This is a genomic window from Methylobacterium sp. WSM2598 (genome assembly GCF_000379105.1).
Lineage (GTDB): Bacteria > Pseudomonadota > Alphaproteobacteria > Rhizobiales > Beijerinckiaceae > Methylobacterium.
This window is the reverse complement of sequence record NZ_KB900609.1, coordinates 6323099-6378954: the sequence shown is the minus strand read 5'-3', so window position 1 is coordinate 6378954 and position 55856 is coordinate 6323099. Positions and strand designations below refer to the sequence as shown.

Here is a 55856-nt window from a genome sequence, read left to right as displayed (position 1 = left end):
CACCCCTCCAGCCGGCGCCGCTCGACCTCGGCAGCTTCATGCCCGGCCTGGTGCAGCTGCTGAGGCGGACCCTCGGCGAGCGCATCGGCGTGACCCTGGATCTCGGCGACGCTCCGCCCGCCGTATCCGTCGACCGCTCGCAACTCGAGGCGGCGCTGATCAATCTGGCGGTGAACGCGCGCGACGCGATGCCGGAGGGCGGCCATCTCAGCATCGCGGTGCGACGCGCCGGGGAGGCGGACCGCGCGGGCCGCGCCGCCGACGCGGTCCTGATCTCCGTCGCCGACACGGGCACCGGCATGCCGGCCTCGGTCCTCGCGCGCGTGTTCGAGCCCTTCTTCACCACTAAGGCGGAGGGCAAGGGGACGGGCCTCGGCTTGAGCATGGTCCACGGCTTCCTCCAGCAGAGCGGCGGACACATCGACGTCGAGAGCGTGCCGGGGCAGGGCACCACCTTCACGATGTCCCTGCCGATCCTCGCCGAGGCGGGCCCCGGGACCCCGGCGGCGCCGGACGCCGCGCCTCCCGACGAGGTGAGCGGGGAGGGGAGGACGGTGCTCGTGGTCGAGGACGATTCCGAGGTGCGCCAGGTCGCCAAAGCTGCCCTGAAGACCCTCGGGTTCCACGTCGAAGAGGCCGGAAACGGCGACGAGGCCGTGGCCATGCTGGAGGAGAATTCCGACGTGGCGCTCGTGCTCAGCGACGTGAACATGCCCGGCACCATCTCGGGGATCGAGCTCGGCCGCATCGTGCGGCAGCGCTGGCCCAATATCGGGATCGTGCTGGCCTCGGGGTACCTCAAGGAAGGTCAGGACACCGAGTGCTTCGTGACCTTGCAGAAGCCCTACCGGACGTCGGAGCTGATCGAGAAGCTGGCGGGGCTGGTGGCACCCAAGGCGGAGGCCGCGATCCCGGCCTAGCGCGGGCGGGGCGGTGCAGGAGCGCGCAACCGCTGGGCCGACCGCGAGCCCGGAACCGAATCGACCCCGCAAGGTTGCTGGTCCGCCTCATCATCGGGCGGGAGAACTCTCATGAGTCTTGGCACCATCCTCCTCATCATCCTGATCTTGGCTCTGGTTGGTGCTCTTCCGCTCGGACTGCCCTACAATCGGGGCTGGGGCTACGCTCCCGGCGGGGTGGTCGGCCTGATCCTGGTGATCGTCCTGATCCTGGTGCTGCTGGGCCGGATCTGAGCGTCATGCGCCGAAGGGGTCGCCGGTTCGGCGGCCAGACCTGCGGCCCACCGGGACCCTGAACCGCCGAGGCGGCGGCCCGCCGCCGCACCTCCGCCCGGGGCTTCGGGCCGGCCGGGCGCGGGGAGCGCCGCGGGCGGGTGACCCGGTCTCCGAACGGGTCGCGCCGACCGGATCACGGGGGCGGCGCCGGCGCGGCGCGCCCGCCGGCACCGGGCGCGGGCAGGGGCGGCGCGTCCGCGGGGGCCGGACGGACCTTCGGCTTGCGCGCCGTGGCCGCGCGCAGGATCTCCCCGACCTGCTCGGCCGAATAGGGTTTGCGCAGGAACGCGAAGCCGTGCGCCGCGTCCGTCGCGAGCACGTGGCTGTAGCCCGAGGTCAGCACCACCGGCATCTCCGGATGGATCTCCCGCAGGCGCTCGGCGAAGGCGATGCCGCCCATTCCGGGCATCACCACGTCGGAGAACACCGCGTCGAAGCGGAAGGGCACCGCCTCGATCTCCGCCAGGGCGGCCTCGGCCGTCTGGGTCAGCACCGTGCCGTAGCCGAGGTCGTGCAGGATCTGCGTGCAGAAGCGGCCGATCTCGACATTGTCCTCGACCACCAGGATGCACTGGTCGCCGTGCTCCCAGGCCGGCCCCTCGGGCTTGGGTTGGGGCTCCTCCTCGGCCGATCCGGCCTCGGCCATCGGCAGGTACAGGGTGAAGGTGCTGCCGCGTCCCAGGACGCTGGCCACGTCCACGTCGCCCCCGGACTGCTTGGCGAATCCGATCACCTGGGACAGGCCCAGCCCGGTGCCGCGGCCGACCTCCTTCGTGGTGAAGAAGGGCTCGAAGATCCGCCCGAGCTGCTCCCTCGCGATCCCCGAGCCGCAATCCGAGACCGCCACCGCCGCGAAGGGCGTCGGCGAGCCCGCATGGGCGCGGATGGCCGGCAGCGGCCGTCCGCAGACGAGGTCGATGGTCAGGGTGCCCTCGCCCCCCATCGCGTCGCGCGCGTTGACGACGAGGTTCACCAGGGCCGTCTCGAACTGGCTGGCATCGGCGCGCACCCGGCAGGGGCTCTCGGGAACCCGCGTCACGATCCTGATGCGCGCGCCCGTCAGCGCGTCGAGCATCTGCGCGATGCCCCGGATCCGCGCGCCGGCATCGAACACCTCGGGCTTGAGGGCTTGGCGCCGGGCGAAGGCGAGGAGCTGCGCCGTCAGCCTGGCGGCCCGGTCGACCGTGTCGGAGACCGCGTCCAGGTAGCGCCGCCGCCGCTCCTCCGGCAGGTCCGGCCGGCGCAGGAAGTCCGTCGAGGACCGGATGATGGTGAGCAGGTTGTTGAAATCGTGCGCCACGCCGCCCGTGAGCTGGCCGATCGCCTCCATCTTCTGCGATTGCACCAGCGCGTCCTGGGCCTGGGCGAGGTCCCGGCTGCGCTCCTCCACCCGCCGCTCCAGGGCGTCGTTCATGCCCTGCAGCGCCGCGCGAAGCTGCCGCTCCGCGGCGGCGCGCCGGTCGACGTTGCGCGCCACCCGGACGGCGAGCGCCGCCAGCCAGAGGGTCAGAACGATCACCAGCAGGGCTGTTCCGGTCTCCGCCTCGATCAGGCCCGCGCGGAGCGCGTGGAGCTGCAGCCATCCGAGCACCAGGGGCGCGAGCACCACGGCCGGGAGCAGGTGCCGGGTCAGGGCGCCCGCCTCGCCCGCGCCCAGGATCGTGGCGACCCAGGGCCTGTCGGGCCGGCTGAAGAGCGCGCCGAGGGAGAGGATGGACAGAGCGGCGGCGGTCACCAGCGCCATCCGCGAGAACGGGCCGTCCTGGTGGAACGCGCCGAGGCCGTAGGCGTAGCCGAGCCCGCCCACGGCCGCCACGACGAGCCCGCACAGGGTCGCGAGCGTCCCCAGGGACCGCAGCCGCCGGTGGCGGGCCTCCTGGAGGAGGAGCCCCGTCGCGGTCCCCAGCAGGCTCGCGGCCGTCGCCAGGGCCATGCCGCTCCCGGGCCCGAGCGGGCCGAAGAGCAGGCGCTGCGCCCAATCGTCGAGGCGGACCTGCCCCGACGAGACGTAGCGCAGCAGGCCCCCGGCGCCGACCGCCACCGCGGCCGCCGCCAGGGCGCGGCCCGCGCGGCGGGCGGTCCCTGAGGCGCCGGCATCGGTCGCGAGCAGCAGCGACGCGCCGAGCAGGAGGATCCCGAGGGCGGTGAGCACGACCATCGGCGGCTGCCCGGGCAGGATGCGCCGCAGGGCCGGGACGTCGAACCACCAGCCCGCGCAGGCCGTCAGTGCGGCGGCGATCGCGACGAGGCCGCTCGTCCGCGCGATCCAGCGCGCCCGCCGGAGCACCCGCGCCGGCCCGGACGGCGGGAACGGCGGGAGAGCCGGCCTCTCGCGCTCAGCCATTCGGCACCCGGCGGTCCGACCCCGGTCCCGTCCTCGGCCACCTGTCTGCGTCGTCGTGGACCCGCATCGTCTCCCGCATGCCGCGCGTGCCGGCGAGCCCTGGCCCGCCGCGCCGGTCACGGCCGCCGGTCCGCCCTCGCCCGGTCGGGACTGAACGCACCAGCCGGGGCGCCGTTCAGTATCCCCGCGGCGTCGCGCCCCGGACCGGCGCCGCCCGCCTTCCCGACCCCGCGCCGGAAGGCCGGGTCGGGGGCCCGCTCGGGCGCCGGAGGCTCAGGCAGGGCCCTCGATCATGGTGCGGATCCGGATGGCGAGCGCGTCGAGCGCGAAGGGTTTCGTGAGCACCGCCATGCCGGGAGCGAGGTGGCCGTGGTTGAGGGCGGCGTTCTCGGCGTAGCCGGTGACGAACAGCACCTTGAGGTCGGGGCGCGTCACCCGGGCGGCCTCGGCCATCTGCCGGCCGTTCATGCCGCCCGGCAGGCCCACATCCGTCACCACGAGGTCGATCCGCGCGCTCGACCGCAGGAGCCTCAGCCCCGAGGCGCCGTCCGCCGCCTCGATGGCGGCGTAGCCGAGATCCTCCAGCACCTCCGTCACCAGCATGCGCACCGAGGGCTCGTCGTCGACCACCAGCACGGTCTCGCCGGACTTCGCGCGCGCGGCCTCGGTGAGGTCGGGAACGCGCTCCGGGGCCTCGGCCTCGCCGAGGTGGCGCGGCAGGTAGAGGCAGACCGTGGTGCCCTGGCCGAGTTCGGAGTCGATCCGCACCTGCCCGTCCGATTGCTTGGCGAAGCCGTAGACCATCGACAGGCCGAGGCCGGTTCCCTCGCCGGTCGGCTTGGTGGTGAAGAAGGGGTCGAAGGCGCGGGCGGCCACCTCCGGCGTCATGCCGGTGCCGTTGTCGGAGACGCAGAGCGACACGTACTGCCCCGGCTCCATGTCGCGCTCGCGCGCGGCCCGGTGATCGAGCCAGCGATTGGCGGTCTCGACCACGATGCGCCCGCCCTCCGGCATCGCGTCGCGGGCGTTGATGCACAGGTTGAGCAGCGCGTTCTCGAGCTGGCCCGGGTCGACCAGCGTCGGCCACAGGCCGGCGGCCCCGACGACATCGACCGAGACCGCGGGTCCGACCGTGCGGCGCACGAGCTCGACCATGCCCTCGACGAGCCGGTTCACGTCGGTCGGCTTCGGGTCGAGGGTCTGGCGGCGCGAGAAGGCCAGGAGCCGGTGGGTGAGCGCCGCGGCGCGCTTGGCCGCCCCCTGCGCCGCGCCGATGTAGCGCTCCAGGTCCCCGACCCGGCCCTGGAGCAGGCGGGTCTGCATCAGGTCCAGGGAGCCGACCACGCCCGCCAGCATGTTGTTGAAGTCGTGGGCCAGCCCTCCGGTGAGCTGCCCGACGGCCTCCATCTTCTGCGATTGCCGCAGCGCCTCCTCGGCCCGCATCAGCTCGGCAGTCCGCTCGGCGACGCGCTGCTCCAGCGTCTCGTTGAGGCTGCGCAGCATCGCGGTGACGCGGTCGCGCTCCGCCTCGACGGCGCGCCGCCCCTCGACGTCGATCAGCACCCCGGGGAAGCTCAGCGGCGTGCCGTCGGGCCCGAGCTCGACGCGCCCGTTCGCCTCCAGCCAGGAATAGGTCCCGTCGGCGCGGCGCGTGCGGTACTGGTGCGCGTGGGCTCCGCCCCGCGCGATCGCCTCCCGGATGGCCTCGGCGAGGCCGGGCCGGTCGTCCGGGTGCACGGTCTCCACCACCTGCGCGAGGCGCAGTCCCTCGCGGCCGAGGGCGGGGTCGAGCCCGAAGGCGCGGGCGAAGCCCTCGTCCACGCTGAAGCGGTCGCTCGGCAGGTCCCAGAACCACGTGCCGATGATCGCGCCGGCCGCGAGCGCGAGCTGCACGCGCGCGATGTTCTCCCGCGCCAGGGCCTCGCTGGCGCGCAGGGCGTCCTCGACCCGCTTGCGCGCCGTGACGTCCCGGAACAGCACCGAGACCTGGCGCCGGCTCGCCGGCTCGACGCGGCTGGCGGAGACCTCGATGTGGCGGTCCGCCGCCACGAAGCGGCGCTCGAAGCGCACCGGCTCGCCGGTGCGCAGCACGCGTCCGTAGATGGCGAGCCACCCCTCCGCCTCGTCCGGCGCGATGTCGCGCAGGGTCTTGCCGACCACGTCCGTGATGCCCGTGTGGCGCGCGTAGCCGGCATTGGCCTCCACGTGGACGTAGTCGCTCAGGGGGCCGTGCGGCCCGTCGCGGAACTCGATGATGCAGAAGCCGTCGTCGATCGCCTGGAACAGCGCGCGGTAGCGCTCCTCGCTGCGCGCGAGCGCGTCGCGGGCCATGCGCTGCTCGGTGACGTCCCGCGCCGCCCCGTGGAAGCGGACCGGGCGGCCGGTCCCGTCGCGCTCGAGCTCGCCCTTGCGGGCGATCCAGCGGAGCTCGCCGGTGTCGGGCCGGCGGATCCGGTACTCGACGTCGCGGGGAGGCTCGCCCCGGCGCCGGGTCTCGGCCGTCGAGATGAGGGCGGAATCCTCGGGCACCACCAGGGCCTCGAAGGCCCTGGCCGGGAAGGATTCCCTCACCGGCATCCCGTAGAGGCGGCAGAATTCCGGGGTGGCGTGGAGGGTGTCGGCGTCGATGTCGACCGAGAAGACGCCCACCCCGCCGGCTTCCTGGGCCCGCCGCAGCCGGGCCTCGGCCTCGCGCAGCAGGGCGGCGGAGGCGCCGCTCCCGCCCGCCGCGCGGGGGCCGCCCCCACCGCCGTCGGCGCCGCTCATCGTCGGCCCGGGGCCGGTCGACCCGGCAGGCCGGCGCGCCATCCGCCCCGCGGCGGGAGCGCCGGCGACCCGGCCGGTTCAAGTCTCGTGGGAACGGGGGGCGCCGCGCGTCTGGCCATCGGCCCCTTGTGCCGGAAGCGGGGCGCTGCCGCCAGTGCGCGCCTCCGGCTCTCCGCGCGACCCGCGCCGAATCCCCGTCCGGGGGGGGCGGTCGGCGGCGCCCCGGAGCCGGTCCGGGGCGGGCGGGATCAGGCAGGGCCGTGACCGCGCCGGGCGGGGCGCCCGGAGGCGCCCGCCCGGCGGCGCCCTCGCGACGGTGTCGCGGATCCGCTCAGTCGTCGTAGTCCCAGTGGTGGTGCGACCGGAAGCCGTGGGACCGGCGCTCGATGACCCGCACGTCGGGGCGGTCGTCGAAGCGACGGTGGTAGAAGCGGGTGGGGCGGTAGCCTTCGCGGATCACCACGCGGCGATGGCCGTAGCCCGGGCCGTAGCCGTCGCCCCACTCGTAGGCCTGGGCGGACGAGACGGCGCCGGTGAGCGCGGCCGCCGCGGTGAGGGTCAGAGCAAGCGTCTTCATGATCATGCCTCCATTTTCGATGCGACAGTCCACGCACCAAGAGGGCAGGCCGATTTCGCGGCGGGACAAGTCGCACATCGATGACTGCACGTCTGCCGGGTGGCTTGGTCGCCGCCCGACAGGGCCTAGCCCTCAGAACGGGTGCCCTGGAGAACAGTTCCATCCAGAAAATAGGCTGACGAGGTGGGCCGCCACGCCGTTCATCATGCGTTTATGTGTGACGCAGAGCGTGGTGAGGCCGTGAATGTCTGGCCCCGGACGACGCGCCTCGGCGGCCTTGAGAGGGCCCGCGGCATCCGGCGCGTCGGGGCCGGCGCCCCGCGCTGCGCGGACCGCCCGGCCCCGGCGAGGCGGCGGGAGCCGCGCCCCGGGCCGCGCATGGAGCCGCGCATGGAGCCGCGCATGGAGCCGCGCATGGAACGGTTTCGCCCTCTCGGAGATTCCTAAGCCCCAGCCGGACCCGACGACCCTGTCCGGAGATGGGCGATCACCCAGGTGCGAGGCGCACCTTCCCCAGTACGGGAGTGCGGGATGACTGGTGCGGCAGATGCGCTCTCGGCGACGCAGCAAACAGAATACGCGGTCCGGGGGCGGGCGGATCTGGACCGCCGGTTGGAACGACTGACCGGTTCCGAGAGGGACGCGTTCTGGAAGGCGGTCCGGAGCGCCTACGTGGTCGGCCCGAGATCCACCCCGGCCCCGCGGGCGGGCGGGGCCCGGCGCCGTGCCGCTTCGCGGCCCATCCAGGAGGTCTGCCGATGACGCGACCGCACGAGACCCACGCCGACGCGGTGCGCGCCGCGCGCCGGATCGTCGACGAATGCGGCGCGCGGCTCGCGCAGGCGATCCGCCGCGACGAGGCGGAGGCCATCGCGGATGCCTGTCACGACCTCGTGGCCCGGATCGCGGAGGCGATCGTGGAGGCCGAGGCCGCGGCCGCGGAGCCGGTCCGGCATCGCGCCGCGCCGGAACCGGACCGCGCGCACGAGGGGAGCTCGCGGTTCCGGAACTGGCCCGTCCCGGTCTTCGGCCTGTCCACCTGGGCCTCCTTCCCCTGGACCTCCGCGCCGGCCGGGACGACGGACGGAACCGACCCGCGCGCCGGAGGGCGGGGTTGAGGGGCCGGACGCCCGCGCGCCAGGGCCGCCGGCCGGCGCGGGATCGGCCGCCGGCGCGACCTCACGAGCCGCCCAGATCGAGCCGGTTCTCCAGAACCGCGCGGCCGGTCGCGGAGATGCGCACGGCGGCCCCGTCGCGGTCGTGATCGGCCCAGCCCTGCGCCACGAGGCTCGGAACGAACAGGTCGTCGTCCCGCGCCAGCGCCCGGGTTCCGGACAGTTCGAACAGCGTCACCCAGCCGCCGACGAGGTCGAGGAAGGTCATCAGGCGGATCTGCTCGGCCGTCATGCGGGATTCCCGGACCGGGGTTGGCCGATGCAGCCGCGCGCGGGGTGGGGCAGGGTCCCGAGCGGGTCCGGCCTCCCGGAAGCGTCGGCACGCTGCTCGGCCGGATGAGCGTGCCCCGTAACGAGGCGACGCGCGAGCGTTCCCCATGCCGGGGGCATTCCGCTCCGGCGCGCATCCCGCCGGGGCGGGGGTGCCGATCACGACGTGAGCATCCGGCCCGACCGGCCGCCCTCGTAGCCGAGGGCCTGCGCCAGCGCCGCCCGGGCGCGGTTGACGCGGCTCTTCGCCGTGCCGACCCGGCAGCCCATCAGCTCCGCCGCGGCCTCGTAGGTCAGGCCCTGCGCGGCCACCAGCAGCAGGGCCTCCCGCTGCGGCGCCGGCAACTGACCGAGCCGCTTCCACACGTCCTGCAGCGCGATGCCGTCCTCCTGGTCGGGCAGCGCGACCATGCGGGCGGCCTGCTCGCCGTCCGCGTCCTCCACCTCGCGCCGGCGCTTGCGCGCCGCAATGTAGAACTGGTTGCGCAGGATCGTGAACAGCCACGCCTTCAGGTTGGTGCCGGGCGCGAAGCGGTCCTGGTTCTGCCAGGCCCGCAGCAGCGTCTCCTGCACGAGGTCATCGGCCTCGGCGCGCAGGATGGTCAGCGACAGGGCGTAGGCGCGCAGCGCCGGAACGGCCCCGAGCAGATCCTCGCGGAACGTCGATGCGGGTCGCGCGGCCTGGGCGGCGTCCAGGCGCGCGATCAGGTCGAGCAGAGCCTGAGGCTGCGGCCCGCCCATGACCGCCGCGTAGGCGGCCCGCAGCTGCGTGCCCAGCGCCGCGTGCACGAACCGGGGCAGCCGCGGGCGCGTGTCGGCCGGAACGTCCCCGGCCAATCCGGGATCCGCGGCTGCCGGGATCGTCTCGTCAGGTGCCATGATGCCTCTTGCTCGCCGACGGCCCGCCGGCCGATCCAGGTCTCCGGGTTGCGGATCCGGCTGCGCCCCTCGCAGGGTCCCGCAAGGCGCACTGTATCGTGACGCGCGGAGGCGAAGGGCGCAACGTTGAGAATGTGTTTCTGCATCCTCTAAGCAGTCATTCGCCATCGCTGGTTTGCGGTGCATCTGCCGACGCCGCGGAAATATGCTGGACAGTGCTGATAGTTTACTTAAAGGGCAGCGGCGCCCGCGGGGCGCCCGGCATCCGGTCAGGCAGCATCAGCTGTGAAGCGTGGCGCGGGAGGGCGTGCCGGCCGGGCCTCCGCGAAGTCGTTCGGGCGTCCTGCATGCAATATCGGGAAAATACCCCGCCGGCGGCGAGCCGGCCTGTGTTCGCCGCGGCCGCGGAGATCCTCCCTTCCGGGCGCCCCGCCGCGGCCCACGCCCCCCTCATCTGGCGCCTTCTCGTGACCGGAGTCGTTACGGGTTCTCGGGAGGCGGCGTGGCGCGGGCGCCGGGCGGGTCGCGCGGCCCCGGTGCCACTCATACACGGGGTCGGGCACACCAAAGACGAACCGATCTCTCCGCCGACGACCGCTCCAGCATGCCACAGGTTTCATCCGTGAGGGACGGCGAAGCCGGTGTGCAACTCATACCAAATCCGCTTGATCCCTTCGGGATGGCGGATTTGGGCTTCGCTCAGGCGCCGCGCAGGCTTGTGATCCGGGATCCGCTTCGATCAAGCGGATCCCGGATCACGCGACCCGCAGCGTCCGGATCAGGATGAGGCTGATCGCCAGCAGGATCGCGAGCGAGGCGGTGACCGCGAGGGTCACGCGGCCGCCCACGCGGGCCAGCACCCGCAGGTCGACGCCGAGCCCGAGCGCGGCCATCGCCACCACCGTGAGATAGCCCGCGAGGCGGGTCACCGGGCGCGAGGCCGCTTCGGGGATCAGGCCGAGCGAGCGCAGGCCCGCCAGCGCCAGGAAGCCCAGGATGAACCAGGGCACGAGCTTGGTGAGGCCGGGGCCGCCGGCGCGCCGCGGCGCCGTCGCGCCCTCGGCGGGCAGGCGGGCGGCGACGAGCGAGAACAGGACCACGACCGGCCCGAGCATCAGCACCCGCACCAGCTTCACCAGCGTGCCGACCTGGGTGCTGAGCAGCCCCACCGGCACGGTCGCGGCGAGCACCTGCGGCACCGCGTAGACGGTCAGCCCCGCGAGCACGCCGTACTGGTGCTCGGACAGGCCCGCGAGCGGGATGAGGAGCGGCAGCCCCAGCACCACCAGCACGCCCAGCACCGCCGTGAAGGCGATCGAGGCGGCCACGTCCTCGGCCTTGGCGCCGATCACCGGCGCCACCGCGGCGATGGCCGAGTTGCCGCAGATCGCGTTGCCGCAGGCGACCAGGATCGCCATGCGGGCGGGGAGGCCGAGCAGCCGGCAGATCCCGTAGCCCGCCGACAGGGCCAGCACCACGGTCCCGACGATGCCGGCGAGCAGGGCCGGTCCCGAGGCGACGACCGCCTGCAGGCTGATCGAGGCGCCGAGCAGGGTGACGGCGACCTCCAGGAGCTGCTTGGCGCTGAAGGCGATGCCGGGGCGGAAGCGCGGGCCCGGCGTCCAGGCGGTGCGCAGCGCGATCCCGATCAGGATCGCGACGACGAGGGCCTCGATGTAGGGGTGGCCGAGGCTGGCCTCCTCCCATCCCTGCGCCGCCACCGCCGCCGCCGCGACCGCGAGGCAGAGCGCGATCCCGGGAAGCGCGGAGGCGGGCCGATCGGTCCGCGCCGCGCGCACCATGGAGGAGAGTTTCGTCGTCATCGGCGGCTGCGCAGGGCCTGGAGGATCGATATTCTGCAAAACCGGGGAGAAGGGGACGATCCTCCTCCATGGCGCCGCGACTTTGGAAGACGCGTCCATTGCCCGGAGGGCGCCCGGGCGCGACAGTGCCGCCCATGACGAGCAGGAACCCGGCCGCGCGCGCCGTCACCTTCGATGCCTACGGCGAGCCGCTGGAGAGCGGGCGGGAGCCCGCTCCCCCGGCGGGGGACCGGCGGGCCCGCACGGCCGCGGCCGCCCTGTTCTGGACGCTCGCCCTGGCGCTGGTGGCGGCCCGCATCTGCGTCGCTCCGGCGCCCGAGGCGCGGACCGCCGCGTCGGCGCGGGCGCATCTCGCGGATCTGGTGTCGGCTCCCTGAGCGGACCGGGCCGCGGGCCCGGCCGGCTGAGCGGTCGCATCGCATCACGACGATCAGTACACCGCGGCGAGGTAGGCGGCGATCGCCTTGGCGTCGGCCTCGTCGATCGGGGCGCGGTAGACCTTGATCATCTTGGTCGCCTCCGCGTCCCAGAAGGCGCGACCCTTCCCGGGCGGCTGCATGGCGAGGTAATCGGGCGAGTGGCAGGTGAGGCAGTTCGCCTGCGCGGCCGAGAAGCCGGGCTCGGGCCCGGGGCGCAGGGCGGCGGCGCCCTCGGGCAGCGCGTAGGTTCGGGGCGCCGCCCGGGCCGCCCCGAGGGCGATCGTGAGGGCGGCGAGGGCGAGGAGCGCGGAGCGCGGTATCGTGGGCATCGTCGGGCCTCTCCATCAGGCGGCGCGCACGCGGACCGTCTCGACGACGTTGCGTAGGTAGCCGGCCGGATTCCACAGCGGGTCGAGGGGTTGCGACTGCCCGGCCCGGTTGGTGGCGCGCACCCGCACGGCGTGCGCCCCCGGGGTGAGGTCGACCCGCAAGGTCCAGGGGCGGAAGGAGTAGCGGCCGAGATCCTCGCCGAGTTCGGCGCGGGTCCAGGTCCGCCCGTCATCGGTGGAGACCGCCACCTCGGCGATGCCCTCGCCGCCGTCGAAGGCGATGCCGCGCAGCGGCGTCTCGCCCGCCGGCAGGGTCGCCCCGTCGGCGAGGTTGGTGACGAACGAGCGGACGGTGAAGCGGCCGATCGGCACCGTCGCCTTCGGGGCCTCGCCCGGCTCCGTGCAGGCGCAGGAATTGGCCGGGATCCGGTAGGCGGAGGTCATCCAGAACCCGTCGAAGGGCTTGTCCAGGACCGTGATCGCGCTCAGGTGCTTGACCCAGTAGGTGCCGTAATAGCCCGGCACGACGAGGCGCAGCGGGTAGCCGTTGAGCCAGGGCAGGTCCTCGCCGTTCATGGCGTAGGCCAGCATCACCTCGCCGTCCCGGGCGTGGTCGAGGGTGAGCGCCTTCACGAAGTCGGGCGTCTCCGGGATCACCGGCCCGTCGAGCCCGTCGAAGGCGACCTGCACGGCCCCGCGCCGCAGGCCCGCCTTGTCGAGGACGGTCCGCAGCGGAACGCCGGTCCAGCGGGCATTGCCCATGGCGCCGTTGGCGAGCTGCCCGCCCGCGACCCGCGGCGCGAAGAAGCCCCGCGAATTCCCCGAGCACTGGTTGACCGCGACGATCTCGCTGGCCGGCAGCGCCCGGATCTCGGCGAGCGACAGGGCGAGCGGCGTCTTGACATGGCCCTTCACCTCCAGGCGGTAGCGCTCGGGGTCGATGGCGACCGGTATGTCGGCGAGGTGGTAGCGCACGAAGAACGCGTCGTTCGGGGTGATCACGCCCTCGTCGAAGACCCGGAACGGGGTCTCCAGCTGCGGCGGGCGGCTCGTCATCTGCAGGAGCGGGCGCTTGCCCGGATAGGCGACGAGGGGGCGCTCGCCGTTGCCGAAGGGCAGCGTCGCGATCTCCTCGGCCGCGGCGCGCCAGGGGGCGCTCGCGAGCGCCGCGCCGGCGAGGACGCCGCGCTGCAGAAAGGCCCGTCGGTCGCGGTCAACCATGGCGTCTCCTCCGTTGTCGGTGCCTCGCCCTCTGCGGAGCGTGGGAGAAATACACTGCCGTCGCGGCGTTCAGGAGAGCACGGTTCTGCGATTCGGAGGTTTCTTGGAAGATGCGCCCCCCCGATCGGGCGCTCGGGCGCGACCGGCCGGCCCGCGCCGAGGCGCGCCGGCGGCTCACCCGCCCGTCAGGTGCCGGCGGACGGCGCGCGCCGTGACGGCGGAGACCCGGATATTCGACTCGACCGTCACGCCCGCGATGTGGGGGGTCAGGATCAGGTTCGGCACGTCGCGGAACAGGGCGCCGGCCGCGGCATCGACGGGCTCCGCCGCGAAGACGTCGAGGGCCGCGCCGCCGAGCCGCCCCGCGCGCAGGGCCGCCGCCAGCGCCGCTTCGTCCACGACGCCGCCGCGGGCCGCGTTGATGAGGACCGACCCCGGCCGCATGCGGGCGATCTCGGCCGCGCCGATCATGCCGCGCGTCTCGGGCGTCAGCGGCACGTGCAGCGACAGCACGTCGCTCTGCGCCAGGAGGTCGTCCAGGGAGAGGCGCGCGACGGGTCCGGAGGCGGGGTTCCAGGCCGGGTCCTGCGCCGCGAGGTGCGGGTCGAAGGCGGCGAGCGCCATGCCGAGGGCGGCGGCGCGGCGGGCGGTCTCGCGGGCGATGGCGCCGAATCCGACGAGGCCGAGCCGCTTGCCCGCGATCTCGCGCCCCATGAGCGCGGCGCGGGGCCATGCCCCGGCGGCGACGGCCGCGCTCGCCCCGTAGGCGCCGCGCAGCAGCAGCAGCGCGGCCGCGATCACGTACTCGGCCACCGCCCCGTCATTGGCCCCCGTCGCCGGATAGACCGCGATCCCGCGCGCCCGGCAGGCGTCGAGGTCGATATTGTCGAGCCCGACCCCGAGCCGCCCGACCGCCCTCAGCTTCGGGGCCGCCGCCAGCAGGTCGCCGCGCAGCTCGGTCCGGTTGCGCACGATCACCGCATCCGCGTCGGCGAGCGCCGCCCTCAGCGCCTCCGGCCGGTCCACGAGGCCCGGATCGTACAGGGTGTCGAGGCCGGACAGTTCCGCGGCGATCGCCGCCTCGTCCATGAATTCGCTGATGACGACCTTCATTGTCCTGCGGCTTCGAGGCGCGCCCGTCCGGGGCGCGCATGCGGGAGGGGCGGGGCCGCCCGGCGGGGCGGGGCCGCCCTGCCTATCGCGATCCGGGCCGGGCATAAAGGCGTCGCGTCCCTCGCGCGCCCTCGAAGCCGCCCGCCGTCGCCCGCCCGGTCGCGCGGCCGGGGAGGAGGTCGTGCCCGAACGCCGTCGCCCGATCGGGTCGACCCCGCGCGGCCGGCACGTGTTAGGGAAACGTCACCGAGGCGAGCTAGAGCGGCGCCGGACGGCGTGGTGCGCGCCGCACCAGGGGAAGCTTCGATGCGTTCACGTCTTCTCGCCCTCGCAGCCAGCGTCGCCCTCTCCGGTGCCGCCGACGCCGCCACCGTCATGCCGCTCGACCGCGCCACCATCCTGGTCGGCTCGCCCTTCGACTTCAAGGTCGAGTTCGAGGCCAAGGTGAAGGCGGACGAGGTCAGGATCACCGTCAACGGCGAGGATTACCGGACGGCCCTCGGCGCGGGCACCGGCTTCGTCGAGGTCGAGACGGACAAGGACGGCAAGGAGCTCGGCTCGGCCGTGCTCCTGCGCGGGGTCAGGATCGCCAAGCCCGGCCGCTACACGGTGGAGGCGACGGCCGGCAACGACCGCCGGAGCGTGACCTGGGAAGTCTTCGGCACCGCCGACGCGCCCAAGGCCAGGAACATCATCTTCCTGCTCGGCGACGGGCTGTCGGTCGCCCATCGCACCGCCGCGCGCCTGATGGCCAAGGGCATGACCGAGGGCAAGGCCAACGGCCGCCTCGCCATGGACGATCTCGACCGCATGGCCTTCATCGGCACCTCGGCCACCGACGCGGTCGCCACCGACAGCGCCAACACGATGTCGGCCTACATGACCGGCCACAAGACGGCGGTGAACGCCCTCGGCGTCTACGCCGACCGCACGCCCGCCTCCCTCGACGACCCCCGGGTGGAGACCTTCGCGGAGGCGGTCCGGCGCCAGACGCGGAAATCCGTCGGCCTCGTGGTCACCTCGGAGATCGAGGACGCGACCCCGGCCGCCGTCGTGGCGCATACCCGCCGCCGCGCCGACAAGGCCGAGATCGTCGAGATGCTCTTTTCCGTGAAGCCGGAGGTGATCCTCGGCGGCGGCTCGGCCTATTTCCTGCCGAGGGCCGTGCCGGGCTCGAAGCGCCGGGACGACAAGGACTTCATCGCGCTGTTCCGGGAGGCCGGCTACGCGCTCGCCACCGACCGGGACGAGCTCCAGGCGATCACCGGCCGCGACCGGCTGCTCGGCCTGTTCCACCCGGGCAACCTCGACTACGCGCTCGACCGGATGCAGCTCAAGAAGGGCACGGTCGGCAAGTTCCCCAAGCAGCCCGGCCTCGTCGAGATGACCAGGGCCGCGCTGGACAGCCTGTCCAGGAATCCGGACGGCTTCTTCCTGATGGTGGAGGGGTCCTGCATCGACAAGGCGAGCCACCCGCTCGACTGGGAGCGGGCGGTCTTCGACACGATCGAGTTCGACCAGGCCGTCGCGGTGGCGCGCCAGTTCCAGGCCGCCCATCCCGACACGCTCGTCGTCGTGACCGGCGACCACACCCACGGCGTGTCGGTGATCGGCACCATCAACGACGACCTGCCGGGCGACGAGATGCGCGAGAAGGTCGGCACCTACGCGGCCGCCGGCTTCCCGAACTACGAGGACAAGGACGGCGACGGCTATCCCGACCGCGTCGACGTCTCGCGCCGCCTCGCCCTGTTCGGCACCAACGGCCCCGACCATTACGAGACCTTCCGGCCCAAGCTCGACGGCCCGTTCGAGCCGGCGCTGAAGACCCAGGGCGGCACCTACGTCGCCAACGACAAGTACAAGGACGTGCCCGGCGCGGTCCTGGTCAAGGGCAACATCCCCAAGGACGAGGAATCGGGCGTCCACGCGGTCGACGACGTGGTGCTGCAGGCGGCCGGCCCCGGCGCCGAAGGCTTCAAGGGCTACATGGAGGAGAGCGACGTCTACCGGGTGCTGGCGGACGCCTTCGCCCTCGGCGCCACGAGGACGGTGGCCAATTCGCCGGCAGGCCAGGCTTCGGCAGGCCAGGCGTCGGCAGGCAAGGCGTCGGCAGGCAAGACGCCAAGCAAGTAGCCGCCACGATCGCCGCATCGGGCAGCCATGGCCGCGACCTCCCTCGTCATCGACCGCCGCCGGCTTCTGACCGGGGCGGTTCCGGCCGCCGCGCTGCTCGCGGCGCGTCCGGCCCGCGCCGCCGCGGCCAGCCTCACCTTCGAGGAGCTCTACGGGAGGATCGGCGTGCTCGGCCTCGCCTTCTCCGACAAGGTCAAGGCCCTGGCCGGGCAGGAGGTCGCCATGCGGGGCTTCATGGCGCCGCCGCTCAAGGCCGAGGCGGCCTTCTTCGTGCTGACCGCGATCCCGATGGCGCTGTGCCCGTTCTGCTCCTCGGACGCCGACTGGCCGAACGACATCGTCGTCGTCTACCTCGACCGCAAGCAGACCTTCGCGCCGCCCGCCACGCTGATCGAGGTGACCGGGCGGCTGGAGGTCGGCTCCTGGACCGACCCCGAGAGCGGCTTCGTCAGCCTGATCCGGCTGACCCACGGCCGCTTCGCGGTCGTCGGGAGGCTGTGATGGCCGGCACACCACCTGTCCGCGGTCCATCACAGCCTTTGGCCATGCTCGCCCTGCGGATCAGCGACCTGTCGGTCTCCTTCCCGGGCCTCGCCGCGCCGGCCCTGGCGATCGAGCGCCTCGGCCTCGCGGCCGGCGCGCGCGTCGCCGTCACGGGGGCTTCGGGCTCGGGCAAGAGCACCTTCGTCAACCTGATCACGGGCCTCGCCCGGCCGGATCGCGGCCGGATCCAGTGGGGCGAGACCGACATCGCCGCCCTGCCGGAGGCGCGCCGCGACCGCTGGCGGGCCGAGACGGTCGGGCTCGTCATGCAGGATTTCCACCTGTTCCCGGGGCTCTCGGCCCTCGACAACGTGCTCCTGCCGGCCCGGCTCTCCGGTGCGGGGAATGCGGCGACGCGGGCGCGCGCCGCCGATCTCCTCGACCGGGTCGGCCTCGCCCGCCCCGGGCAGGACGTCGCCACCCTGTCGCGCGGGGAGATGCAGCGCGTGGCCGTGGCGCGGGCCCTGCTGCGCCGGCCGGGCCTCCTCGTCGCCGACGAGCCGACCGCGAGCCTCGACCCGGAGGCGGGTGCGGCGGTGGGCGCCCTGCTCCTCGACCTCGCGCGGAGCGAGGGGGCGACCCTGATCGTGGTGAGCCACGACGAGCGGCTGACGGAGCGGCTCGACCGCCGCATCCGCCTCGCGGCCGGCCGGATCGCCGCCGACACGGGGGCCGAGCCGGGCGCCGCGGGAGCAGCCGAACCCGGTGCGGCCGAAGCGGGCGGGCCCGGCACGACCGAAGCGGGCGGGCCCGGCACGACCGCCGCGGGGGCGATGCCGTGATCCGCTTTGTCCTCGCCGATCTGCGACGGCTCTGGGCCGCCTCCCTGGTCATCGTGCTCCTGGTGGCCCTGTCCACCGCGCTCGGCGTGGCGGTCACGCTGCAGGAGCGCGCGCTGCGGCTCGGCAGCGCGCGCGCCGCCGACCGGTTCGACCTCGTGGTCGGGGCGCCCGGGAGCGAGGTGCAGCTCGTCCTGTCGGCCGTCTTCCTCCAGCCCGCGCCGCTGCCGCTCGTCCCCGGCGACGTGCTCGCCCGGCTCTCGGGCGATCCCCGCGTCGCCTGGGCGGCGCCGGTCGGCTTCGGCGACAGCTATCGCGGCCACCCGATCGTCGGCACGACGACGCGCCTCGTCGAGGGCGTCGCGGGCGGGATCCGGGACGGGCGCCCGTTCCGGGCCGAGGGCGAGGCGGTGGCCGGATCCGCGGTCGACCTGCCGCTCGGCACCGCCCTGCATCCGATGCACGGCAGCGGCGGCGAGCCGGGCCCCACCCATGCGGGCGCCACCTACCGCCTCGTCGGCCGGCTGTCCCCGACCGGCACGGCGTGGGATCGCGCCATCCTGGTCCCGATCCAGGCGGTCTGGCACGTCCACGGGCTCGGCCAAGACCACGGCCAAGACCACGGCCAGGAACACGGTCTTGGTCAGGAGCGCGGGCGCGCCGGGCCGGACGGGGAGGCGGCCCACGGCCGCATCGACGCGCAGGCGCCGCTGGACGAGACCTTCGACCACGATCTGCCGGGCCTGCCGGCCATCCTGGTCAAGCCCACCTCCTTCGCGGCGGCCTACAAGCTGCGGCAGGAGTACCGCGGCGGCGGCACGCTGGCGGTGTTCCCGGCCGAGGTGCTGACCCGCCTCTACGCGACCCTCGGCGATGCCCGGCAGGTGCTGATGGCCATCTCCGCCGGCGCCGAGGCCCTGGTGGCGGCCGCGCTCCTCCTGATCACGGTGATCCACGTGGCGCAGCGGCGGCGCCAGATCGGTGCGCTGCGGGCCTTCGGCGCGCCGCGCCGCGCGGTCTTCCTGATCGTCTGGGGCGAGGCGATGCTGCTCGTGTCGGCGGGGATCGCCGGCGGCGTCGCCCTCGGCTACGGGGCCGCCCGGCTCCTCGCGCGCCTCGCGCAGGGGCAGGGCGGCTTCACCCTGCCGGTGGAACTGGCCGCCGAGGACGCCGCCTTCGCGGGGGCGCTCCTCGCGGTCGCCTCCGTGCTGGCCCTGCTCCCGGCCTGGCTCGCCTACCGGCAATCGCCCGCCGCGTCCCTGCGCGCCTGACCGGCGCCGGACCGCCGCCTGGCGGCGGACCGCCTCACGGCTTGCACGGCCAGGCCTCGGAGAGCGAGAGCCCGAGCAGCAGGCCCCCGGGCCGGTTCAGGTTCTTCGGGTGCTCCTTCATGTAGCGGCAGAACACGTCCACGAGCTGCTGCGTGGAGACCGGATCCTTCGGGCAGAGATGCTTGCCGACGGAGGCATCCGCCGCGCCCAGGACGAAGCCGGCAAGGTAGGTTTTCTGCAGCTCCGTCGCGCCGGGCTGGCAGGACGCGTTGAATTCGCTCGCCTTCTTCAAGTCCGAAAGCTTACTCTGCGCCATAGCTGGGCCGGCGCACAGCACCAGCACGAGAGCGATCACCGCCTTCACCATCCTGCTCATCCCCTTTGTCCCGGCAGAGCTCGCGATTCCGGCAGGATAGACGGGACCTCCCGGCTGCGGGATGGGCAAGTCGCGCGCGGTTGCGTCGCGTCCACCGCAATCGCGCGGGCCGCCCGCCCGGCGGGCGAGGCACCGGAGGCGGACCGCACCAGGGCGGCGGCCGGCGGGCGCAGGGGCGCCAGGAGCGGATCGAGCGCCAGCACCCCGGCGATCCCGCCGGCAACTCCGATCGGGCGGTCGACGGCCGGCAGCAGGTCCGTCGTCGGCGCGGGTCCCCGCACCGTGGCGACGCAGTGGCCGCCTGCTGGCCCGCATAGGCGCCGTCGCCGCGTCCGTGCTGCACGACGCCCGCGACGAAGGGCCGCCCGCGAGGCAGGCGAGCCAGGGCAGGACGCCGTCCGCCGCGAGGGCCATGGCGAGGAGCCCGTAGAGCCCTCCGGCGGCGCAGCCGAGGAGCCGGCCGGGCGTCTTCATCTCCGGCCTGTGCCGGCTCGCCGTGAGGATCACGAAGGCCGTGATCGGCGTCTGCGCGAAGCCGGCCAGCTGCAGCGTCTCCCAGGTGTCGGGGATCCGCGCGACCGCGATGCCGCCGGTCACCGCGACGGCGAGGAAGTCGCCGTCCACGCCCGCCCGGGCCGGCCCGGGCGGGCGCGGGGCGCGCCGGGCGCGGGAGCCGGCCGCGCCGTTCCGCCGATCGGATCAGGTGAGGAACTGTTGAGAAACGTCTCTCCCACGCGGGAGAGTCAGCATATGCTTATGCCGTTCGGTATATGCCGTCACCTTTTCCGAAAATCTTGCAACAATCCGCGGTCCATCATACGAAATTCGGCGCGGGGAGCGAATCATCAATTTCCCCGGAAGGCCACACAAGCCTGAAGCAACGCAGAGCGATTAACGTGGCAGGGTCATGAGTGTCATGGTGGTTGGGATGCTGGTCGTGCTTTTGTTCCCGCTCGTCCTCGCGGTGATCGCGGGTTTGGCGACTCATCTGCGCCGGAACGAGAGCGACCGGGGCGGTGCGTCCTGGTCCCTGCCCCAGGCGGAGTGACGGGTCGGATCCGGCTCGGAGCGGGGGCATGGCGGAGGTCGAGATCCAGTTCGTGGCGTGCGACGGCGCGGCGGACCCGGCCGGGATTGCGCGCGGCCGGACCTTCCTCGTCGCGAGGTCCGGCAAGGTGCCCCGGGGCAGGGCGGCCCCGGCCGGTCAGAGCCGGTTCAGCCGGTGATCGAGGCCGATCCGCCGCTGGTGCACCTCGTACCCGGCCTTGAACCGGACCTGCTCGCCGCCGACCCGCGTCGAGACGGTGCGGTCGAGATCGGCGCAGAGGGCGCAGGACGGCGTCCCGGGCCGGAAGATCGGCGGCCTCTGCGCCCATCGCGGGCAGGCCGGCGACAATCAGGAGATCAGGGACTTTCCTCGCGGCGGCCGCGTATGGGAATTTATTCTCCACGTGAGAGGCCGCGATCGGTGACTTGCGAGGTGAGCGCGGAGGTTTTTCGTCCCGCGCCGACCGATGCGGCGCGGCCGCCCTCGCCGCGGCGCCCGCGCCGCGGACCTCCTCGCGCGGGGCGCGAGGAGGTCCGGCGCGTCACGCCGCCTTCTGGTTGACCTTGCTCTCCGCCATGGCGGTCAACTTCTGGTCGGTGGCCTTCTCCTCCTCGAGGGTCTGCTGCAGCACGCTGGCGCAATCGCTGCGGCCGAGGCGCTTGGCCCAGGCGATCAGGGTGCCGTAGCGGGTGATCTCGTAATGCTCGACGGCCTGGGCGGCGGCGAGCAGGGCGGCGTCCAGCACCTCCGCGTCGGCGATCTCGCCCGCCGTCTCGTTCGCCTCCTTGATGATCCCGTCGATCGCCGGGCAATCCACGGCCTTGGGCTGGTGCCCGTGCATCTGGAAGACCTGCTCCAGGCGCCGGATCTGGCCCTCGGTCTCGCGCAGGTGCGTCTCGAAGCCCTGCTTGAGCTGCGGGTCCGTCGCCTTGGCGATCATCTTCGGGAGCGCCTTCGTGATCTGGTTCTCGGCGTAGTAGACGTCCTGGAGCGTGTGAACGAACAGGTCGTCGAGCGTCTTGATGTCCTTCGTGAACAGGCCCATCGCGTCCTCCATCGGGGTGGGTGCGGGCCGCCGGGGCCGGCTGCGGACCGGGCTGCCGCTCTCGTCACCAGAATGAGGCGGCTCGCCGGCTGGTTCCGCGGGCCCGTCCGGACAGGGGAGTGTGCCATTCCACCATTGCAAAGGCGGGACATTTTAACTTTGCGCCTACACGCCCGATTCGCATAAGGAAGATTATGGAACTGGAACGAGGCGGGCGGGACGGGGCGGACGGCCGTTCGGCCCCGAGGCTCCCCGGACGCGGCGTCCCGCGCTCAGCATCATTCGCCGAAGCGGCCGCCGGTTCGGCGGCGAAGAATGATGCGAAACCAAGAGACCAAGCAGAAGTGCGCCATGCAATTCTGCTTCGGTCGGAGCCCCCGAGCCCCCGAGCCCCCGACCCGGACCCCCCGCCATGCCGGCCCCGACCGCAAACCTGTTCGACGCCCTGCCGCCGCCCGGCACGCCCGACGAAACCGTGACCGCGCTGCTGGCGCGGCCCGGCCTGCGCGTCGAGCGCATCGTCTCGACCGGCCAGGCGAGCCCGCCGGGCTTCTGGTACGATCAGGCCGAGGACGAGTGGGTGCTGCTCCTCGCGGGCGCCGCCCGGCTCAGGCTCGCGGACGAGCCCGAGGCGCGGGTGCTGGCGCCCGGCGACCACCTGCTGATCGAGGCCCGCCGCCGCCACCGGGTCGAGTGGACGAGCCCCGACACCCCGACCCTGTGGCTCTGCGTGTTCTGTCAGCCCTCGACCGTGACCGTGAGCCCGTCATAGGCCGGCACCACCCCCTTCGGCAGGCGCCGCCGCAGGCTCTCGTAGTCGAGATCCGTGTGCAGGTTGGTCAGGATGGCCCGGCGGGGCCGCACCTCCTCGATCAGGGCCAGCGCGTCCGAGACCGAGAAATGCGTCGGGTGCGGCGTGTCGCGCAGCGCGTCGAGGATCAAAAGGTCGAGGTCCCGCAGATGGGCCTTGGCCGCCTCCGGCATCAGGCTGACGTCGGGGGCGTAGGCGGCGTCCGCGAAGCGGAAGCCGAGCGCCTCCTCGTTGCCGTGCTCCATCCGGAACGAGGTCGCCGTCACCGGGCCGCCCGGCCCGTCGAGCCCGAGGGGCGCGCCGTCCGGGAGGTCGTGGAGGTCGAGGATCGGCGGGTACTGGCTGCCCGGCGGGGTCGCGAAGCAGTAGGCGAAGCGCGTCTCCAGCAGCGCCCGCGTGGTCGCGTCCGCGTAGACCGGGATGCGGCGGCGCATGTGGATCACCATCGCGCGCACGTCGTCGATGCCGTGGGTGTGGTCGGCATGGGCGTGGGTGAACAGCACCGCGTCGAGCCGCTCGGCGGCGGCGTCGAGCAACTGCTCGCGCAGGTCCGGCGAGGTGTCGACGAGGATCGTGGTGGCGGGTCCGGGCCCCGCCCGGCGCCCCTCCACCAGGAGCGAGCAGCGGCGGCGGCGGTTCTTCGGCTCGGCCGGGTCGCAGGCGCCCCAGCCGGAGCCGACGCGCGGGACGCCCCCGGAGGAGCCGCAGCCGAGGATGCGCAGCGTCAGCGTGGCCATCGGCGGTTCCTCATCGGTCCGTGCCGCCGGCGGGCCCGGCCGCGTCCGCCCGGGCGGCCTTCTCGAACAGCCGGTAGAAGTTGGCGGTGGTGAGCCGCGCCAGATCCTCCGGCGCCATCCCGAGGCTGCCGGCGAGGCTCCGCGCCGTCTCGGCCACGTAGGCCGGCTCGTTGGGCCGCCCCCGATGCGGCTCGGGCGCCAGGAAGGGCGCGTCCGTCTCGACGAGCAGGCGCTCGCGCGGCACCGCGGCCGCGATCGCCCGCAGCTCCTGCGAGCGCCGGAAGGTCACGATGCCCGAGAAGGAGACGAAGAGCCCGAGCTCCACCCCGGCCTCGGCGAGGCGCCGGCCCGAGGAGAAGCAGTGCAGCACCGCCCGGAAGGCCCCGCGCCCCATCTCCTCACGCAGGATCGCCTCCATGTCGGCATCCGCGTCGCGGGCATGGATCACGAGGGGCAGGCCGGTCTCGCGGGCGGCCGCGATGTGGGTGCGGAAGACCCGGGCCTGCACGTCCCGCGGCGCGGTGTCGTAGTGGTAGTCGAGCCCGGCCTCGCCGATCCCGACGCAGCGCGGGTGCCGCGAGAGCGCGACGATCTCCTCCAGGGGAATGTCGGGCTCCTCGGCGGCCTGATGCGGGTGGGTGCCGACCGTGAAGAAGATCTCCGGATGCGCCTCCGCCAGCGCCCGGTAGACGGAGGCCCGGCGCAGGCGGGTCGAGATCGTCACCATGCGGGAGACGCCCGCCCGCCGGGCGCGGGCGAGCACCTCCGGCAGCGTCTCGGCGAGGCCCTCGAAGTCGAGGTGGCAGTGGCTGTCGACCAGCATGCCGCCTCAGGCCTCCGGCTCGACGAAGCGCGGGAAGATCGGGCTCGGGGCAGGCAGGGCCGTGCCCGGGACGAGCCGGCCCCCCTCCCCGACCTGCGCCAATCCCCTCGCCTCCCCGGGCACCGCCAGGAGGTCGAGGAGCCGGCAGGCGGCCGCCGGCACGAAGGGCTGCACCAGGATGCCGACCGCGCGCAGGGTCTCGGCCGTGCAGTAGAGCACGGTCGCCATCCGGGCCGGGTCGGTCTTGCGCAGGGTCCAGGGCTCCTGGGCCGCGAAGTAGCGGTTGGCCTCCGCCACCACGGCCCAGATCTCGGCGAGCGCGTGGTGCAGGGCGTAATCCTCCATGGCGGCGCGGGCGACCGCCGGCAGCGCGTCGGCGGCGGCGAGGATCGCCCGGTCCGCCTCGGCGAGGTCGCCGGGCCGCGGCACCGCCCCGTCGCAATTGCGCGCGATCATGGTCAGCGAGCGCTGGGCGAGGTTGCCGAGGTCGTTGGCGAGGTCCGCGTTGGTGCGGTTGACGATCGCCTCGTGCGAGTAGTTGCCGTCCTGGCCGAAGGGCACCTCGCGCAGCACGAAGTAGCGCAGCGGGTCGACCCCGTAGAGCCCGGCGAGCGCGATCGGGTCGACCACGTTGCCGAGGGACTTCGACATCTTCTCGCCGCGGCTGAGCAGGAAGCCGTGGCCGAAGACGCGCCGGGGCAGCGGCACCCCGGCCGACATCAGGAAGGCCGGCCAGTAGACCGCGTGGAAGCGGATGATGTCCTTGCCGATCACGTGCAGGTCGGCCGGCCAGCGGCGCCAGCGCGGATCCGCCTCGTCCGGGAAGCCGCAGGACGTGATGTAGTTCGTGAGCGCGTCGACCCAGACGTACATCACGTGGCCGGGCGCGTCGGGCACCGGGACGCCCCAGTCGAAGGTGGTGCGGCTCACCGACAGGTCCTGCAGGCCCGAGCGCACGAAGCTCACCACCTCGTTGCGGCGGGTCTCCGGCCCGATGAAGTCCGGGTGCTCGGTGTAGTGGGCGAGCAGCCGGTCCGCGTAGGCGGAGAGGCGGAAGAAGTAGCTCTCCTCCTCGACCCACTCGACCGGCGTGCCGGTCCGCTCGGCGCGGCGCACCCCGTCCTGGCCGAGCACCAGCTCCGCCTCGTCGTAATAGGCCTCGTCGCGCACCGAGTACCAGCCGGCATACTTCGCGAGGTAGATGTCGCCGGCCGCCTCCATCCGCCGCCACAGCGCCTGCGAGGACGCGATGTGGTCGGGATCGGTGGTGCGGATGAAGCGGTCGAAGCCGCAGTTCAGCGTCTCCGCCATGGTGCGGAAGCGCGGCGCCATCGCGTCCACGAAGGCGCGCGGGGAGATTCCCGCCTTGGCGGCGGTCTGCTGGATCTTCAGCCCGTGCTCGTCGGTGCCGGTGGTGAAGAACACGTCGTAGCCGTCGATGCGCTTGAAGCGCGCGATGGCGTCGGCGGCGATCACCTCGTAGGCGTGCCCGATATGCGGGGCGCCGTTCGGATACGAGATCGCCGTGGTGATGGTGAAGCGTTCGCCCGCCACGAGGGAATTCCCGAGAAGCTGCAAGGATCGTGCGGGCGCGGTCGCACCCGTCTCCCGAGAAGCCTTAGCGCAAATTCCCGGTGGCGTGGACACCCCTGCGCCCACAGGGCGGCTGCGCGGGCCGGCGGCGGCTGCGCGGGCCCGGCCTTGCGGTCCCGGCCTTGCCGGCGCGGGGCATCCGGCCGAGATGAGCAGGGTCGCCCCGGAGCCCCCCCGCCATGCCGCGTGCCGCCTCGCCGAGATCGATGCCGCTGATCTGCGCCCTCCTGTCCGGCCTCGCCCTGGTGCCCGGCCCGGCCGCCCTGGCGGGCGACGCCGCCGCGGGGCGCCGCAAGGCGGTGGCCTGCCAGGGCTGCCACGGGCTCGACGGCGTCGCCAAGCTGCCCGACGCGCCCAACCTCGCCGGCCAGGTCGAGCCCTACCTCGTCAAGGCGCTCGGGGAGTTCCGCAGCGGCGTCCGTCGCAACGAGGTGATGTCGGTGGCGGCCAAGACCCTCACGGATGCCGACATCGCCGATCTCGCGGCCTATTACAGTGCCATCCAGGTCGAGGTGGTACCGCCGTCCTGAGGAGGGCGGCGCGGTCCTGATGACGCGTGTAACCGTCCGGGGCGGGTAGCCCAGCGGGGGGCGGATGCGCTAGGACAGGGGCGCTCCGTTCCGGGAGGTCCGTCGCAGGATGCCGCTGTCTCCGAGCCGCCCCCGTCCGACGCGGCCCCCTCCTGGTCTCCGGACACCCTGATGGCGCGGCCCGGCTCCGCCCCGCACCGGGTGCTGATCTACTCGCACGACACGTTCGGCCTCGGACATCTGCGCCGCGCGCGGGCGATCGCGCACGCGCTCGTGGCCGAGATGCCGGAGCGCCGCGTGCTGATCCTGTCCGGCTCGCCCGTCAGCCACGCCTTCCGCTTCGCCCCGGGCGTGACCTGCCGGCGCCTGCCCGGCGTGGTGAAGCTCGACAGCGGCGCCTATCGCAGCCTCGGCGCGGCCCACGACCTCGACGCCGTGGTGGAGACCCGGGCGGCCCTGATCCGGCACGTCGCCCGCCGCTTCGACCCGGACCTGTTCCTGGTCGACAAGGAGCCGACCGGCTTCCACGGCGAGGTGCTGCCGGTGCTGGCGCCGCTGCGGGACCGGGGCTGCCGGCTGGTGCTCGGCCTGCGCGACGTCCTCGACGATCCGGGCCTCCTCGCCCCCGAATGGGAGCGCAAGGGCGCGCTCGCGGCGCTACCCCTCTACGACGCGATCTGGGTCTACGGCCTCGAGGAGATCTACGCGCCGCTCTCCGGCCTCGCCCTGCCGCCGGGCGTGGCGGAGCGGCTGACCTACACGGGCTACCTGCGCCGCGAGGCGCCGGACGCCGCCCCGCCGGCCGGCGAGGACGAGCCCTTCCTCCTCGTGACGCCGGGCGGGGGCGGCGACGGGATCGATCTCGTCGAGGCGGTGGTGCGGGCCTACGAGGCCGAGGCCCCGCCCCACCGGGCCCTGGTGGTGTTCGGCCCGTTCTTCCCGAAGGCGGCGCGCGACGCGCTCCAGGCCCGCATCGACGCGCATCCGCGGCTCTCCTCCCTCGACTTCGACGCGCGGCTGGAGCGGCTGATGCGCCGCGCCGCCGGGGTGGTCGCCATGGGCGGCTACAACACCTTCTGCGAGATCCTGTCCTTCGACCGGCCGGCCCTGATCCTGCCGCGGGTGCGCCCGCGCCGCGAGCAGCTCATCCGCGCCGAGGCCGCCGCCCGGCTCGGCCTCGTCGAGACCCTGGCGCCCGACGCGGCCGGGCCGGAGCGGATGGCGGCGGCGCTGGCCGCCCTGCCCGGGCGCCCGCGCCCCTCGGCCCGGCCGATCCCGCACCTGCTCGACGGGCTGCCGGCGATCTGCCGGCTCGTCGCGGTGCCGGGCCTGGCGCCCCGCGTGGCGGCGGAGTAGCGCGCCGCCCGATGCCCGCTCCCATCGCCGTCCTGGTCAAGGGCTATCCGCGCCTGTCCGAGACCTTCATCGCCCAGGAACTCCTCGGCCTCGAGGCCCGCGGGCTGCCGCTCGCGATCTGGTCGCTGCGCCGGCCGCACGACGGGGCCGTGCACCCGATGCACCGGCAGATCCGCGCCCCCGTCGCCTACCTGCCGGAATACCTGCACGAGGCGCCCCTGCGGGTGGCGCGCGGGCTGCTGTCGGCCCTCTTCCGGCCGCGCCTGCGGGCTCTGCTGGGGCTGGTCTGGCGCGACCTCAGGCGCGACCCGACCCGCAACCGCCTCCGCCGCCTCGGCCAGGCGCTGGTGCTGGCCCGCGAATTGCCGGACGGCGTCCGCCACATCCACGTCCACTACCTCCACACCCCGGCCTCGGTCGCCCGCTACGCCGCGCTGCTCACCGAGCGCAGCTGGAGCGCCTCGGCCCACGCCAAGGACATCTGGACGACGCCGGATTGGGAACTCGCCGAGAAGCTCGACGACGCGCGCCTGACCTTCGCGGTCACCTGCACGGCGGCGGGCGCGGAGCGCCTGCGCGGCCTCGCGGCCGAGCCCGGCCGGATCGGCCTCGTCTATCACGGCCTCGACCTGCGGCGCTTCCCCGAAGCCCCCGCGGCGCGCCCGCCCCGCGACGGCGGCGACCCGGCCGATCCGCTGCGCCTCGTCACGGTCGGGCGGGCGGTGGCCAAGAAGGGCTTCGACGACCTCCTCGACGCGCTCGCCGCCCTGCCGCCCGGCCTGCACTGGCGCCTCGCCCAGGTCGGCAGCGGCGAGGCGCTCCCCGCGCTCAAGGCCAAGGCCGCCGCCCTCGGGCTCCAGGGGCGGGTGGCCTTCCTGGGGGCGAAGCCCCAGCCCGAGGTGGTGGCGCTGCTGCGGGAGGCGGACCTGTTCGTGCTGCCCGCCAAGCGCGCGCCCTCGGGCGACCGCGACGGGCTGCCGAACGTGATCATGGAGGCGGCCTCCCAGGGCCTCGCCATCGTGGCGACCGACTTCGCCGGGATCCCGGAATTCCTGCGCGACGGGATCGAGGGCCGGCTGGTGCCGCCGGGCGACTGGGCCGCCCTGTCGAACGCCCTCAACCTCCTGGCCCGCGACCCGGCCGCGCGGGCGCGGCTCGGCGCGGCCGCGCGGGCGCGGCTGCGGGCGGAGTTCGGGGCGGAGGAGGGCCTCGACCGGATCGCCGGGCTGCTGCGCGGGGGGGCGGGACCGTGAGCCCGCCGCGCGGCAGGGGACCGGACGCGCCCCGCATCGCCTTCTACGCTCCGCTGAAGCCCCCCGACCACCCGGTGCCCTCGGGCGAGCGCACCATGGCGCGGCTGCTGCTGCGGGCGCTCGCCGAGGCGGGCTTCGCCCCGTTCCTGGCGAGCGGCCTGCGCAGCCGCGATCCCGAGGGCTCGCGCCACGCGGCCCTGCGCGAGGCCGCGCGCGCCGAGGCGGCGCGGCTCGTCGCGGCGTGGCGGGACGCCCCGCCCCGGCTCTGGTTCACCTACCACGTCTACTACAAGGCCCCGGACTGGATCGGCCCGGAGGTGGCCCGCGCGCTCGGCATCCCCTACGTGGTCGCGGAGGGCTCCCGGGCGCCCAAGCGCGCCGCGGGGCCGCACGCGGTCGGCCATGCCGGCGCCGAGGCCGCCCTCGACGCCGCCGACCTCGTCCTGGTGATGAACCGGCGCGACCGGCCGGCCCTGGAGGCGGCGCGCCCGCCGCACCAGCGCCTCGCCGCCCTGCCCCCCTTCCTCGACCCGTCCGACTGGCCGCTCCCCGCCCGCCCGGCCGGCGGCGCCGGCCTGCGGCTCCTCACCGTCGCGATGATGCGCGAGGGCGACAAGCTCGCCTCCTACCGCCTCCTCGCGGAGGCGCTCGCCCGCTGCGGCGACCTCGCCTGGAGCCTCGACGTGGCCGGGGAAGGGCCGGCGGCGGCGGAGGTGGGCCGGCTCCTCGCGCCCTTCGGGGCGCGGGTGCGCCGCCACGGCGCCCTCGCGCCCGCCGCCCTGGCGCGCCTCTACGGGGCGGCCGACCTCCTGGTCTGGCCTGCCGTGCGGGAGGCCTACGGGATGGTCCTGCTGGAGGCGCAGGCCCATGGCTGCCCGGTCGTGGCCGGCGGCGACGGCGGCGTGCCGGACGTGGTCCGGGACGGGATCACCGGCATCGTCACGGCGCCCGGCGAGGCCGCCGCCCTGGCCGATGCCGTCCGGGCCCTCGCGGCCGACCCGGCGCGCCGCGCCGCCATGGGCGCGGCCGCCCTCGCCTTCGCGCGCGGGGAGCGCGGGCTCGCCGCCGCCGCGGCGCGCCTGCGGGCCGCCCTGGCGGCCCTGCCGGGATGCCCGGCATGAGCCGCCTCCTCGTCGCGGTGACGCATCTCCTCGGGGCGGGCCACCTCACCCGCGCGGCGGCCCTCGCCCGCGCCTTCGCGGCGGCCGGGCACCGGGTCACCCTCGTCTCCGGGGGCATGCCGGCCGCCCTGCCCCGCCTCGACGGGATCCGCCTCGTGCAGCTGCCGCCGCTGCGCATCGCCGGCACCGCCTTCACGCGCCTCCTCGAACCGGACGGGACCCCCGTCGCGCCCGGAACCCTCGCGGCCCGCCGCGCCGCCCTGCTGGCCGCCCTCGACGAGGCCGCGCCCGACGCGGTGATCACCGAACTCTACCCGTTCGGCCGCCGGGTGCTCGCCGCGGAGTTCGACGCGCTGGTCGAGGCCGCGCGGGCGCGGCGGCCGCGGCCGCTCCTCCTCGCCTCCGTGCGCGACATCCTCGCCCCGCCGAGCCGGCCGGAGCGGGCCGCCGCGACCCGCGCGCGGCTCGCCGCCTACGACGCCGTGCTGGTCCACGGCGACCCGAACCTCCTGCCCCTCGACGCCTCCTGGCCGGTGGAGGACGCGCTCCGCCCCTTGCTGCGCTACACCGGCTACGTCGACGAGGCGCCGGGCGAGGGTCTCCCGGCCGGGACGGCGCGGTCCGGCATCGTGGTTTCGGGCGGGTCGAGCGCGGCCGGCCTGCCCCTGCAGCGGGCGGCGCTCGGCGCGGCGCGGCGCCTGCCCGACCTCCCGTGGCGGGTGCTGGTCGGGCGCGCCGTGCCCGAGGCGGCCTTCGCGGCCCTGCGCGACGCGGCGCCCCCGAACGCGATCGTCGAGCGCGCGCGCACCGATTTCCGCGCCCTGCTGGCCTCGGCCGCGCTCTCGGTCAGCCAGGCGGGCTACAACACGGTGCTCGACCTCCTGCGCGGCGGCTGCCCGGCCCTGCTCGTCCCCTTCGAGGCCGGGGGCGAGACCGAGCAACGGCTGCGCGCCGAGACGCTGGCGGCGCGCGGGCTCGCCCGGGTGCTGCCGGAGGCGGAGCTCGGGCCGGAGGCGCTCGCCGCCTCCGTCGCGGCGATGCTCGCCCCCTCGCCCGACCCGGCGCCCCCGCGCGCGGCCTTCGCCCTCGACGGGGCGGCCCAGACGGTGGCCCTAGTGGAGGCCATGCTGGCCGTCCCCGCCCCCGCCCCCACCCCCGCCCCCGCCCTCGCGGCGGGACCGGACTGGTCGCCCCTCGACGCCGCCCTGGCCCGGCTCGCGGCGGAGGGCCTGACCGCGACGCTGTGGTGGCGCGACGACGACGCGGCGGCGCACACCCCCGCCCTCGACCGGCTGGTCGCCCTGCACCGCGCCGCCGGCTGGCCGCTGGCGCTGGCGGCGATCCCGGGCCTCGCCGCGCCCTCCCTGGCCGCCCGGCTCGCGGGAGAGCCCGGGATCGACCTCCTGGTCCACGGCCTCGCCCACGCCGACCGGGCCCCCTCCGGCAAGAGGGCGGAATTCGCTCCCGGCCGCCCGCCCGCCGCCCTGGCGGCGGAGGCGCGGGAGGGGCTCGCCCTGGCGCGGGAGCGGTTCGGCCGCCCGCCCCTGCCGGTCCTGGTGCCGCCCTGGAACCGGATCGCGCCGGACCTCGTGCCGCGCCTCCCGGCGCTCGGCTACGCGGGGCTCTCGACCTTCGGCCCGCGCGGGCCGGCGCCTCCGGGCCTCGCGATCGTCAACACCCACGTCGACCCGGTGGCGTGGCACGCGCCGGGGCGCCCCCTCGCCGACCCGGCCGGGCTGATCCCCCGAGCGGCCGCGACGCTGCTGGCCGGGGCGGGGCGGGGGGAGCCGGTGGGCCTCCTCACCCACCACGCCGCCCAGGACGCCGCAACCTGGACGTTCTGCGCGGCGTTGCTCGATCGCCTCGCCGCGCATCCGGCGATCCGCCTCGCGCGGGCCGCGGACCTGTTTGCGCCGGGGCCGTCGCGCGTGTCACAAACCGACATTAAGGTCATGGCAAGGGATCCATCCTCGGATGAGGACGGCCCCAACCAACGAAAAGGATCAGGATGACGGCACCGCTCCTGTCGATCCGCGATCTCACGGTCGATTTCTCGGCCGATACCGGGGCGTTCCGGGCGGTGGACGGGCTGTCGCTCGACGTGCCGGCCGGGCGCACGGTCGCGCTGGTGGGCGAATCCGGCTCGGGCAAGTCCGTCACCGCGCAGGCGATCCTGCGCATCCTGCCCAAGGCGGCGCGCATCACCGGGGGCGAGATCCGCTTCACCGACCCGGCGACCGGCCGGGTCGCCGAGATCGCGCGGCTCGGCGCCGATTCCGCCGAGATGCGGGCGCTCCGCGGCGGGCGCATCGCCATGATCTTCCAGGAGCCGATGACCTCGCTCTCGCCCCTCCACACGGTGGGCGACCAGGTGATCGAGGCGCTGCGGCTGCACGCGGAGGTTTCGGCCGCGCAGGCGCGGGCCCGGGCCGCCGACGTCTTCGCCCGCGTCGGCTTCCCCGACCCGAATCGCGCCCTCGTCACCTACCCGTTCGAATTGTCGGGGGGGCTGCGCCAGCGCGCCATGATCGCCATGGCGCTCGTCACCAAGCCCGCCCTCCTGATCGCCGACGAGCCCACCACCGCCCTCGACGTCACCACCCAGGCCCAGATCCTCGACCTGCTGCGCGACCTTCAGGCCGAGACCGGCATGGCGATGCTGCTGATCACCCACGATCTCGGGGTCGTCGCCAACATGGCCGACCAGGTGGTGGTGCTCTATCGCGGCCGGGTGACGGAGGCGGGCGCCCGCGAGGACATCTTCCGCCGCCCGGGCCACCCCTACCTCAAGGCGCTGATGAAGGCGGTGCCGCGCTTCCACATGCAGGAGGGCGAGCGGCTCACCCCGATCCGCGAGGTCCGCAGCGCCGTCCTCGCCCGCAAGGCCGGCGAGCCGCCCCGGCCCGACCCGGCCGGGCCCCTCCTGTCGATCAGCGACATCCGCAAGTCCTTCACCCTGCGGGCGGGCTGGTTCAGCGGCACGGTCCGGCGCATCGACGCCGTGCGGGGCGTGAGCCTCGACCTGTGGCCCCGGCGCACGGTCGGCCTCGTCGGCGAATCGGGCTGCGGCAAGACCACCCTGTCGAAGATCGTCATGCGGGCGCTCCGGCCCGACAGCGGCACCGTGTGCTTCGACGACGGCTCGGGGCGCGGGCCGCGCGACGTCTTCGCGCTCAAGGACCGGGACCTGAAGGATTTCCGGCGCGCGGTGCAGTTCGTCTTCCAGGACCCGTTCTCCTCGCTCAACCCGCGCATGACGGTCTACGAGATCCTGACCGAGCCCCTGCGCATCCACGGCGTCGGCACGCCGGACGAGCGCTACGCCCGGGCGCGGGAGCTCCTCGACATGGTCGGGCTCGACGCGCGCTCGCTGCGGCGCTACCCGCACGCCTTCTCGGGCGGCCAGCGCCAGCGCCTCGGCATCGCCCGCGCCCTCGCCCTCAAGCCGCGGGTGCTGCTCTGCGACGAGCCGGTCTCGGCCCTCGACGTCTCGGTCCAGGCGCAGGTGCTCAACCTGCTCAAGGACCTGCAGGCGAGCCTGGGCATCGCCTACCTGTTCGTCTCCCACAACCTCGCGGTGGTGGACTACATCGCCGACACGATCGCGGTGATGTGCCGGGGCTTCATCGTCGAGGAGGCGCCGAAGGCGGCCCTGTTCCGCAACCCCGTGCATCCCTACACGAGGGCGCTGCTGGCGGCGGTGCCCGAGCCCGACCTCGACCACCCGCTCGACCTCAAGCTGCTGATGAGCGACCGCTTCTCGGACCCCGCCGCCTGGCCGGAGCCCTTCCGCCTCGCCGGCCCGGAGACCGGGACCATGCAGGAGGTCTCGCCCGGCCACCGCGTGCGCGTGGCGGGGCCGGCGCTGCGGAAGGCGGCGTGATGCCCCCCGGCGCCGCGCTCCGGCCGCACCCGCTCCTGGAGCGCCTGCGGCGGCGGGTCCTCGGCCCGCTCTTCGACCGGCTCGGCTACGACCTCGTGCCGGCGGTGCCCGACTGGGCGCACCGGCCCCTCTCCCGCCGCGAGACCGAGGCGCTGTTCGCCGCCGCCGCGGCCCGGCTCGACGCCGACCTCGCGGCCTGCGGCCTTTCCCTGCCGGGCGGGGCGCGGCCGGCCATCGAGACCTTCTGGGACCTGATCGGCGCCGCGCCGGTGGCCCAGCGCCGGGGCGGCAACGGCTTCAACGGCGCCCTGTGCCTCTACGTGCTGATGCGCGCCCTGCGCCCGCCCGTCGTGATCGAATCGGGCGTGTTCCGCGGCCTCACCACCTGGATCACCCGGCAGGCCTGCCCGGAGGCCGAGATCCTGTGCTTCGATCCCGACCTGTCGGGGCTGCGCTACCGCGACCGCCGCGCCCGCTACCACGCGGGCGACTGGTCGGAGCGCGACCTCGGCGGGCTCGACCTCGCGGAGGGGGTCGGCTTCTTCGACGACCACATCAGCCAGGCGCGGCGGGTGCGCGAGGCGCGGGCGCGCGGCCTGACCCGGCTCATCTTCGACGACGACGCGGCGGCCCACCGGCTCCACGCCCATGGCGGGCCGGCCTTCCCGACCATCGCGATGCTGTGCGACGAGGCCGCCGGCCCCGAGCCGGTGCGCTGGCGGCGCAACGGGCGGGACTTCGTCTACCGGCCGGACGGCGAGGAGGCGCGGGCGGCGCGGGCGGCGATCCGGCTCGCCCACCCGTTCGACGACCTGCACGCCGCCACCGGCTACTCGCCGGCGCGGATCACCTACGTGGCGCTGGCAGCACCCGGTTCGGGAGAGGCGAGATGACGGTCTGGCGGCGGGAGCGGCCTCTCGGGGGGCGGGGCGGGCGGGATGGCGGTGCGGGGCGCCCGCGGGCGGCCGCGGCGCTCGCCGCCCTGGCGCTCCTCCTGCCGGGCCTCGCCCGCGCCGCCGACGAGACCGCCGCGGCCCGCCTGCCCGCCGAGCCCCTGGTCGTCGACCTCGCGGCGGCCGGCCGAGAGCTCGGCCGGCCGGGCGGCGAGATCGTCACCCTCGTCGCCAAGCCCCGGGACATCCGCTACATCTCGGCCTACAGCTACGCCCGGCTCGTCGGCTACGACGAGAGCCTCGCCCTCAAGGCCGACCTCCTCGCGCAGTACGAGTCGCAGGACGACAAGGTCTTCACCTTCACGCTGCGGGCCGGCCACCGCTGGTCGGACGGGCAGCCCTTCACGGCGGAAGACTTCCGCTACTGGTGGGAGGACGTCGCCCTCAACAAGGAGCTGAGCCCCTCCGGCCCGCCGGAATTCATGATCGTGGACGGGCAATTGCCGCGCTTCGAGGTGCTCGACCCGCTGCGCGTCCGCTTCACCTGGGACAGGCCGAACCCGCGCTTCCTGCCGGAACTCGCCTCGCCGCGCGACCCCTTCATCTACCGGCCGGCCCATTACCTGAAGCAGTTCCACGCCCGCTACGCGCCGAAGAACGACCTCGACGCCGCCGTCAAGGCGCAGAAGGTCAAGGGCTGGGCCACCCTGCACAACCGGCTCGACGCGATGTTCGAGCAGACCAATCCGGACCTGCCGACGCTGCAGCCCTGGCGCGTGACCAACACGGCCCCCGCCGCGCGGTTCGTCTTCGTGCGCAACCCCTACTACCATCGGGTGGACCGCAACGGCCAGCAGCTCCCCTACGTCGACCGGGTGCTGATGGACATCGCGGCGGCCGGGCTCTTCGCCGCCAAGGCCAATGCCGGCGAGGCGGACCTGCTCTTCCGCGGCCTCACGATGGAGGACATCCCGATCCTGCGCGAGGGCGAGCGGGCCAAGGGCTACCGCACGCATCTCTGGCCGAGCGCCCGCGGCTCCGAGATCGCCCTCTACCCGAACCTGACCGCGGCCGATCCGGTCTGGCGCAGGCTCAACCGCGACGTGCGCTTCCGGCGCGCCCTGTCGCTCGCCATCGACCGGCGCACCCTCAACAACGCGCTCCTGTTCGGGCTCGGCACCGAGGGGAACGACACGGTCGTGGAGGGCAGCCCGCTCTACAAGCCGGAATACCGCACGCTCCACGCCCAGTACGATCCCGAGGAGGCCTCCCGGCTCCTCGACACGGTCGGGCTCGGCGCGCGCAACGGCGCCGGGATCCGGCTCCTGCCGGACGGGCGGGAGCTCGAGATCGTGGTCGAGACCGACGGCGAGAGCATGATGCTCACCGACGGGCTCACCCTGATCGCGGAATTCTGGCGCGAGGTCGGGGTCAAGCTCTTCGTGAAGCCCCAGGACCGCACGGTGCTGCGCAACCGGGCCTATGCGGGGCTCACCACCATGGTGGCGGCGCAGGGGCTCGACCTCGCCATGCCGACCGCCGAGATGCCGCCGGACGAGCTCGCCCCCGTCCACCAGGACACCTACGCGTGGCCGAAATGGGGGCAGTTCGTCGAGACCAAGGGCAAGGAGGGCGAGCCGGTCGACATCCCGGAAGCCAAGACCCTCCTCGACCTCAACGCGCAGTGGATGGCGACCGGCGACGCCGCCGTGCAGGCGCGGATCTGGGGCGAGATGCTGCGCAACCGGGCCGAGAACCAGTGGGTGATCGGCACGGTCGCGGGGGCGCTGCAGCCGGTCGTCGCCAAGACCCGCCTCGTCAACCTTCCTGACCGGGCGACCTACAGCTGGAAGCCCACCGCCATGATCGGGGTCTACCGCATGGACGAGTTCTTCTGGGGCCCCGAGCGCAAAGAGGCCGCCCGGTGATCCGCTACCTCCTGCGCCGCACCCTCACCATGGCGATGACGCTCCTCGTCATCTCGGCGCTCGTCTTCTTCATCATCAAGCTGCCGCCGGGCGACTTCCTGACCAACCAGATCGCCGAGCTGCGCTCGCAGGGCGAGGCGGCCTCGGTCGCCAAGGCCCAGTTCCTGATGCAGCAATACGGCCTCGACCGCCCGGTCTGGGAGCAGTACCTGCGCTGGATCGGCGTCTGGCCGAACCCGGAGGGCCTCTTCAACGGCCTCCTCCAGGGCAATTGGGGCTGGTCCTTCGAGTACGACCGGCCGGTGCGCGAGGTGGTCGGCGACGCGCTCTGGCTCACCCTGGTGGTCAACCTCGCGGTGGTGATCTTCGTGCACGTGGTCTCGATCCCGATCGCGATCTACTCGGCGACGCGGCAATACTCGGTCGGCGACTACGTCGCGACCCTGATCGGCTACCTGGGGCTGGCGACCCCGTCCTTCCTGCTCGCCCTGATCATGCTGTTCTACGCCAATCGCTGGCTCGGCATCTCGATCGGCGGGCTCTACGACAGCGCCTATGCGGGCCAGCCCTGGACCTGGGACAAGGTGCAGTCGCTCCTCGCCCACCTGGCGGTGCCGACCCTGGTGATCGGCCTCGGGGGCACCGCCGCCATGATCCGCCGCATGCGCGCCAATCTCCTCGACGAACTCGGCAAACAATACGTGGTCACCGCCAAGGCCAAGGGCCTGCCGCCGACCCGGGCGCTGCTCAAGTACCCGTTCCGGATGTCGCTCAACCCGTTCATCGCCGATATCGGCAACCTGCTGCCCCACCTCGTCTCGGGCTCGGTGCTGGTCTCGCTGGTGCTGAGCCTGCCGACCGTCGGGCCGATCCTGCTCGCGGCGCTCAAGAGCCAGGACCAGTTCCTGGCCGGCTTCATCCTGATGTTCGTGGCGCTGCTCACGGTGATCGGGATGCTGATCTCCGATCTGCTCCTCGCGTGGCTCGACCCCCGCATCCGCCTCGGAGGCTCCGGCCGATGAACCTGGAGGTTCGCCCGCGCCACTTCGTCGACCCGGCCCCCTTCGATCCCGGCCGCACCGAGCCCCTCGGCGCGGAGAGCGAGGTCTTCGACCGCGCCTCCTCGTGGCGCCTCACCTGGTGGAAGTTCAAGCGCCACAAGGTGGCCGTGGCGGCCGGGCTCATCCTGGTCCTGTTCTACGCGCTCATCCCCTTCGTGGAGGTGCTCGCGCCCTACGACCCGGCCAAGCGCCACGGCGACTTCCTGTACGCGCCGCCCCAATCCGTGCACCTGTTCCACGAGGGCCGCTTCGTCGGGCCCTACACGCATCCCTACGCGTTCTCGTTCGACCTGGAGCGCTTCCAGCGCGACTACACGGTCGACCGCGGCACGGTGCAGAAGCTGCGCTTCTTCTGCCGCGACGAGGCCTACGAATTCTGGGGGCTGGTGCGCACCGACTGGCACCTGGTCTGCCCGCCGGAGGGTGGCACCCTGTTCCTCGCGGGCACCGACCGGCTCGGGCGCGACCTGTTCTCGCGCATCGTCGCGGGGGCCCGGATCTCGCTGACGGTCGGCCTCGTGGGCATCGCGGTGTCCTTCGCGCTCGGGCTCTTCTTCGGCGGGCTCGCGGGCTATCTCGGCGGCTGGGTCGACAACCTCGTGCAGCGGATGATCGAGATCCTGCGCTCGCTGCCGGAACTGCCGCTCTGGCTCGCCCTCTCGGCCGCCCTGCCCCCGAACTGGAGCCCGGTTCTGGTCTTCTTCGGCATCACGCTGATCCTCGGCCTGCTCGACTGGCCGGGCCTCGCCCGCGCGGTGCGCTCGAAGCTGCTCGCCCTGCGCGAGGAGGATTACGTGCGCGCCGCCGAGCTGATGGGCGCCTCGAAGGCGCGGATCATCGGCCGGCACCTGATCCCGAACTTCATGAGCCACCTGATCGCCTCGGCGACCCTGTCGATTCCCTCGATGATCCTCGGCGAGACCGCGCTGTCGTTCCTGGGGCTCGGGCTGCGGCCGCCGGTGACGAGCTGGGGCGTCCTGCTCAACGAGGCCCAGAACCTCGCGGCGGTGCAGCTGCATCCCTGGCTGCTGCTGCCGATCCTGCCCGTGGTGGTGGTTGTGCTCGCCTTCAACTTCCTGGGCGATGGGCTGCGCGACGCGGCCGACCCGTATCACTGAGCCCGGACCATCGGCCGAAGGGGGCCGGCCGCGCCGGCCCCGCCCGCTCAGTAGCGGTAGAAGCCGCGGCGATGGGGATGGCCGTAGAAGCCGTGATGGCGGCGGTAGCCGTAGGCGCGGCCGTAGGGCGGTCCGTAGCGGCGGTAGCCGTAGGGGCGGCCCCAATGGTGGTGATGGCGGCGGTAATAGCCGTACTGCACCCAGGTCGTGGGAGCCGCCGCGGCCGTCTCGGCGGGGGCCGGCGCGGCGGTCGCCGCCTGCGGTGCGAGGGCGGCCCCGCCGAGCACGAGGCCGGCGGCCAGGATCACGGTCTTCAGCACTGGGAAGCTCCTGCGTCTTCGGTGAGGCGTTCGGTGACGCGAGGCCCCTCAACGCCCCGCGGACCATATCGTTGCCGCGGTGCAGCGACGCCGCGCTGCGGCGGGCCGACGCGGCCCCGGGATTCGCCTTCCGCCAGCGATCGACGATGGGGGACGGCACCGCCCCGCGCCGTCCGTCTGCGGATCGGCCCGAATGGGCGGGCCGACGGGAACCTTCACGGCCGGTTGGTGGGAAGGACCGGACGGGTGTCCCGTGGGAGGGGGGTCCGATGATGGCGTTCGTTTCCCTGGCTCACGCCCGCGTCGCCATGGCGGAGCGCCAGCTCGACGCGGCCTCGGTGGAGCGCGCGGTCGTGAGCCCCCTAACGACCGAGCCCGATCCGGTCGATCCGAGTTTGGTGCGCGCTGTCCGGTCTGTCCCGGAGCGCGGCGGACGCGTTTTTCGCGGGGTATATCGACCGGAACCCGCAGGCTGCGCGATCCTCACAGCCTTCCTCGACCGAGGCAGGCGGCGGACGTGACGATGCACGATCACCGCGAGGCCGATGCCCTCCTCCTCCGTCTCTCCGAGACGCCCATCGCCGCGCGCGAGGAGGTCCCCCGGCCTCGTGATCGATCTCGGTGCGGAGGGCCGTATCGTGGCCGTCGAGCGTCTGGGGGCCTCCTCGCAGCCGTTGGGCGGCGCCGATATCCGGAGCGTCGCCGCCTGAGCCGTCCACCTCACGCCATCTTGAGGGTCATGTCGACGACCGAGGCCTGGCCCGCGCCCTTCACCAGGGCGATGCCGTGCTCGCAATCCTCACGGCGGACGTAGCCCTCGGCGCAATCGGCCACGACCTCGCCGTTCGCGGCCCGCAGCCGCCAGCGCCAGTGCCCGCCCGCATCCCGGTAGAGTTCGAAGCGCATCGCGTCCCTCCTCGCGTGGATCCGCCCGGGGAGATGGGGAGCCGCGGCGGCGAGGCAACGCATCCGGCAGGTGCCCGTTCGCACGGGCCGGCGAGACGAGCCGACGTATGGCTCGGCTGCATGGCGCCGCCGCGACACAATGTTGACCTAGGGTCATGGCCGGCCCGGGGTCATGTTCGGCCCGGGGTCATGTTCGGCCTGGGGTCATGGCCGACCTGGGCTCATGGTCCAGGTCCGGCCGGTCGGCCCCGGTGGGGAGTCCCTGTCGATGCGCGCGAGGCTCGTCCTTCTCCTGCTCTGGGCCTGCCTCGCGGCGGCCGCGTCCCGCGCGGACGCGCCGCCCGAGAGCGGCCGGCTCTGGCTGCGGGAGCCGGCACTCTCCCCCGACGGGACGCGCATCGCCTTCCGGCACCGCGGGCAGATCTGGATCGTCCCCGCCTCCGGCGGCGCCGCGACGGCGCTGACGCCCGCCGGAACCCACGCGGCGGCGCCGGCCTGGTCGCCCGACGGCCGCACCCTGGCCTTCGCGTCGGACCGCTTCGGGGCGCTGAACGTCTTCGCGGTGCCGGCCGCCGGGGGCGAGATCCGGCGCCTGACCTGGTACGGCCTCGACGAGCGCCCGATGAGCGTCGCGCCGGACGGCCGCGTCCTGTTCGCCGCCCGCCGCCTCGGCGACGCGGCCCGGACCTTCGCCCCGCCCAATCGGACCGAGATGGCGAGCCAGGTCTACGCCGTGCCGCTGGCCGGGGGCCGCGAGACGCTCGTCCTGCCCAATGCCGCCCTCGACGCCCGCTCCGACCCGGGCGGGAAGCGCCTCCTCTACACGAGCCCGAACGTCGAGCAGCGCTTCCGGCAGCACCAGGTCTCCCGGGCCGTGCGCCAGGTCTGGCTCTACGACGCGGCGACGGGCCGGCACGAGCGGTTGACCGAGGGGACGCGGGAGAGCCGGAACGCCGTCTGGCTGCCGGGGGACGAGATCGCTTATCTCAGCGAGGCCTCCGGCTCGCTCAACGTCTGGCGCCTCTCGCTCGCCGAGCGGGTGCCGCGCCAACTCACCTTCTTCGCCGAGGGCGCCGTGCGCTGGCTCTCGGCCTCGGCGGAGGGCGACCTCGTCTTCGCGCGCGAGGGGGCGCTCTACCGGCTGGCGCGCGGCGCGGCCGAGCCCGAGGTGATCCCGGTCACGGTGACCGAATCCGCCTTCGCCGGCGAGGTCCCGGCCCGCAGCTCGGAGTTCAGCGACCTCGCGGTCTCGCCGACCGGCCAGGAGGTCGCGCTGGTGGCGCAGGGCGACATCTCCGTCGCCGCCCGCGACGGGAAATCGGTCAAGCGGATCACCCGCGGCCCGGGCGAGGCGCGCAACCCGACCTTCTCGCCGGACGGGCGGCGCCTCGCCTACGCGGCCGAGCGGGACGGGCGCTGGGGCCTCTACGAGACGAGCCTCGCGGTGCCGGAGGAGACCGGCTTCGCGCAGGCGACCCGCCTCGTCGAGCGCCGGCTCCCGAGCGCCGAGGGCGACGCGCTGGTGCCGCGCTACGCGCCCGACGGGCGCCGCCTCGCCTACGTCCTCGACCGCGCCGCCGTGCACGTCCTCGATCTCGCGAGCGGCGCCGACCGGGAGGTCGTGCCGCCGGGCCGGTTCTACGCCTACGACGATGGCCGCTGGTGGCTGGCCTGGTCGCCGGATTCGCGCTGGCTCGCCCTGCCGATCCAGGGCGAGCAATCCTTCGCGACCAACGTCGCGGTGGTGCCCGCCGACGGGTCGCGCCCGCCCCTGCGGGTCGCTCCGGCCGGCGAGGCCCAGGGCGACGCGCAGTGGAGCGCGGATGGCGGCTTCCTGCTCTGGCGCAGCGACGCCAGCGCGCTCCACCGCGCCCTCGGCGACGCCGCCCGCAGCGACGTCGACGCGGTCTTCACCTCCCGCCGGGCCCGGGAGGCGTTCGAGGCGCGGCTGCGCCTGCCGGTCGTGGCGGAGCCGGACGGTCCGGCGCGCCCCTCCGGGACGGGCCCGGCGCCGTCCGAGCGGGTTCAGGCCGAGCGGGCCGCGCGCCCGGCGCTCCCCACCTTCGATCCGGACGGGCTGGAGGACCGGCAGTACCGGCTCTCGCAGGCGCCCGGCGACGTGGTCCATGCCGGCCTGATGGCGGACGGCGTCGGCGTGCTCACGGTCGAGCAGGCCGAGACTCCGGCGGGCGACGGCTGGATGCTGACCGGGACGCTGCGCGACCTGCGGCTCGGCCGGCGCCGCATCCTGTTCTCCGGCGTGGCCTCCAAGCGCGCGAGTCCCGTCCGGCTGAGCCGCGACCAGCGCAGCCTCTACGCCCTGTCCCGGAACGGCTTCGAGGAGATCGACCTCGCCCGCGGCACGGTGCGCAGCGTGCGGGTCCAGGTGGAGGCGGCCCGGGACCCGGCCCGGACCCTGCGCGAGGCCTTCGCGCAATACGGGCGCCTCACCCGGGCGAAGTTCCTCGATCCCGGCATGCACGGGGTGGATTGGGAGGCCGCGCAGGCGCGCTACGCCCGCTTCCTGCCCGCCCTCGCGGATCCGCGCGACCTCGCCGAACTGCTCTCGGAGATGGCGGGCGAGCTCAACGCCTCGCATACGGGGGCCTTTCTCGTCCCCGCCATCCCCGCCGACGAGCGGACCGCCTCGCTCGGCCTCTACTACGACGAGGCCCATGCGGGGCCGGGCATGCGGGTCGCCGCGATCCTGCCCGGGGGACCGTTCGACGCGGCCGGTACGCGCCTCGCGCCGGGGGACGTGCTGACCGAGATCGACGGGGCGCCGATCCCGGAGGCGGGCGGCGTGCACCGCCTGCTGCGCGGCCGCGCGAACAGGCTCGTCGAGATCGCCTTCCGCAAGCCGGACGGCAGCGAGGTGCGGGAGCGTCGCGCCCCGGTGAGCCTCGACCGGGAGCGGGACCTCGCCTTCGAGCGCTGGCAGCGGGCGCGGCGGGACGCCGTGGTCGCCCGCTCCTGCGGGCGGCTCGGCTACGTGCACGTCCGCGCCATGGACGCGCGCTCCTACCGCCGCACCTTCGCGGAGCTGTTCGGCCGCTTCGCCCAGGCGGAGGGGCTGATCGTGGACGTGCGCTTCAACGGCGGCGGCAACCTGCACAACCAGCTGCTCACGCTCCTGTCCGGGCGCCCCTACCTGACCTTCAGCCCGCGCTCCGGGCCGCCTCAGGCCGAGCCGGCCAACCGCTGGACCAAGCCCTCCGCCGTGCTGATGAACGCGGCGAGCTACTCCGACGCCTCGATCTTCCCGCAGGGCTACCGCGACCTCGGGATCGGGCCGCTCATCGGCGACCCCGTCGCGGGGACCGGCACCTTCGTGTGGTGGGTGCCCTCCCCGATCGTGCCGCGGCTGGCCTACGGCCTGCCGCAGCTGGCGATCCGCCGGGCGGACGGGCGCCTCCTCGAGAACACCGACATCCTCCCGGATGTCGCGGTGCCCTCCGACCCCGCCGCCTGGGCGGAGGGCCGCGACCCGCAGCTCGAGGCCGCGGTGGCGGCCCTGCTCGGTGCCGGGGGCGCCGCCTGCGGGCCGGCCCCGGCGGCGAACGCCGCCATCGCCGCGCCGGAACCGCGCACCACGCCCTGACTGGGCGCGGCGAGCGCCGGATCGTCGGCCCCCTCATGCGCGAACGGCCCGCGCTCAGCCGGTGAGCGCGGGCCGCCAAGAGCGCGGGCCGCCAAGAGCGCGGGCTGCGACGCGCGCGGCGGGCCGGGACGGCCCGGCGGTTCCGGAGATTTCAGCGCGGCGCGCGGTCGAGCCAGCCGATCGAGCGGCCGTCCTGGCCGCCCTGGGCCGGGCGGGCGTGGTCGCGGCGCTGCGGCTGCCCCTGCCGGTGGTTCGGGCCCTCGGCGCGGTGATGCGCCGGGCGCGCATCCTGACCCTGCCGGGCGGGACGCCCGTCCTGGTTCGCGCGGGCGGGACGCCCGTCCTGGCCCTGGCGCGCGGGGCGCGGCCGCGCCTCCGCCGGGCGTCCGCCCTGCGTCTGCGGCGGGCGGCCGCCCTGGGGCCGGCCGGGACGCTGGCCCCGCGGCCCGGGCTGGCGCCGGTCGCGCTCGGCCTCGGCCTCGGCCACCGCGGCCTCCTGGCGGCTCGGGGGCACGAAGCCCTCCGGGATCGCCATCTCGGGCACCTTCTGGCGGGTCAGGCGCTCGATGTCGCGCAGATAGGCGCGCTCCTCGTCGTTGCAGAACGAGATGGCGAGCCCGTCCGCCCCGGCGCGGGCCGTGCGGCCGATCCGGTGGACATAGGCTTCCGGCACGTTCGGCAGGTCGAAATTCACCACGTGGCTGACGCCCTCGACGTCGATGCCGCGGGCCGCGATGTCGGTGGCGACGAGCACCCGGCAGATTCCGGCCCGGAAGGCCGCCAGCGCCCGCTCGCGCTGGGGCTGGGACTTGTTGCCGTGGATCGCCGCCGAGCCGATGCCGGCCTTCTCCAGGCCGCGCACGACGCGGTCGGCGCCGTGCTTGGTGCGGGTGAAGACCAGCACGCGGTCGATCGACGCGTCGCGCAGGATCGTGGCCAGCAGCGCCTGCTTGGCGCCGGTGGGGACGTGGACGACCCGCTGCTCCACGCGCTCGGCCGTGGTGGCGACCGGGGTCACCGCCACCTGCACCGGGTCGCGCAGGTACTGGGCCGCCAGCGTGGCGATATTCCTCGGCATGGTGGCCGAGAAGAACAGGCTCTGGCGCGCCTTCGGCAGCAGGGTGACGATGCGCTTCAGCGCGTGGATGAAGCCCAGATCGAGCATCTGGTCGGCCTCGTCGAGGACGAGGTACTCGACGGCGTCGAGGCTGAGCGAGCGGCGGTCGATCAAGTCGAGGAGCCGGCCCGGGGTCGCGACCAGGATGTCGACGCCGTTCGCCAGCGCCCGCTCCTGGCGGCCGATGGTGACGCCGCCGAACACGACCGTGGTCGAGAAGGGCAGGAACTTGCCGTAATCGCCGAAGCTCTCGGCGATCTGGCTGGCGAGCTCCCGGGTCGGCGAGAGCACGAGGACGCGGCAGCCGCGGCGGGGCGCGCGGCGCTGCGGCGTCTCGCTGGCGAGCCGGTGCAGGATCGGGAGCGCGAAGGCGGCGGTCTTGCCGGTGCCGGTCTGGGCGATGCCGCAGAGGTCGCGGCCCGCCATCGCCTGCGGCACGGCCTGGGCCTGGATCGGGGTCGGCGTGACGTAGCCGGTCTCGGCGAGCGCCTTCAGGATGGGCGCCGCGAGGCCGAAATCAACGAATTGAGTCAAGGTGAAACACGCTTTCGGGAAGCAGCGGGATCGCCCAGGCGGGTGCGCGCGGCACCGCGATCGCGATCCTTCGGTCTGGGGTGGGAAGCCCGCGTGATGGAGCCGCCCGGAGGGTCAAGCGATCGACGAGAGGGCCGGGCCTGCCGCGCGAATGCGGGCCAATCCGTCACGCAGCCCTCTCAGGCGGGCCGGAACGGCCGCTGACGCTGCAGCCCCGATATGGCGTTGTGCGGGTGCGAAGTCAATCCGCCGGACCGGGCTTCTCGCCCCGCACCCACTTGTCGTCCCGCACCCACTTGCACTTGTCGTCCCGCACCCACTTGCGGCCCGGCCGCGGCGGCGCTTCACTGCCGGCATGTCCGCGCCCCACCCCGCCCTCGCCCGCGCGCAGGATTTCTGCGCCCGCTACGGCCTGCGCCTGCCGATCCTGCTGGCGCCGATGGCCGGCGCCTGCCCGCCCTCCCTGTCGATCGCCGTGGCGGAGGCGGGCGGGCTCGGCGCCTGCGGCGCCCTGCTGATGCCGCCGGCCGCCATCCTGGCCTGGGCGGCGGAGGTGCGGGCGGGCACCCGCGGGCCGTTCCAGCTCAACCTCTGGATCCCCGACCCGCCGCCCCGCCGCGACCCGGAGCACGAGGCGCGCCTGCGCGGCTTCCTCGGCGGTTTCGGCCCCGCCGTGCCGCCGGAGGCGGGCGACGCGGCGCCCCCCGACTTCGCCGCCCAGTGCGAGGCGTTCCTGGAGGCCGCGCCGCCCATCGTCTCCTCGGTGATGGGCCTCTACCCGCCCGAATTCGTGGCGCGCCTGAAGCACCGGGGCATCGCCTGGTGGGCGAACGTCTCGACCGTGGCCGAGGCCCTCGCGGCCGAGGCGGCCGGCGCCGACGCGGTGGTGGTCCAGGGCGCCGAGGCCGGCGGGCATCGCGGCTGCTTCGAGGCGGGGAGCGCCGAGGCCGGGATGGTCGGCACGATGGCGCTGGTGCCGGCGGTGGCCGACGCGGTGCGGATCCCGGTCGTCGCCACCGGCGGCATCGCGGAGGCGCGGGGCGCCGCGGCCGCGCTCCTCCTCGGGGCGAGCGCCGTCCAGATCGGCACCGGCTTCCTGCGCTCCCCGGAGGCGAGGCTCAGCCCCGCCTGGGCCGAGGGGCTCGCGCGGGCGCGGCCGGAGGACACGCGCGTGGCCCGGGTCTTCAGCGGCCGGGCCGGGCGCAGCCTCGCCACCGCCTACGTGGCGGCCGCGACCGCCCCCGACGCGCCGGCGCCCGCGCCCTACCCGGTGCAGCGCGCCCTCACCCAGGCCATGCGCGAGGCCGCGACCCGGGAGGGCGACCTCGCGCGGATGCAGGCCTGGGCCGGGCAGGCGGCCGGCTTCGCGCGGGCCGAGCCCGCCGGCCGGGTCGTGGCCGAGATTTGGGAGGGGATGCGGGCGCTCCTGCGCTGAGCGGCCCTACTCCGCCGCGGCGAGCGGGGTCGCGACCTCCTCTAGCGAGCGCCGCTCCGCCGCGACGCCCCAGATCCCCGCGACGATCCCGGCCGCGATCATCAGGGCGGAGGCCGCGAGGTAGCCGCCGAGGATCGCCGACCGGGACTGCCCCTCGATCAGCACCCCGAACAGGGCCGGCCCCGCCGCCCCGATCCCGGTGCCGATGGCGTAGAACACCGCGATGGCGAGCGCCCGGATCTCCAGGGGAAACACCTCGCTGACGGTCAGGTAGGCCGAGCTCGCCGCCGCCGAGGCGAAGAAGAACACGGTCATCCAGCTCAGCGTGAGCGTGGTCGCGGTCAGCGCCTCCTGCTGGAACAGCACCCCGCTCAGGGCGAGCAGCACCCCCGAGATCCCGTAGGTCGCCGCGATCATCGGCTTGCGGCCGAGCGTGTCGAACAGCCGCCCGAGCACCACCGGCCCGAAGAAGTTGCCGGCCGCGAAGGGCAGGATGTACCAGCCGACCGCCCCGGCCGGCACCTTGTAGAAGTCGATCAGGATCAACCCGTAGGTGAAGAAGATCGCGTTGTAGAAGAAGGCCTGGGCGGACATCAGGGCGAGCCCGACCCCCGCGCGCCGGCGATAGCGGGCGAGCGTCCGGAAGACCTCGGAGAGCGGCGTGTGCCGGCGCTGGCGCAGGCGCGCCGTCCGGAACGGCCCCTCGCTCAGAACGTGCCCCTCGGCGCGGAACCGCGCCTCGATCCCGGCCACCACGGCCTCGGCCTCGGCGGCGCGGCCATGGGTCATCAGCCAGCGCGGGCTCTCGGGGATCCAGGTGCGCAGGAGCAGGATGACGAGGCCGAGCGCCGCGCCGAGCAGGAAGGCCGCCCGCCAGCCGTGATCGGGGCCGAACAGGGAGGGATCGAGCACGATCAGGGAGGCCCCCGCCCCCAGCACGGCGCCGAGCCAGAACGAGCCGTTGATGACGAGGTCGGTCCAGCCGCGGGCGCGGGCCGGGATCAGTTCCTGGATGGTCGAGTTGATCGCCGTGTACTCGCCGCCGATCCCGGCCCCCGTGAGGAACCGGAACAGGCAGAAGCTCCAGAGGTCCCAGGAGAAGCCGGTGGCGGCGGTGGCCGCGAGGTAGACCGCGAGCGTGACGAAGAACAGTTTCTTGCGCCCGAGCCGGTCGGTGAGCCAGCCGAACCCCACCGCCCCCAGCACGGCGCCGGCGAGGTAGCTCGACGTGGCGAGCCCGATCTCCGCATTGCTGAAGCGCAGGGTCGGGCTGTCGCGCAGGGCCCCGGCGAGCGCGCCCGCGAGCGTCACCTCCAGCCCGTCGAGGATCCAGGTGATGCCGAGGGCCAGCACCACCAGGGTGTGGAACCGGCCCCAGGGCAGCCGGTCGAGCCGGGCGGAGACGTCGGTCTCGATGATCTCGCGGTCGCGGGACGGCGCGGATCGTGTCGCTGCGTGCGTGGTCATCGGCATCCGGGGGCAGGCGCTGTCCCGACCAGATAGGGCCGCCGCGCCGCGCTGCGACCGCGTCAGCGCCGGGCCATCTCGTCGAGCACCGGCGCGAAGGCGGCCGCGGCGACGCCGAAGCCGAGATGGGCCCGGACGGCGTTGCCGACCCGCTCGCCCCCGCCCACGGCGGTGTGGATGCCGACCAGGGCGGCCGTCCCGTCCGGCTCCAGGAGGAGGACGGGGGCGCCGGATTCGCCCGAGCCGGAATCGCACAGGTCGGTCAGTTGCCCGGGGGCCGGCACGTCGATCCGCGCCGAGCAGCCGCGGTGGATCACCGGCAGGTAGGGGCGGTCGAAGGCGTAGCCCGCCACCGCGACCACGGCCCCCTGCCGGCTCCCGGGCAGGTCGGCCCCCGGCAGGAGGCGCCAGGGCACCGGCTTCACGCCGTCGAGCGCCTCCCTGAGGGTGATGACGGCCCAATCGTGCCGGATCATCTCCTGGGTGATCGGGCGGGGACCGGGCCGGGTCGCCCGCTCCAGGGCGAGGCCGGGGGCGATCCGCAGATCCTGGGCCACCGCGTGCCCGCCGAAGCGGTCGCGGGCCTGGCCCGCCACGAAGTGGACCTGGTGCGGCTTCACGTAGCCGCCGATCCGGTCGTCGAACAGGCAATGGGCGGCGGTGAGGACGAGCCGGGGCGCCACCAGGGTGCCGGTGCAATGGCCGTGATGGGCCGGCCCGGTGACGACGTTGACGCGCCCGATGGCGGTGAAGGGCCAGGCGGCGGGTTCGAGCGGCACGCGCCGGTCGGTCCGCGCCGGCTCCTGCTGCGCGAGGACCGGCAGGGCCGGCAGAAGGGCGACCAGAAGGGCCCCCGGAAGGGCTCCGGGGCGGGCGCGGAGGCATCGACGCAGCAAGGGCCATCTCCTGCAGAGCCGGCCCCGGAGGGGCGCCGGCCCGTTCGGGTCCGTCATCGGGCCCATCCTGGCCGATTCCCGCGACGGTCCGCCTGCGGCCCCCGCCGCGGCGGCGGGAGGGCCGCGGCGGGGGGAGCGCCGCGGGAGGCGGCCGCTCAGCCGCGATACGTCTCTCCGTCGAGCCCGTGCGGCCGGCCGGCCTCGAGGAGCGTCGCCCAGACCGGGTCGGGCAGCGGCACGCCCTCGGCGAGGCGCTGCGCCCGCGTGCGGCGCTCGGGCTCGCCGGGGAGCAGCACCTCGCCCCCCTGCGCGGCCGGGCGGGCGCTCTTGAAGAAGTCGAGATAGGTGCGGGTCTCGGTCGCGACCGCGTCCGCCGAGCCGAAGGCCTCCGGCGTCATGTAGATCGACAGCATGCCGTTGCAGAAGCGCTTCGGGCCGGGGCCGGCCGTGCCCGAGCCGGTGAGCGCCCCGGCCAGCAATTCGCACATCAGCGCGAGGCCGGAGCCCTTGTGCTCGCCGAAGGCCCGGATCGCCCCCGCCCCGCGCCGGTTGTCGCGCTCCGCCGTGCCGTCGTAGGGGCCGAAGAGCGTGCGCGGGTCCTGGCTCGGGCGCCCGTCCGGCTCGATCAGCACGCCCTCGGGCAGGGGCTTGCCCCCCTGCGAGGCCACCAGCACCTTGCCCTCGGCCACCGCCGAGGTCGCGAAGTCGAGGATGATCGGCTCGCCCCCGGCGACCGGGAACCCCGCCGCGAAGGGGGCGGTCGAGTAGCGCCGGTCGACCGAGCCGAACGGGGCGACGAGCAGGCTGCCCGCCACGTTGACGAAATGCACCGAGACGAGGCCCGCCGCCGCCGCCTGCTCGGCCCACTCGCCGATCCGCCCGAGATGCCCGGCATGGCGCAGGGCCACGATGGCGACCCCGTTCGCCCGGGCCCGGGCGATGCCGAGGTCCGTCGCGAAGGGACCGGCGGTCTGGCCGAAGCCGTAATGCGCGTCGATCAGCGCGAAGGCCGGAGTGTCGCTCACCACCTCCGGGGTCCGGCCGGCCACGACCTCGCCCTCGCGCAACCACGCGACGTAGCGGGGCACGCGAATCACCCCGTGGCTGTCATGGCCCGTGAGGTTCGCGGCGACGAGGTAGCGCCCGATCCGCTCCGCCTCCTCCGGCGCGCAGCCCTCCCCGATGAAGATGTCGCGGACGAAGGCGGTCAGGCCGGCGGCGGCGATGCGCATGGGATCCTCCCGGAAACTCTTCTTGGCGGATGGCGAATAGCGAATGGCGAGGGGGGATCCAAGCCGCGGCGGGATTTTTGCGGAATCCGGCGATGCCGGGCGCCCCGACCTGCCGCCCGCTTCCCCCTCACCGCACAGCATTCGCCGCGCGTCCCGGCTCCGGGGCTGGACATGGCAGCGCTGCCGGTGTCCACTCCGCACCCACAACCGGGCCTCGAGACCGGAGCATTGGGAGGAAGACCTCATGAGGACGACGCGTCGCGTTTTCCTGGGCGGCGCCGCATCCGCGGCGGTCGGAGCAGCGTTCCCCGGCGTGATCCGCTCGGCCTGCGCGCAGGGTGCCGGCGCGACGACGCGCATCGGCATGGTGCTGCCGGTGACGGGGCCGGGCGCGGATGCCGGGCGCTTCGCGCTCAACGGCGCCAAGATCGCGCTGGAGGCGGTGAACAAGGCCGGCGGCGTGCTCGGCAAGCCGCTGGAGATCGTCACCGAGGACGACCAGACCACCAACCCGGGCGCGGTCCTGGCCTTCTCCAAGCTCGCCTCGCAGAGCGACCTCGTCGGGTTCCTGGGCTCGATCCGCTCGACCCAGAACCACGCCATGGCGCCCGACATCCTCAAGACCGGCAAGCCGGTCTGCTTCGGCGGCACCGACCCGGTGCTGACCCAGATGGGCAATCCCTGGCTGTTCCGCTTCCGGCCGAACGACAGCTACTCGGCCCGGGTGATCGCCGATTTCGGCGTCAACACCCTCTCCAAGAAGAAGTGGGCGGTGATCCACTCCACGGACGCGTTCGGCACCAGCGGCGCCAAGGCGCTCACCGAGGCGCTGGCCAAGGCGGGCGCGACGGTGGCCCTCGACCAGGGCTACTCGAACCAGAGCCAGGACTTCACGCCGGTCGTGCTGGCGATCCGCCAGTCGGGGGCCGAGGTGATCGGCTCCTACTTCACCTTCGAGAACGACCTCGGCATCTTCGCCCGGCAGTTGCGCCAGCTCGGGGTCACCGTGCCCTGGGTCGGCTCGCCCTCGATCGTCAACGTGACGGCGCTGAAGCTCGCCGGCCCCTCGCTGTTCGGCACCTACGGGGTGGCGGACTACGCCGAGGAATCGAGCGAGGCGGCGCGGGCCTTCGGCAAGGCCTACCGGGCGGTCACCAAGATCGCGCCCGACAACCAATCCTCCTGGACCTACGACGCCGTGACGGTGCTGGCCATGGCCATCAACAAGGCCGGGAAGACCGACCCGCAGGCGATCCGCGAGGCGCTCCTCTCCATCCGCGGCCACGAGGGGGCCGAGGGCACCTACAATTTCGACAAGAACGGCGACGGCCTGCACGGCTACAACGTCGTCAAGAACGACAAGGGGTCGATCGTCTTCGACAAGCGGATCGACTTCAACCAGGGCTGACCGCCTCCGCCGGCCCGTCCCCGGACGGGCCTCCCCCCCTCGCCGGCCCGGGCGGATCGCATGGACCTCGTCCTCCAGCTCCTCTTCACCGGGATCGGCATCGGCGCCGTCTACGCCCTCGTGGCGCTCGGCTTCGTGCTGATCTTCCGTGCCACGAACGTGGTGAACTTCGCCCAGGGCGAGTTCTCGATGGTGGCCGCCTTCCTGATGGTCGTCTTCGCGGTCGACCTGGAATGGCCCTACTGGCTGTCCTTCCTGCTGGCGATCGGCGGGATGGCGCTGCTCGGGGCCCTGTTCAACCTCGGCGTCTACTACCCGCTGCGCCACCGCTCCTACCTGCCGGTGATCATCTCGACCATCGGCGCCTCGATCTTCCTCGCCAACACCACGCTCGCCCTCTACGGGCCGCAGCCGCAGGTGCTGCCCCCGGTGTTCGAGACGCAGGGAATCCTGCTCGGGCCGGTCTTCCTGGACAGCCAGTACCTGCTGATCATCGCGGTCACGGCGGTGCTGGTCGCCTTCCAGTACTGGTTCTTCGAGCACACGCTGATCGGCAAGAAGCTGCAGGCCACCTCCCAGGACAAGGAGATGGCGGCGCTGCTGGGCATCCCGGTGGCCGGGATGATCATGCTGACCTTCGTGTACAGCGCGGTGCTGGGCGGCATCGCCGGCATCCTGGTGGCGCCGGTGCTGTTCGTGTCGATCCAGATGGGGGCGACGATCGCCCTGAAGGCCTTCGCGGCCACCATCATCGGCGGCTTCGGCGACGTCACGGGGGCGATCATCGGCGGGCTGGCGCTCGGCATCATCGAGACCTTCGGGGCGGCCTACATCTCGGTGCCCTACAAGGACGCCTTCGCCTTCATCGTCCTCGTGGCCTTCCTGATCCTGCGGCCCCAGGGGCTGTTCGGCGAACGCATCGCGGAGAAGGCATGACCGGCTCTCCCCTTCCCCGGGCGGACGTCGCCCCCGCCGCTCCCGCCCGGCGGCTGCCCCTCGGCTCGCTGCTCTACGCCGCCCTGGCGGCCGGGATCGTCGTCCTCGCGGTGACGAACCCGGTCAACGGCTACCTGCTCAACATCCTGATGCAGGCCGCCACCTACGCGATCGCGGTGATCGGCCTCACCGTGGTGCTGGGCCTGTGCGGGCAGATCAACCTCGCGCAGGCGGCCTTCTTCGGGCTCGGCGCCTACGCGGTCGGCCTCGGCACCGTCGATCTCGGGGTGAGCTTCTGGCTCTGCCTCGCGGCCGGCATGCTCGCCGCCCTGGTGGCGGGCGCCTTCCTGGGCGCCTCGACCCTGCGGCTGGGCGGCCACTACCTCGCCATGGTGACGATCAGCTTCCAGCAGATCCTCACCCTGGTGCTGGTGAACTGGATCCCGGTCACGCACGGGCCCGACGGGGTGCCGCGCATCCAGCGCCCGGCCCTGTTCTCGGACGGGCAGGCCTATCTGGGCCTCTGCCTCGCGGTGCTGGCGGTGGTGGCCTGGCTCGTCTGGCACATGCCGCGCACCCGGCTCGGCCGCGCCATGCGGGCGGTGCGCGACAACGAGCTCGCGGCGGGCGTCACCGGCATCGACGTCTACCGCACCAAGGTGATGGCCTTCGCGATCGGGGCGCTGCTCGCCGGACTCGGCGGCGGGCTCTTCGCGGGCAGCTTCACCTATGTCAGCCCGGACCAGTTCTCCTTCGCCGAGTCGATCGTGTTCCTGACCATGGCGCTGCTCGGCGGCGTCGGCTCGCCGGCGGGCGCGGTGATCGGCACCGGGCTCCTGATCCTCATCCCCGAATGGCTGCGCTTCCTGAAGGAGATCCCGGGCCTCTACCTCGCCATCTACGGGCTCGCGGTGATCCTGATCGTGGTGTTCATGCCGGAGGGGATCTGGGGCTTCCTCGGCGACCAGGTGAAGCGCCTGCGCCCCGGCCGGGCCGCGGCGCCGCGGGCCGGCGACCTCGCGCTGACGCAGGGCGCGGCGGGGCCCGCGCCGGTGCTGGAGGTCGAGGGGCTCGCCAAGCATTTCGGCGGCCTCAAGGCCGTGGACGAGGTCTCCTTCACGGTGACCCGCGGGGGCATCCACGCGCTGATCGGCCCGAACGGCTCGGGCAAGACCACGACCCTCAACGTGCTCTCGGGCCTCTACCGGCCGACCGCGGGCCGGGTGCGCCTCGACGGGCAGGACATCACCCACGCGCCGCCGCATGCCCGCGCGGCGGCCGGGCTCGGCCGGACCTTCCAGAACATCCGCCTGTTCCGCTCGATGAGCGCGCTCGAGAACGTCGTCATCGGGGCCGAGCGGCCGGGCAACCCGATCGAGGGCCGCGACCGGGCGACCCTGGAGGCGCGGGCGTGGGCGGCGCTCGCCTTCGTGGGGCTGGAGGCGCGGGCGGACGAGCCGGTCTCGGCCTTCTCGTACGGCCACCAGCGCCTGATCGAGATCGCCCGGGCGCTCGCCGGCAACCCGGTGCTGCTGCTGCTCGACGAGCCGGCGGCGGGCCTCAACAGCACCGAGAAGGGGGCGCTCACCGGCCTGCTGCGCCGGGTCGCCGCCAAGGGCGTCACCATCCTGATCATCGACCACGACATGACGCTGGTGAGCGACGTGGCGAGCCACATCACGGTGCTGAATTTCGGCCGGCGCATCGCCGACGGCGTCACCGCCGCGGTCCTGCGCGAGCCCGCCGTGATCGAGGCCTATCTGGGTCAGGAGGCGGCGGATCTGCGCGATCCGGGCCTGCGGACCGACCTCGCGCCGACCTGAGGAGGACGGAATGGCACTCCTCGAGATCCGCGACCTCACCGTGCGCTACGGCGAGATCGAGGCCGTGCGCGGCGTCTCCTTCGCGGTGGAGCCGGGCGAGGTCGTGACCCTGCTGGGCTCGAACGGCGCCGGCAAGTCGACGACGCTCAAGACCATCTCCGGGCTGGTCAAGCCGGCCGGCGGCGAGGTGCTGTTCGAGGGCCAGCCCCTCGTCGGCCTGAAGCCCGAGGAGATCGTCCGCCGCGGCGTCGCGCACGTGCCCGAGGGGCGGCGGGTCTTCCCGGGCCTCACCGTGCGCGAGAACATCATGCTCGGCGCCTCGAACCGGACCGGGCTCTCCGCCCGCCGGATCCGCGACGAGGCGGAGGGCATGTTCGAGCTCTTCCCCGACATCCGCCGCTTCGGCGACGCGCTCGGCTGGACCCTGTCGGGCGGCCAGCTGCAGATGGTCGCGCTCGCCCGCGGGCTGATGGCCAAGCCCCGGATCCTGCTCCTCGACGAGCCCTCGCTCGGCCTCGCCCCGGTGATCGTCCAGGCGGTCTTCTCCATCATCGCCGAGGTGCGCCGCCGCGGCACGACGGTGCTCCTCGTCGAGCAGAACGCCCGGATGGGCCTGTCGGTGGCGGATCGCGGCTACGTGCTGGAGACCGGCCAGCTGGTGCTGAGCGGCTCGCCGGACTCGCTCTGGGCGAACGACGACATCCGGGCGGCCTATCTGGGCGGGCGCGCCAAGGCGGCCGGGTAGCGGGGTCGGAGGCCCGCCTTTGCGGGGCGGGGCCACCCGTGCCGGCGCCCGGCCCTGGCCAGCACGACACCTGTCCGCGGTCCATGAGAGCCCCTAGGATCGGCAGAGCCCCTAGGATCGGCGAGGCCGGGCCTCCCCTCGCCCAACCTCGCCCCGGAGCCGCCGTGACGGCCTTCCTCGTCCTCCTCCTCGCCTACACGATCAGCCAGTTCGACCGCGGCTTCCTCGCCATGGTGGCCCCGGATCTCGGGCGCGACCTCGGCCTCTCCGGCTCCGACCTCGCCCTGCTCTCCTCGGCGTGGTTCGCCGCCTTCGCGCTCGCCCAGATCCCGACCGGGTTCTGCCTCGACCGGTTCGGGCCCCGCCGCACCGTGGCGGCCTTCCTGGCCCTGGCATCCCTCGGGACCGGGGCCCTCGCGGCGGCGGGGGGCTTCGCCGGGGCGCTCGCCGGCATGGCGCTGATCGGCTTCGGCTGCGCCCCGGCGCTGATGGGGAGCCTCTACGTCTTCGGCCGGCTCTACCCGCCCGAGCGCTTCGCCATGCTGTCCTCGCTGATGATCGGCTTCGGCACGGCCGGGGATCTCCTGGGCGCGACCCCGCTCGCCCTCGCCTCCCGGGCGCTCGGCTGGCGGCCGATCCTGCTCGGCCTCGCCGCCGTCACGGCCGGGTGCGCGCTCCTCGTCCTCGCCCTGATCCGCGATCCGGCCCGCATCCGGGATCCCGCCCGGACCGGGCTGCTGCGGGGCTTCGCGGCGATCGCGGGCATGCGCGCCCTGTGGCCGATCTTCCCGGTCGTCCTCGTCAGCTACGCGGTGGTGATCGCCATCCGCTCGCTCTGGATCGGCGCCTATCTGGGCAGCGTGCACGGCTTCGACGCCCTGGCGCGGGGCAACGGGGCGCTCGCCATGAGCGCCGCCATGGCCCTCGGCGCCATCGGCTACGGGCCGCTGGAGCGGCTGGTCCGCGATCCCAAGCGCACC

The 55856-nt window shown here is 74.2% G+C and carries 49 protein-coding genes (2 of these 49 running past the window's edge); 28 read left to right on the top strand and 21 right to left on the bottom strand.

All coding sequences use genetic code 11. The features are described from left to right. Nucleotides 1-920, top strand: partial view of a response regulator gene (locus MET2598_RS0129745; protein ID WP_018263326.1) — the end only. The gene continues 1147 nt to the left of window position 1, outside the view; only the last 920 of its 2067 coding nucleotides appear in the window; its start codon lies beyond the left edge, outside the window; its stop codon occupies nucleotides 918-920. Between the two features lie 111 nt (nucleotides 921-1031). Continuing rightward, nucleotides 1032-1193 carry a DUF3309 family protein gene (locus MET2598_RS39990; protein ID WP_012336078.1) on the top strand — a complete coding sequence of 54 codons (162 nt, stop codon included), beginning with the start codon at nucleotides 1032-1034 and terminating at the stop codon, nucleotides 1191-1193. Nucleotides 1194-1368: 175 nt separating this feature from the next. On the opposite strand, the gene MET2598_RS0129735 is transcribed toward MET2598_RS39990, so the two are convergent. The 3 genes from MET2598_RS0129735 to MET2598_RS0129725 form a co-directional block, all read right to left on the bottom strand. After that, nucleotides 1369-3579 carry an ATP-binding protein gene (locus tag MET2598_RS0129735; RefSeq protein WP_018263325.1) on the bottom strand — a complete coding sequence of 737 codons (2211 nt, stop codon included), beginning with the start codon at nucleotides 3577-3579 and terminating at the stop codon, nucleotides 1369-1371. A 273-nt stretch (nucleotides 3580-3852) separates the two neighbouring features. Next, the gene (locus MET2598_RS0129730) at nucleotides 3853-6345 is read right to left on the bottom strand and encodes a PAS domain-containing protein (RefSeq protein WP_012336080.1); all 2493 of its coding nucleotides are present in this window, start codon (nucleotides 6343-6345) and stop codon (nucleotides 3853-3855) included. Between the two features lie 331 nt (nucleotides 6346-6676). After that, nucleotides 6677-6922: a hypothetical protein gene (locus MET2598_RS0129725; protein ID WP_236728836.1), complete on the bottom strand. Its 246-nt coding sequence runs from the start codon at nucleotides 6920-6922 to the stop codon at nucleotides 6677-6679. 758 nt (nucleotides 6923-7680) lie between these two features. Between MET2598_RS0129725 and MET2598_RS0129720 the strand changes: the two genes are divergently transcribed. Continuing rightward, nucleotides 7681-8040, top strand: a complete 360-nt coding sequence (locus MET2598_RS0129720; RefSeq protein ID WP_018263323.1) for a hypothetical protein — start codon at nucleotides 7681-7683, stop codon at nucleotides 8038-8040. A 61-nt stretch (nucleotides 8041-8101) separates the two neighbouring features. On the opposite strand, the gene MET2598_RS0129715 is transcribed toward MET2598_RS0129720, so the two are convergent. From MET2598_RS0129715 to MET2598_RS0129705, 3 genes are all read right to left on the bottom strand, one after another. Beyond that, complete coding sequence (locus MET2598_RS0129715; protein WP_012336083.1) at nucleotides 8102-8329, bottom strand: hypothetical protein; 228 nt, start codon at nucleotides 8327-8329, stop codon at nucleotides 8102-8104. A 197-nt stretch (nucleotides 8330-8526) separates the two neighbouring features. Next, nucleotides 8527-9246 (bottom strand): NepR family anti-sigma factor, encoded by a 720-nt coding sequence (locus MET2598_RS0129710; RefSeq protein WP_026191006.1) that lies wholly within the window; start codon nucleotides 9244-9246, stop codon nucleotides 8527-8529. 755 nt (nucleotides 9247-10001) lie between these two features. Continuing rightward, a complete protein-coding gene (locus tag MET2598_RS0129705) occupies nucleotides 10002-11069 on the bottom strand; it encodes a putative sulfate exporter family transporter (protein ID WP_026191005.1) in 1068 nt (355 codons plus the stop codon). Nucleotides 11070-11203: 134 nt separating this feature from the next. Here MET2598_RS0129705 and MET2598_RS0129700 point away from each other — a divergent pair, with 134 nt between their 5' ends. Then, nucleotides 11204-11446, top strand: a complete 243-nt coding sequence (locus MET2598_RS0129700; protein ID WP_012336086.1) for a hypothetical protein — start codon at nucleotides 11204-11206, stop codon at nucleotides 11444-11446. Between the two features lie 53 nt (nucleotides 11447-11499). Here MET2598_RS0129700 and sorB read toward each other — a convergent pair whose 3' ends face one another. The 3 genes from sorB to MET2598_RS0129685 form a co-directional block, all read right to left on the bottom strand. Beyond that, the gene (gene sorB / locus MET2598_RS0129695; RefSeq protein ID WP_018263320.1) at nucleotides 11500-11817 is read right to left on the bottom strand and encodes a SorB family sulfite dehydrogenase c-type cytochrome subunit; all 318 of its coding nucleotides are present in this window, start codon (nucleotides 11815-11817) and stop codon (nucleotides 11500-11502) included. Between the two features lie 15 nt (nucleotides 11818-11832). Further along, the gene (sorA, locus tag MET2598_RS0129690) at nucleotides 11833-13038 is read right to left on the bottom strand and encodes a SorA family sulfite dehydrogenase catalytic subunit (protein WP_018263319.1); all 1206 of its coding nucleotides are present in this window, start codon (nucleotides 13036-13038) and stop codon (nucleotides 11833-11835) included. Nucleotides 13039-13212: 174 nt separating this feature from the next. Continuing rightward, nucleotides 13213-14151: an NAD(P)-dependent oxidoreductase gene (locus MET2598_RS0129685; RefSeq protein ID WP_018263318.1), complete on the bottom strand. Its 939-nt coding sequence runs from the start codon at nucleotides 14149-14151 to the stop codon at nucleotides 13213-13215. A gap of 306 nt (nucleotides 14152-14457) precedes the next feature. On the opposite strand from MET2598_RS0129685, the gene MET2598_RS0129680 reads away from it, so the two are divergent. From MET2598_RS0129680 to MET2598_RS0129665, 4 genes are read left to right on the top strand one after another with little or no spacing between them, the layout of a single operon-like run. Continuing rightward, nucleotides 14458-16287, top strand: a complete 1830-nt coding sequence (locus MET2598_RS0129680; RefSeq protein WP_018263317.1) for an alkaline phosphatase — start codon at nucleotides 14458-14460, stop codon at nucleotides 16285-16287. 27 nt (nucleotides 16288-16314) lie between these two features. Then, a complete protein-coding gene (locus MET2598_RS0129675; protein ID WP_018263316.1) occupies nucleotides 16315-16788 on the top strand; it encodes a hypothetical protein in 474 nt (157 codons plus the stop codon). Between the two features lie 44 nt (nucleotides 16789-16832). Further along, nucleotides 16833-17612, top strand: a complete 780-nt coding sequence (locus MET2598_RS0129670; protein WP_018263315.1) for an ABC transporter ATP-binding protein — start codon at nucleotides 16833-16835, stop codon at nucleotides 17610-17612. Continuing rightward, a complete protein-coding gene (locus tag MET2598_RS0129665) occupies nucleotides 17609-18880 on the top strand; it encodes an ABC transporter permease (RefSeq protein ID WP_018263314.1) in 1272 nt (423 codons plus the stop codon). Before MET2598_RS0129670 ends, MET2598_RS0129665 begins: the two co-directional genes overlap by 4 nt. 34 nt (nucleotides 18881-18914) lie before the next feature. Here the strand turns inward: MET2598_RS0129665 and MET2598_RS0129660 are convergent, their stop codons facing one another. Then, on the bottom strand, nucleotides 18915-19247 hold the full coding sequence (locus MET2598_RS0129660) for a Rap1a/Tai family immunity protein (protein ID WP_018263313.1): 333 nt from the start codon (nucleotides 19245-19247) through the stop codon (nucleotides 18915-18917). 1085 nt (nucleotides 19248-20332) lie between these two features. On the opposite strand from MET2598_RS0129660, the gene MET2598_RS42410 reads away from it, so the two are divergent. Next, complete coding sequence (locus MET2598_RS42410; RefSeq protein ID WP_012336097.1) at nucleotides 20333-20482, top strand: hypothetical protein; 150 nt, start codon at nucleotides 20333-20335, stop codon at nucleotides 20480-20482. On the opposite strand, the gene MET2598_RS0129640 is transcribed toward MET2598_RS42410, so the two are convergent. Continuing rightward, the gene (locus MET2598_RS0129640; protein WP_012336098.1) at nucleotides 20461-20652 is read right to left on the bottom strand and encodes a hypothetical protein; all 192 of its coding nucleotides are present in this window, start codon (nucleotides 20650-20652) and stop codon (nucleotides 20461-20463) included. The genes MET2598_RS42410 and MET2598_RS0129640 overlap by 22 nt on opposite strands. A gap of 193 nt (nucleotides 20653-20845) precedes the next feature. Continuing rightward, nucleotides 20846-21349, bottom strand: a complete 504-nt coding sequence (locus MET2598_RS0129635; protein WP_018263311.1) for a YciE/YciF ferroxidase family protein — start codon at nucleotides 21347-21349, stop codon at nucleotides 20846-20848. 412 nt (nucleotides 21350-21761) lie between these two features. Here MET2598_RS0129635 and MET2598_RS0129630 point away from each other — a divergent pair, with 412 nt between their 5' ends. Next, nucleotides 21762-22121: a cupin domain-containing protein gene (locus MET2598_RS0129630; RefSeq protein WP_012336100.1), complete on the top strand. Its 360-nt coding sequence runs from the start codon at nucleotides 21762-21764 to the stop codon at nucleotides 22119-22121. Here MET2598_RS0129630 and MET2598_RS0129625 read toward each other — a convergent pair. Genes MET2598_RS0129625 through metG form a run of 3 tightly spaced genes read right to left on the bottom strand, consistent with a single transcriptional unit; the run spans nucleotide 22088 to nucleotide 25274 of the window. Next, the gene (locus MET2598_RS0129625; RefSeq protein ID WP_012336101.1) at nucleotides 22088-22897 is read right to left on the bottom strand and encodes an MBL fold metallo-hydrolase; all 810 of its coding nucleotides are present in this window, start codon (nucleotides 22895-22897) and stop codon (nucleotides 22088-22090) included. The two genes, MET2598_RS0129630 and MET2598_RS0129625, sit on opposite strands and share 34 nt — an antisense overlap. Nucleotides 22898-22907: 10 nt before the next feature. Further along, on the bottom strand, nucleotides 22908-23720 hold the full coding sequence (locus MET2598_RS0129620) for a TatD family hydrolase (RefSeq protein WP_012336102.1): 813 nt from the start codon (nucleotides 23718-23720) through the stop codon (nucleotides 22908-22910). 6 nt (nucleotides 23721-23726) lie between these two features. Next, on the bottom strand, nucleotides 23727-25274 hold the full coding sequence (metG, locus tag MET2598_RS0129615) for a methionine--tRNA ligase (protein WP_018263310.1): 1548 nt from the start codon (nucleotides 25272-25274) through the stop codon (nucleotides 23727-23729). A 245-nt stretch (nucleotides 25275-25519) separates the two neighbouring features. Here metG and MET2598_RS0129610 point away from each other — a divergent pair, with 245 nt between their 5' ends. The 10 genes from MET2598_RS0129610 to MET2598_RS0129565 all read left to right on the top strand — a co-directional run bounded on the left by MET2598_RS0129610 (nucleotide 25520) and on the right by MET2598_RS0129565 (nucleotide 38456). Further along, entirely contained in the window at nucleotides 25520-25843 is a 324-nt protein-coding gene (locus MET2598_RS0129610; RefSeq protein ID WP_018263309.1) for a c-type cytochrome, read from the top strand. A 171-nt stretch (nucleotides 25844-26014) separates the two neighbouring features. Then, on the top strand, nucleotides 26015-27199 hold the full coding sequence (locus tag MET2598_RS0129605; protein WP_018263308.1) for a glycosyltransferase family protein: 1185 nt from the start codon (nucleotides 26015-26017) through the stop codon (nucleotides 27197-27199). Between the two features lie 11 nt (nucleotides 27200-27210). Next, nucleotides 27211-28452 (top strand): glycosyltransferase, encoded by a 1242-nt coding sequence (locus tag MET2598_RS0129600; RefSeq protein WP_018263307.1) that lies wholly within the window; start codon nucleotides 27211-27213, stop codon nucleotides 28450-28452. Next, nucleotides 28449-29573, top strand: coding sequence for a glycosyltransferase family 4 protein (locus tag MET2598_RS0129595; protein ID WP_018263306.1), 1125 nt, complete (start codon nucleotides 28449-28451; stop codon nucleotides 29571-29573). Before MET2598_RS0129600 ends, MET2598_RS0129595 begins: the two co-directional genes overlap by 4 nt. Then, nucleotides 29570-31585 (top strand): glycosyltransferase, encoded by a 2016-nt coding sequence (locus MET2598_RS0129590; RefSeq protein ID WP_018263305.1) that lies wholly within the window; start codon nucleotides 29570-29572, stop codon nucleotides 31583-31585. The genes MET2598_RS0129595 and MET2598_RS0129590 overlap by 4 nt, the downstream gene beginning before the upstream one ends. Beyond that, complete coding sequence (locus tag MET2598_RS0129585; RefSeq protein ID WP_012336109.1) at nucleotides 31582-33456, top strand: ABC transporter ATP-binding protein; 1875 nt, start codon at nucleotides 31582-31584, stop codon at nucleotides 33454-33456. The genes MET2598_RS0129590 and MET2598_RS0129585 overlap by 4 nt, the downstream gene beginning before the upstream one ends. Beyond that, nucleotides 33456-34349, top strand: coding sequence for a hypothetical protein (locus tag MET2598_RS0129580; RefSeq protein ID WP_012336110.1), 894 nt, complete (start codon nucleotides 33456-33458; stop codon nucleotides 34347-34349). Before MET2598_RS0129585 ends, MET2598_RS0129580 begins: the two co-directional genes overlap by 1 nt. After that, nucleotides 34346-36277: an ABC transporter substrate-binding protein gene (locus MET2598_RS0129575; protein WP_018263304.1), complete on the top strand. Its 1932-nt coding sequence runs from the start codon at nucleotides 34346-34348 to the stop codon at nucleotides 36275-36277. The genes MET2598_RS0129580 and MET2598_RS0129575 overlap by 4 nt, the downstream gene beginning before the upstream one ends. Next, nucleotides 36274-37299, top strand: coding sequence for an ABC transporter permease (locus MET2598_RS0129570; RefSeq protein WP_012336112.1), 1026 nt, complete (start codon nucleotides 36274-36276; stop codon nucleotides 37297-37299). The genes MET2598_RS0129575 and MET2598_RS0129570 overlap by 4 nt, the downstream gene beginning before the upstream one ends. After that, nucleotides 37296-38456: an ABC transporter permease gene (locus MET2598_RS0129565; RefSeq protein WP_012336113.1), complete on the top strand. Its 1161-nt coding sequence runs from the start codon at nucleotides 37296-37298 to the stop codon at nucleotides 38454-38456. Before MET2598_RS0129570 ends, MET2598_RS0129565 begins: the two co-directional genes overlap by 4 nt. A 47-nt stretch (nucleotides 38457-38503) precedes the next feature. Here MET2598_RS0129565 and MET2598_RS0129560 read toward each other — a convergent pair whose 3' ends face one another. Further along, a complete protein-coding gene (locus MET2598_RS0129560) occupies nucleotides 38504-38776 on the bottom strand; it encodes a hypothetical protein (RefSeq protein ID WP_012336114.1) in 273 nt (90 codons plus the stop codon). 269 nt (nucleotides 38777-39045) lie between these two features. On the opposite strand from MET2598_RS0129560, the gene MET2598_RS0129555 reads away from it, so the two are divergent. Next, a complete protein-coding gene (locus MET2598_RS0129555) occupies nucleotides 39046-39297 on the top strand; it encodes a DUF4258 domain-containing protein (RefSeq protein ID WP_012336115.1) in 252 nt (83 codons plus the stop codon). A 199-nt stretch (nucleotides 39298-39496) separates the two neighbouring features. Here MET2598_RS0129555 and MET2598_RS0129545 read toward each other — a convergent pair whose 3' ends face one another. Beyond that, a complete protein-coding gene (locus tag MET2598_RS0129545; RefSeq protein ID WP_012336116.1) occupies nucleotides 39497-39682 on the bottom strand; it encodes a YegP family protein in 186 nt (61 codons plus the stop codon). A gap of 268 nt (nucleotides 39683-39950) precedes the next feature. Here MET2598_RS0129545 and MET2598_RS0129540 point away from each other — a divergent pair, with 268 nt between their 5' ends. Further along, on the top strand, nucleotides 39951-43283 hold the full coding sequence (locus MET2598_RS0129540; RefSeq protein ID WP_018263302.1) for a S41 family peptidase: 3333 nt from the start codon (nucleotides 39951-39953) through the stop codon (nucleotides 43281-43283). 151 nt (nucleotides 43284-43434) lie between these two features. Here MET2598_RS0129540 and MET2598_RS0129535 read toward each other — a convergent pair whose 3' ends face one another. Continuing rightward, nucleotides 43435-44934, bottom strand: a complete 1500-nt coding sequence (locus MET2598_RS0129535; RefSeq protein WP_018263301.1) for a DEAD/DEAH box helicase — start codon at nucleotides 44932-44934, stop codon at nucleotides 43435-43437. A gap of 355 nt (nucleotides 44935-45289) precedes the next feature. Here MET2598_RS0129535 and MET2598_RS0129530 point away from each other — a divergent pair, with 355 nt between their 5' ends. Beyond that, the gene (locus MET2598_RS0129530) at nucleotides 45290-46369 is read left to right on the top strand and encodes an NAD(P)H-dependent flavin oxidoreductase (protein WP_018263300.1); all 1080 of its coding nucleotides are present in this window, start codon (nucleotides 45290-45292) and stop codon (nucleotides 46367-46369) included. Nucleotides 46370-46375: 6 nt separating this feature from the next. Here the strand turns inward: MET2598_RS0129530 and MET2598_RS0129525 are convergent, their stop codons facing one another. The 3 genes from MET2598_RS0129525 to MET2598_RS0129515 all read right to left on the bottom strand — a co-directional run bounded on the left by MET2598_RS0129525 (nucleotide 46376) and on the right by MET2598_RS0129515 (nucleotide 49964). After that, complete coding sequence (locus MET2598_RS0129525; RefSeq protein WP_084673948.1) at nucleotides 46376-47842, bottom strand: MFS transporter; 1467 nt, start codon at nucleotides 47840-47842, stop codon at nucleotides 46376-46378. A gap of 56 nt (nucleotides 47843-47898) precedes the next feature. After that, complete coding sequence (locus MET2598_RS0129520) at nucleotides 47899-48732, bottom strand: trypsin-like serine peptidase (RefSeq protein WP_018263298.1); 834 nt, start codon at nucleotides 48730-48732, stop codon at nucleotides 47899-47901. A 155-nt stretch (nucleotides 48733-48887) separates the two neighbouring features. Further along, complete coding sequence (locus MET2598_RS0129515) at nucleotides 48888-49964, bottom strand: malate/lactate/ureidoglycolate dehydrogenase (protein ID WP_018263297.1); 1077 nt, start codon at nucleotides 49962-49964, stop codon at nucleotides 48888-48890. Nucleotides 49965-50208: 244 nt separating this feature from the next. On the opposite strand from MET2598_RS0129515, the gene MET2598_RS0129510 reads away from it, so the two are divergent. The 5 genes from MET2598_RS0129510 to MET2598_RS0129490 form a co-directional block, all read left to right on the top strand. Next, nucleotides 50209-51372, top strand: a complete 1164-nt coding sequence (locus MET2598_RS0129510) for an ABC transporter substrate-binding protein (RefSeq protein ID WP_012336123.1) — start codon at nucleotides 50209-50211, stop codon at nucleotides 51370-51372. A gap of 60 nt (nucleotides 51373-51432) precedes the next feature. Next, entirely contained in the window at nucleotides 51433-52308 is an 876-nt protein-coding gene (locus MET2598_RS0129505) for a branched-chain amino acid ABC transporter permease (protein ID WP_012336124.1), read from the top strand. After that, a complete protein-coding gene (locus MET2598_RS0129500) occupies nucleotides 52305-54131 on the top strand; it encodes a branched-chain amino acid ABC transporter ATP-binding protein/permease (protein ID WP_018263295.1) in 1827 nt (608 codons plus the stop codon). Before MET2598_RS0129505 ends, MET2598_RS0129500 begins: the two co-directional genes overlap by 4 nt. Before the next feature lie 10 nt (nucleotides 54132-54141). Then, a complete protein-coding gene (locus tag MET2598_RS0129495) occupies nucleotides 54142-54876 on the top strand; it encodes an ABC transporter ATP-binding protein (protein WP_012336126.1) in 735 nt (244 codons plus the stop codon). Nucleotides 54877-55040: 164 nt separating this feature from the next. Further along, on the top strand, nucleotides 55041-55856 hold the 5' portion of the coding sequence (locus MET2598_RS0129490) for an MFS transporter (protein ID WP_018263294.1). The gene runs 438 nt beyond the window's last position; 816 of the gene's 1254 nt are visible here — the first part of the coding sequence; the start codon lies at nucleotides 55041-55043; its stop codon lies beyond the right edge, outside the window.

Coding starts and splice junctions, on each gene's coding strand:
- MET2598_RS39990 (WP_012336078.1), top strand. CDS start 1,032: ATGAGTCTTGGCACCATCCTCCTCATCATCCTGATCTTGGCTCTGGTT.
- MET2598_RS0129735 (WP_018263325.1), bottom strand. CDS start 3,579: ATGGCTGAGCGCGAGAGGCCGGCTCTCCCGCCGTTCCCGCCGTCCGGG.
- MET2598_RS0129730 (WP_012336080.1), bottom strand. CDS start 6,345: ATGAGCGGCGCCGACGGCGGTGGGGGCGGCCCCCGCGCGGCGGGCGGG.
- MET2598_RS0129725 (WP_236728836.1), bottom strand. CDS start 6,922: ATGAAGACGCTTGCTCTGACCCTCACCGCGGCGGCCGCGCTCACCGGC.
- MET2598_RS0129720 (WP_018263323.1), top strand. CDS start 7,681: ATGACGCGACCGCACGAGACCCACGCCGACGCGGTGCGCGCCGCGCGC.
- MET2598_RS0129715 (WP_012336083.1), bottom strand. CDS start 8,329: ATGACGGCCGAGCAGATCCGCCTGATGACCTTCCTCGACCTCGTCGGC.
- MET2598_RS0129710 (WP_026191006.1), bottom strand. CDS start 9,246: ATGGCACCTGACGAGACGATCCCGGCAGCCGCGGATCCCGGATTGGCC.
- MET2598_RS0129705 (WP_026191005.1), bottom strand. CDS start 11,069: ATGACGACGAAACTCTCCTCCATGGTGCGCGCGGCGCGGACCGATCGG.
- MET2598_RS0129700 (WP_012336086.1), top strand. CDS start 11,204: ATGACGAGCAGGAACCCGGCCGCGCGCGCCGTCACCTTCGATGCCTAC.
- sorB (WP_018263320.1), bottom strand. CDS start 11,817: ATGCCCACGATACCGCGCTCCGCGCTCCTCGCCCTCGCCGCCCTCACG.
- sorA (WP_018263319.1), bottom strand. CDS start 13,038: ATGGTTGACCGCGACCGACGGGCCTTTCTGCAGCGCGGCGTCCTCGCC.
- MET2598_RS0129685 (WP_018263318.1), bottom strand. CDS start 14,151: ATGAAGGTCGTCATCAGCGAATTCATGGACGAGGCGGCGATCGCCGCG.
- MET2598_RS0129680 (WP_018263317.1), top strand. CDS start 14,458: ATGCGTTCACGTCTTCTCGCCCTCGCAGCCAGCGTCGCCCTCTCCGGT.
- MET2598_RS0129675 (WP_018263316.1), top strand. CDS start 16,315: ATGGCCGCGACCTCCCTCGTCATCGACCGCCGCCGGCTTCTGACCGGG.
- MET2598_RS0129670 (WP_018263315.1), top strand. CDS start 16,833: ATGCTCGCCCTGCGGATCAGCGACCTGTCGGTCTCCTTCCCGGGCCTC.
- MET2598_RS0129660 (WP_018263313.1), bottom strand. CDS start 19,247: ATGGTGAAGGCGGTGATCGCTCTCGTGCTGGTGCTGTGCGCCGGCCCA.
- MET2598_RS42410 (WP_012336097.1), top strand. CDS start 20,333: ATGGCGGAGGTCGAGATCCAGTTCGTGGCGTGCGACGGCGCGGCGGAC.
- MET2598_RS0129635 (WP_018263311.1), bottom strand. CDS start 21,349: ATGGGCCTGTTCACGAAGGACATCAAGACGCTCGACGACCTGTTCGTT.
- MET2598_RS0129630 (WP_012336100.1), top strand. CDS start 21,762: ATGCCGGCCCCGACCGCAAACCTGTTCGACGCCCTGCCGCCGCCCGGC.
- MET2598_RS0129625 (WP_012336101.1), bottom strand. CDS start 22,897: ATGGCCACGCTGACGCTGCGCATCCTCGGCTGCGGCTCCTCCGGGGGC.
- MET2598_RS0129620 (WP_012336102.1), bottom strand. CDS start 23,720: ATGCTGGTCGACAGCCACTGCCACCTCGACTTCGAGGGCCTCGCCGAG.
- MET2598_RS0129610 (WP_018263309.1), top strand. CDS start 25,520: ATGCCGCTGATCTGCGCCCTCCTGTCCGGCCTCGCCCTGGTGCCCGGC.
- MET2598_RS0129605 (WP_018263308.1), top strand. CDS start 26,015: ATGGCGCGGCCCGGCTCCGCCCCGCACCGGGTGCTGATCTACTCGCAC.
- MET2598_RS0129600 (WP_018263307.1), top strand. CDS start 27,211: ATGCCCGCTCCCATCGCCGTCCTGGTCAAGGGCTATCCGCGCCTGTCC.
- MET2598_RS0129590 (WP_018263305.1), top strand. CDS start 29,570: ATGAGCCGCCTCCTCGTCGCGGTGACGCATCTCCTCGGGGCGGGCCAC.
- MET2598_RS0129585 (WP_012336109.1), top strand. CDS start 31,582: ATGACGGCACCGCTCCTGTCGATCCGCGATCTCACGGTCGATTTCTCG.
- MET2598_RS0129580 (WP_012336110.1), top strand. CDS start 33,456: ATGCCCCCCGGCGCCGCGCTCCGGCCGCACCCGCTCCTGGAGCGCCTG.
- MET2598_RS0129575 (WP_018263304.1), top strand. CDS start 34,346: ATGACGGTCTGGCGGCGGGAGCGGCCTCTCGGGGGGCGGGGCGGGCGG.
- MET2598_RS0129565 (WP_012336113.1), top strand. CDS start 37,296: ATGAACCTGGAGGTTCGCCCGCGCCACTTCGTCGACCCGGCCCCCTTC.
- MET2598_RS0129555 (WP_012336115.1), top strand. CDS start 39,046: ATGATGGCGTTCGTTTCCCTGGCTCACGCCCGCGTCGCCATGGCGGAG.
- MET2598_RS0129545 (WP_012336116.1), bottom strand. CDS start 39,682: ATGCGCTTCGAACTCTACCGGGATGCGGGCGGGCACTGGCGCTGGCGG.
- MET2598_RS0129540 (WP_018263302.1), top strand. CDS start 39,951: ATGCGCGCGAGGCTCGTCCTTCTCCTGCTCTGGGCCTGCCTCGCGGCG.
- MET2598_RS0129530 (WP_018263300.1), top strand. CDS start 45,290: ATGTCCGCGCCCCACCCCGCCCTCGCCCGCGCGCAGGATTTCTGCGCC.
- MET2598_RS0129525 (WP_084673948.1), bottom strand. CDS start 47,842: ATGCCGATGACCACGCACGCAGCGACACGATCCGCGCCGTCCCGCGAC.
- MET2598_RS0129515 (WP_018263297.1), bottom strand. CDS start 49,964: ATGCGCATCGCCGCCGCCGGCCTGACCGCCTTCGTCCGCGACATCTTC.
- MET2598_RS0129510 (WP_012336123.1), top strand. CDS start 50,209: ATGAGGACGACGCGTCGCGTTTTCCTGGGCGGCGCCGCATCCGCGGCG.
- MET2598_RS0129505 (WP_012336124.1), top strand. CDS start 51,433: ATGGACCTCGTCCTCCAGCTCCTCTTCACCGGGATCGGCATCGGCGCC.
- MET2598_RS0129500 (WP_018263295.1), top strand. CDS start 52,305: ATGACCGGCTCTCCCCTTCCCCGGGCGGACGTCGCCCCCGCCGCTCCC.
- MET2598_RS0129495 (WP_012336126.1), top strand. CDS start 54,142: ATGGCACTCCTCGAGATCCGCGACCTCACCGTGCGCTACGGCGAGATC.